Consider the following 55,364-nt stretch of genomic DNA (forward strand, 5'->3'; position numbering starts at 1 on the left):
TGATCGCCTTGTAGCTATTGATCCATACCGTGCCCGCCCGCAGCTGCCCCGCCACACGATGCGCTCGGGCCACGTCCTGGCTCCACACGGCACCGGCCAACCCAAACCGGGTGTCGTTGGCAAGCCGAACGGCCTGGGCCTCGTCATCGAATGCCATGGCGATCAGTACCGGGCCAAACACCTCCTGCTGGTAAGCGTTCATTCTAAGACGTCCTGCCGCCCGGCTGACATTCGCCCTACAGTAACCTCACATTTGCCCACACGAGGTTACCCCCATGAGAAAGCACCGCACCCCGGAACAGTGGCAGGCCCTGGTTGACCAGCATCGTGACAGTGGTCTGTCAGCTTCGCAGTTTTGTAAACAAGAGAACATTGGCTATTCCAGCTTCTGCAACTGGCGAAAGCGCCTGTCCGATCAGCCGACCGATAATTCGACAGACTCTGGAGAAGCCAGCTTTCTCGATTTGTCGTCACTGATGGGCACGTCGCCATCATCCGGCTTAGGCTGGAATATTGTGCTCAGCCTGGGTAACGGCGTCGAGCTACGGCTGAGCCAGAACGGATGATCGGGCTCGATAGCCAGGCGCGCATCTGGCTATGTACCGAACCCACAGACATGCGCAAATCCTTCCGGGGCCTGAGCGCCCTGGTTCGGAATCAGTTGAAGCACGACCCGCTCAGTGGCCAGTATTTCGTCTTCGTCAATCGTCGCAAGACCCAGATGAAGATGCTGTACTTCACCGCCACCGGTTATTGCCTGTGGGCCAAGCGCCAGCAGGGCCAGTTCCGGGTGCCGTTATCCGCCTCCGGGCAGCGAGCCCTGACCTGACGGATCTGCAACTGCTGATCGATGGCATCGAGGTGCAGAAATATCGCCAGTTCAAGCGTTTTCGAGGGGTATAGAAGGCCGACTTTCGATATAATATCGGCCATGAATTCAACCGCTTCCGCTCCTTCTTCCAATGCACCTTCCTACTCGGCTCTGGCCGAGGAGAATGCCGTGTTGCGGGAGCAGTTGGGAGCCGGCAGAAGCGATTCGTCAGCTGACGCATCAACTGGACTGGTTCAAAAGCAGCTGTTCGGTCCGAAATCCGAGAAGCAGGTGTTCGATCTTCCCGGGCAGGACAGCTTGTTCCAGCCAGAGGAAGCGCCGCTACCGGCGCCGCCTGCTGACGAAGAAGAACGCCCCATCAAGGCCTATCAGCGTGGCACCGGCAAGAAGCAGCGCGACGATGGCTGCCTGAACGACACCGGTCTGCGCTTTACCTCTGATGTGCCGGTGGAAGTCATAGAGTATCTGCCGCCAGAGCTGACAGGGCCGGAGGCCGATCAGTACGAAGTAATCGGCAGTAAGACCACCTACCGGCTGGCCCAGCGGGCCTCCAGTTACGTGGTGCTGAAGGTGGAGCGCCCGGTGTTCCGGCGCAAGGGGAGTGACAAGCCCATCACCACGCCGGCCCCGTTCAACGTGCTGGACAACAGCCTGGCCGATGTCAGTCTGCTGGCCGGGTTGCTGGTGGACAAGTTCCAGTTCCACCTGCCGCTGTACCGTCAGCACCAGCGCATCCAGCAAGCCGGTATCACAATCAGCCGCAGCACCCTGACCAATCTGGTCAAGCGCGTGATCGACCTGCTTCGGCCCATTGTGGATGCCCAGACCGACAACGTGCTGCGCAGTCGGGTGCTGGCCATGGATGAAACGCCGATCAAGGCCGGTCACCAGGGTCGGGCGGGCCCGCAAAAAGGCAAGTTGAAATCCGGCTGGTTCTGGCCGTTATACGGCGATGCCGACGAGGTGGTGTTCACCTACTCGAACAGCCGTGGGCGTGCCCACATCGAAGCCATCCTCAGCGAATCGTTCAACGGCACGCTGATCAGTGACGGCTACGCGGCCTATGCCCGCTACGCTGCTGCCCAAGAGAACGTCACCCACGCCCAGTGCTGGGTGCATAGCCGCCGTTATTTTATCGAGGCGCAGAAGGATCACCCGGAAACCGTCACCGAGGCCCTGCAACGAATCGCAGCGCTGTACCGGAATGAAGAAACCATCAGAACCCACGGGCTGACTGGCGAGAAGAAACGTCAGTACCGGTTGGAACACTCGAAACCGGTCGTTAGCGGCTTCTTCCAGTGGTGCCGGGATCAGTTGGCGTCAGGCGGCCTGGTGCCGAGCGATCCACTGACCAAAGCTCTGAACTACGTGCTCAGCCGGGAAGCCAGCCTGAGCGTATTCCTGGAAAACCCAGACGTGCAGCCAGACACCAACCACCTCGAGCGGGCACTACGCCCCATTCCCATGGGCAAGAAAAACTGGATGTTCTGCTGGACTGAATTGGGGGCGGAACACCTGGGCATCATCCAGAGTCTGATCAGCACCTGCAAGCTGCACAATATTACCCCCTACACTTACCTGGTGGACGTGCTGCAACGCATCAGCCAGCATCCGGCCAGTGACGTCAGCGACCTGACGCCTCGTCTCTGGAAAACCCGGTTCGCCGAGAATCCGCTACGGGCGCTGATCGATCCACGCCATCCTGACCGACAGAACAAACAGCCGGAGGCCACCGTTCATGCGCATTGACGACATGAGCATCGACCAGTTGCTGGAACTGAATCAATACATCTGCCGGCGAATTGATGAACTGCGTGACCGGGAGAACCTCCAGGCGCTGAGCCAGTTGCGGGTGGGCCTGAAAGTGACCTTCGAGAGCCGGGAAGGCCCCGTGCTGGGGATTGTCACCAAGATCAACCGCAAGAGCGTGATCGTGCTGGATGAGGATGGCAGGAAGCAGTACAAGGTCTCGCCGGAGTTATTGAGACCTCTCCGGGACGTGAAGTAGGTCAACTACGTCTTGGAATGAACGCTTACTCCTGCTGGGCAATCTCCATGTCGGGGGTGACATTCACCAGCACCGTGGGGGTGATTCATCTAGATCCAAACCGAGGCTCAAAATCAAGCACCTATCCATGCCGTACCTCTTACCATTACTGAGGCTCTATCGGAGGGGGAGTACACTAATCACAATGAGCATGAAACTTCTCTATTTAATCTAAATTAGCCGCATAGAATATTAAAGCGACATGAATATAAAACAGTTATAAATCAATCGTACTTTGCAAGTATGTAAGAAATAACTTACATGCTTTAAGAAATAACTTACATTTTTTTAAGAAATAACTTACATCACAGCTCAGCTAGCGCACCTATTCTCAGTTCGTAGCCCCCTTCAAAGCGGTAACGCCACATAGCACACATTATTATAACTATCCAATCTAATTAACAGCTAAATTAGACGAGGGAACGAGTATGGTTCCAGTGTGTATTGAAGATTGGCAATCGATTGCAAAACGCCACTTACCCCCAGAAGTTTATGACTTTATTGACGGTGGGGCTGGAAGTGAGCAATCATTGCAAGAAAATATTTGCGCACTGGAACGTGTAAAGCTTCTTTCCAGAGTTCTGCGAGGAATAGAAAAAGTAGACCCATTCACCACTCGTTTGGCTCGCATCCTTGGAAACCAATGCCCAACACCTCCCATACTTGTGGCTCCGAGTGCGCATCATAAACTCGTTCACCCTGAAGGAGAGCTCGCAACAATTAAAGCTGCGAACCAGAATGGAGTCCCCTTCATCCTAAGCACTATGTCAGATTTTCCTGTGGAAACAGTATGCGAAAACCTGAATCCGTGAGACCGGCCCTCAGAAGCACTTCTAACCCACTGACCTGCATGGCAATATAGCCATTATCGCCATTCACCCAGACAGTGCCATGCCCAACATAAAGTTCCGCGCCAGTCGCCGCACCCTCACCAGCCACGCCGGGCTGTCCATCATCGGGCAATGCTTCGAGATCGCTGGCGTCGACAGCATCGACAGCCGCTTCCCCACCACGCTGGGCATGCGCACCAGTGACGTGATCAAGAGCTACCTGGGCCTGCTGTGTCTGGGCATGAGCGACTATGACGCTGTCGAGAACTTCCGCCGCGACAAGCCCTTCCAACAACTGCTGACCCTGCAGAAGGTGCCGAGCGCGGCGACGCTGCGACAGCGGCTGGAGAAACTTGCCGCCAACGACCTGCAGGCGCGCACCGCCACCTGGTCCACGACCCTGCTGTCACTGATCGAAGCACCGATCACCGCCGAGACGACGCACGTCTGCCTGGACATCGACACCTTCGTCATGGACAACAGCAACTCGAAGAAGGAAGGCGTCTCGCGGACCTACCAGAAGGTCGATGGCTACACCCCGATCGCCGCCTATCTGGGCAACGAAGGGTGGTGCCTGGGTCTGGAACTGCGGCCTGGCAAGCAGCACACCATGAAGGAGAGCAACGCCTTCCTTGAGCGGGTACTGCCTCGCGCCCAATGCCTGACCAGGCAACCGATCCTGTTACGCGAGGACAGCGGCTTCGACAGCCAGGCGCACCTGGCGCTTCTCGAACAGCAACGCCAGGTCTTTGCCGACGAGGGGCGCCGGCTCGACTATGTCGTCAAATGGAACCCGCGCGGCTCGGCCACGGCTGATCGAGATACCTGGCTGGCGGTGGCGGCGGACTACTGGGAAGAGCTGCGTCCTGGCAAGCGCCAGGCGCTGTGGACGCAGACCGTCTCGATCCACGACGACAACAAGACCGAATACGTCGTCCAACGCGTGATGCGCCTGGTAGAGCGCACCGCCGATCGCGATGGCCAGTTGCTGCTCGAACCGGACTATGAGTTGGAAGGCTGGTGGACCAGCTCGGACGAGGCGCCGGAGGCGGTGATCAAGCGCTACCGGCGCATGCCACCCATGAGCAGTTTCACAGCGAGATCAAGACCGATCTCGACTCGAGCGCTTGCCGTCCGGCAAGTTCGCCACCAACGATCTGATCCTGCATCTCGCCCAGTTGGCCTACAACATCCTGCGCCTGATGGGACAGCTGGGCATGACCGGCGAGCTGAGCCCGGTTCGCCACCCGGCCAAGCGGCGCCGGCTGCGCACCGTGCTACAAGAGTTGGTGCACCGTGCGGCTCTCGTGATTCACAAGGCACGGCAGATCATCCTCGACTTCGGGCAGGATATCGGGCGCATGACGGTGCTCAAGACGCTGCGGAGCCGACTGCGTTATCCACGAGGAACGCCATGCTGACCGTCAATCGGCGACACTCTATCCACAAGCAGTTCCAGGCGACACGTGATCGCCAGATATGTCGTGCCTGGCGGGTGGAAAGGCATGACAAAACGGGCCGTCAGCACCGATCAGCACGGTGGGTTTTGGCAATAACGGGCTTGCGAAAGCCAACTTGCACGGGGCGAATGATCAAAAAGTGCTCGCTGGCGGTGATAGGGAAAGTGTCGGCGCCGGCTTCACGGATTCAGGTAAAGGAAAGTCACGATTACTATGAGGGGAAAAGGGATAGGCATTTGCCAACAATCCCTCCTACCCTAGCTTATTGGGTTCCAGAAGATGGAGACGTTGCCCGCAATAATGACTATGTTCACTATGAAAGCTACACCTTTCGAAAACTATTAACAAAACCAATCATTGGAGCCATCGCTGCACGTCTCGCACAAACCGATGAAATAAGAATATGGAATAGCGCTCTCATTACCAAGCCTGCTCGGGGAGAGTTTGAGGCAGAGGGAATGTTCCGCCCAGTGGTTCCATGGCATAAAGATGCGCACTACTGGTCGACCTGCTCGTCAAACAAGCTTCTCACGGCTTTTATCAATTTTTATGACTGCTATGAAAATATGGGCGCTTTGGAAATGATTGACGGCAGCAACCGGTGGCGGGAGATTGATGCCGATGACAGTATTACTCAGCATTTTGGGAATCGCAGCGTAGATGAACTACAAACTATGCTGGAAGAAACAGCCAAACTCAACGACGACACGGTCAGAAAAATCGCCATGGTTGGAAAACGTGGTCATATCAGCTTTCATAACTGTAATACCTTCCATGGCAGCCCTCCTAACTACAGCAAAGTTGATAGAGTCTCAATTTCTCTGCACTTACAAGATAGAGCTAATAGCTACAAGCAGCATATTTTAGCCGACGGCTCAAAGTTAAAATATAATAATGATTACTTCTGCCGTTTAGACCATGCAGGCAATCCGGATTACACTGATCCAGACTTCTGCCCAAAAATCTGGAAGGAATAAGTTATGGGTGCGTCGACTCATCAGGCAAACCGAGATGAACTTATACTTCACTCATCTTTAACTGACCCATGCTTAAACACTATGACGTTCCTTAATGATATTGCCAGCCAATATCCTGAAGCAATATCGTTCGCCCCTGGTCGCCCTATAGAAAAGGACTTTAAATTCGGCGACATCAGCTTTTATATAAATATTTATATCGATCATCTTATGAAAAATGAGCATCGCTCAGAGAGCGGCGTGATAACTCAATTATTTCAATACGGCCCCTCAGAAGGATATATTCGCGCACTCATTGCTGACATGCTGAATATAACAGACGGTATTACTTGCTCCCCAGAGGATATTGTAGTCACGTCTGGTGCACAGGAGGGAATGCTACTAATTTTACGTGCTCTTTTTTCTGATAGTGACGATGTTTTACTAGTTCCTCAACCTGTTTATGTAGGCATTATTGGCGCAGCAAGATTGTTGGACATCCGCATTGAGACATTCGATATCCATGAACACGGTGTGGAAATTAGTGAAATTAAGGAAAAAATTCAAGCCACAGAAGCAGAGGGGGGAAAAGTCAAAGCCCTTTACATCAATGCTGATTTCTGCAACCCCATCGGTATATCCCTACCGCTTAATCAGCGCAAAGAGTTGGTCAAACTTGCCCGCAATTACAATCTAACCTTGTTAGAAGACAACCCTTATGGCATTTTCGGATCAGAGAGGAGTATTAATCCTACCTTGATCTCACTCGACCTGCATAATAACCACGTTGCATACCTCGGTTCGTTCTCTAAAACATTATTTCCCGGTGTACGGGTGGGGTTTATTGTTTCCAGACGATTATCCTTAGCATTAACAAAGATAAAAAGTATGCTTACACTCAACACTTCACCTATTGGCCAAGCAATTGTAGGCGGCGTACTACTGGAGTGCCAAGGGGACCTTCGACACCACTGTAAAACAAAAATAAATTTTTATCTAAATAATCTAGACGATTTACTAAATCAATTAGACGCAAGCTTTCCCGAGGGATCCCACTTACGGTCACAAATATCATGGAATCGACCTAAAGGTGGTTTTTTCCTAGTGCTCAGGCTTCCTTTCCCAGTTAATTTGTCGCTGCTAAAAATCTCTGCTGAGCAGCATGGTGTTCTTTGGACACCCATGGAAATATTTTACTCACCGCCTAGAGAGTCCAATGAAATCAGGCTCTCGTTCAGCTATCTAACCCCTGAGGAACTCAAAGAAGGAGTCATCCGGTTGAGTGACTTTATAAAAGAATGTATGGCTATAAACACGCCTAAAGCTTTTAATAAGCAAAGTAAAGGAGACGAGTATAAATGACCGCTTTTCTGTACTTCGCTTGCATTATGGTATGGGGGTCGTCATGGATTGCCATTCAAATGCAGTTGGGGGACGTACCGATACTGGCCTCTATTTTCTACCGCTTCGTAATCGCGGCCCTACTGCTTCTCCCATGCCTAATTATTATTAAAAAATTACAAAAAACAAAACCTATTGACCATCTTTGGTTTGTTGGACAAGGAGTGTGTTTCTTTTCTTTAAATTTCTTATGCTTTTATCATGCTACGCAATATATCCCCAGCGGAATTGTCGCTATCATTTTTTCCACAGTGCTGCTTTTTAATAGTATAAACCGTTGGCTATTCTTACATCAGAACACCTCACTGAGTGAATTCGCAGGAATGTTTTTTGGCGTAGCAGGCATTATTCTTTTATTCTGGCGTGAGCTGACACAGCAAATTTTCGGCGCAGATCTGTTCACTGGCATACTATTCGCGTTACTGGGAACATTGATTTTTTCATTTGGCAATATGATATCTATTCGTAACAGTTCCAAAGGCATCACTCCACTAACCAGCAATGGTTATTCTATGGGGTACGGAGCTCTGATCTTATTGTTAGCTGTCATCCTCACAGGAACGCCCTTTAAGTTCAGTTTTACTTACCAATATATTCTCAGCCTACTTTACCTTTCAGCTTTTGCATCCGTACTAGGGTTCACTATTTATTTGACTCTGGTGAATAAGATCGGCATCAATAAGGCTGCATATTGCATGGTGGCCTTCCCAGTCGTAGCGATACTGATTTCCACATTATTTGAAGACTTCCACTGGGATCCAACTACTTTTTCAGGTGTTGGCGTTATCATCTTCGGTAATTTTTTGATGGTCTCTAAGTTAGAGTGGCGCATCAAAAAACCGTCAAGAGAGCAGAGCTAACAACATTTTCTACATTTCATACACGAATAAGGAACTATCTATGCCCGTCGTTACTATCGCCCAGTCTCCAGGCCGGACGTTGGAGCAAAAACGTGAGCTCATCAAGAAAATTACCGAAGCATTTGTCGACAGCTATAATGTCAAACCGGAATCTGTCACAATATTCCTCCAAGATTATGACGACCAAAACTGGGGCAAAGCGGGTCTATTGCATATAGACACAAAGCATACCAAGGGTTAATTTGGATATCATCCAATGCCGTTGCCTTGTTTCTTCATCAAGTATTATAGGACATACTTAATTCTCAATTGCGGGTTTTCGGCCCTAGATTCAAGCAATAAGTGCAACACCTGCTGTGTCCAGGGCTCCTGAGTACTCTCCCAGGAACACCTGTGCCGGTATCCGGTAACCGAGTCGCTTTCGAGGGCGGTCATTGAGCTTCCTGACCACCCTGCGCAGCTCGGCATCGGTGACCTGACGGAAGTCTGTCCCCTTGGGGAAGTACTGCCTGATCAGGCCATTGGTATTCTCGTTGCTCCCACGCTGGCCGGAGCAGTAAGGGTCACAAAAGTAGATATCTGCGCTGACCGCCTGGCCAACGGCGACGTGACTGGCAAACTCGGAGCCATTGTCCAGAGTGATGGTCTTCACAGCTCCCCGGCGTGGCTTCAACAGCCGGATCATGGCCGCTTGCGTCAGGTCTGCTGAGACCCTGGGCAACCGTGCTGCCAGGAGATAACCACTACGCCGCTCTACCAGGGTGACCAGGCCCGATTGCTTGTGCCCCTGAACCACGGTGTCACCCTCCCAATGCCCGATGAAGCGGCGTTCCTCGACCTCCGCCGGGCGATGCTCGATGCCCACGCGATGGGGGATCCTGCCAAGTCCTGCGCTTTTGGCCCGGGCACGGCGTTTGCTGTGCCGCCGGGGCTGACGAAGGTGCCGCCACAGGCCGCCACCCCGGGCCTTGTCATCCCGGACCAGGGAGTAGATCCACTGGTGGCTAACGCCCACGCCGATCAAGGGGGCCATGAAGCCGCTGATCTGCTCGGGACTCCACTCCTCGCGGAGCCGTCTGGCGACGAAGTCCATCAGGCTGGGTAGGCGCTTCGTCCACTTCCAGGCGGTGCGGCGTCGATGGTCGCTACGTTGCTGGGCCTGCTCAGGGTCATACCCCTCGGGCGTAAGCGTTCATTCCAAGACGTAGTTGACCTACTTCACGTCCCGGAGAGGTCTCAATAACTCCGGCGAGACCTTGTACTGCTTCCTGCCATCCTCATCCAGCACGATCACGCTCTTGCGGTTGATCTTGGTGACAATCCCCAGCACGGGGCCTTCCCGGCTCTCGAAGGTCACTTTCAGGCCCACCCGCAACTGGCTCAGCGCCTGGAGGTTCTCCCGGTCACGCAGTTCATCAATTCGCCGGCAGATGTATTGATTCAGTTCCAGCAACTGGTCGATGCTCATGTCGTCAATGCGCATGAACGGTGGCCTCCGGCTGTTTGTTCTGTCGGTCAGGATGGCGTGGATCGATCAGCGCCCGTAGCGGATTCTCGGCGAACCGGGTTTTCCAGAGACGAGGCGTCAGGTCGCTGACGTCACTGGCCGGATGCTGGCTGATGCGTTGCAGCACGTCCACCAGGTAAGTGTAGGGGGTAATATTGTGCAGCTTGCAGGTGCTGATCAGACTCTGGATGATGCCCAGGTGTTCCGCCCCCAATTCAGTCCAGCAGAACATCCAGTTTTTCTTGCCCATGGGAATGGGGCGTAGTGCCCGCTCGAGGTGGTTGGTGTCTGGCTGCACGTCTGGGTTTTCCAGGAATACGCTCAGGCTGGCTTCCCGGCTGAGCACGTAGTTCAGAGCTTTGGTCAGTGGATCGCTCGGCACCAGGCCGCCTGACGCCAACTGATCCCGGCACCACTGGAAGAAGCCGCTAACGACCGGTTTCGAGTGTTCCAACCGGTACTGACGTTTCTTCTCGCCAGTCAGCCCGTGGGTTCTGATGGTTTCTTCATTCCGGTACAGCGCTGCGATTCGTTGCAGGGCCTCGGTGACGGTTTCCGGGTGATCCTTCTGCGCCTCGATAAAATAACGGCGGCTATGCACCCAGCACTGGGCGTGGGTGACGTTCTCTTGGGCAGCAGCGTAGCGGGCATAGGCCGCGTAGCCGTCACTGATCAGCGTGCCGTTGAACGATTCGCTGAGGATGGCTTCGATGTGGGCACGCCCACGGCTGTTCGAGTAGGTGAACACCACCTCGTCGGCATCGCCGTATAACGGCCAGAACCAGCCGGATTTCAACTTGCCTTTTTGCGGGCCCGCCCGACCCTGGTGACCGGCCTTGATCGGCGTTTCATCCATGGCCAGCACCCGACTGCGCAGCACGTTGTCGGTCTGGGCATCCACAATGGGCCGAAGCAGGTCGATCACGCGCTTGACCAGATTGGTCAGGGTGCTGCGGCTGATTGTGATACCGGCTTGCTGGATGCGCTGGTGCTGACGGTACAGCGGCAGGTGGAACTGGAACTTGTCCACCAGCAACCCGGCCAGCAGACTGACATCGGCCAGGCTGTTGTCCAGCACGTTGAACGGGGCCGGCGTGGTGATGGGCTTGTCACTCCCCTTGCGCCGGAACACCGGGCGCTCCACCTTCAGCACCACGTAACTGGAGGCCCGCTGGGCCAGCCGGTAGGTGGTCTTACTGCCGATTACTTCGTACTGATCGGCCTCCGGCCCTGTCAGCTCTGGCGGCAGATACTCTATGACTTCCACCGGCACATCAGAGGTAAAGCGCAGACCGGTGTCGTTCAGGCAGCCATCGTCGCGCTGCTTCTTGCCGGTGCCACGCTGATAGGCCTTGATGGGGCGTTCTTCTTCGTCAGCAGGCGGCGCCGGTAGCGGCGCTTCCTCTGGCTGGAACAAGCTGTCCTGCCCGGGAAGATCGAACACCTGCTTCTCGGATTTCGGACCGAACAGCTGCTTTTTGAACCAGTCCAGTTGATGCGTCAGCTGACGAATCGCTTCTGCCTGGGCTCCCAACTGCTCCCGCAACACGGCATTCTCCTCGGCCAGAGCCGAGTAGGAAGGTGCATTGGAAGAAGGAGCGGAAGCGGTTGAATTCATGGCCGATATTATATCGAAAGTCGGCCTTCTATACCCCTCGAAAACGCTTGAACTGGCGATATTTCTGCACCTCGATGCCATCGATCAGCAGTTGCAGATCCGTCAGGGTCAGGGCTCGCTGCCCGGAGGCGGATAACGGCACCCGGAACTGGCCCTGCTCCAGGCGCTTGGCCCACAGGCAATAACCGGTGGCGGTGAAGTACAGCATCTTCATCTGGGTCTTGCGACGATTGACGAAGACGAAATACTGGCCACTGAGCGGGTCGTGCTTCAACTGATTCCGAACCAGGGCGCTCAGGCCCCGGAAGGATTTGCGCATGTCTGTGGGTTCGGTACATAGCCAGATGCGCGCCTGGCTATCGAGCCCGATCATCCGTTCTGGCTCAGCCGTAGCTCGACGCCGTTACCCAGGCTGAGCACAATATTCCAGCCTAAGCCGGATGATGGCGACGTGCCCATCAGTGACGACAAATCGAGAAAGCTGGCTTCTCCAGAGTCTGTCGAATTATCGGTCGGCTGATCGGACAGGCGCTTTCGCCAGTTGCAGAAGCTGGAATAGCCAATGTTCTCTTGTTTACAAAACTGCGAAGCTGACAGACCACTGTCACGATGCTGGTCAACCAGGGCCTGCCACTGTTCCGGGGTGCGGTGCTTTCTCATGGGGGTAACCTCGTGTGGGCAAATGTGAGGTTACTGTAGGGCGAATGTCAGCCGGGCGGCAGGACGTCTTAGAATGAACGCTTACCCTCGGGCGTCGTGTGACGACGCAGCTCCCGACTCACCGTGCTGTCATGAACACCAATAGCTCTGGCGATCTGTCGCTGGCTCATGCCTGCACACCTGTAAGCGTGAATCTGGTATCGTTGGGTCTGGGTCAGCTGTCGGTATGCCATGCTCTGCTTCACTTTGGTCGGTAAAGCAGAGAGGGTACCGGCGCTGGCCCTCCTGCTTCTACCTTGTGATCCAAAGTGCTGCGGTTATTCTATGAACCCGGCTTATTCACGAGACTCACCTGAAAACGAAGATGGCGAGTGGTTTTCTCTTGTAGAATCAGTATGTTCCTGCCAGAACACGATTCAAGAGGACCACTCGCCATGGGTGAAAGCCTATCCACCTGGACGCCCTCGTGCAACGGCTCTGTCCGTGTCGAGCTGAGCGGCCAGCGCACCACCAGCGACAGCGGCGCTCTGCTGTTGCGTGAAGTCCTCGACAACAGCGGCGTGATTGAGGCGCTCGAAGACAACCTGGTCGATCCGCGTCACCCGCTGCGTATCCGCCACTCGCTGGCCAGTCAGCTACGCACCCTGGTGCTGCAGCGCGCGATGGGCTGGATCGACCTCAGCGATACCGACACGCTGCGCCGTGACCCGCTCTGGCAGCTGGCCTGCAGCGATGCGCGCGGGACGACGCCATTGGCGCAGGACAGGCCGTCTCAAGCCACGCTGTCGCGGCTGCTGACCTGCCTCGGCCGAGACGACAACATCGATGCCGTGCACGAAGGCCTGCTGCGACTGGTGGTCTGGTGCCTGACCTCGCTGAAGAACGGCGAGCGCCCCAAACAGCTGACCTTGGACATCGACGGCCTGCCAATCGAGGTCCACGGACATCAGGGCGGCTCGGCGTATCATGGCCTTTACGGTGCGCGGATCTACTCACCGCTGGTCGCCTCGCTAGCCGAAACCGGCGATATGGTCGGCGGGCTACTGCGAGAGGGTAACGCCGGCCCGGCAGAGAACGCCGACACCTGGATCCCGCATCTGGTACGACGACTCAACGAGAGCACCGGGGCACAGGTTCGTGTGCGCATCGACGCCGGTTTTACCGATAACGCGACGCTGGAGGCCCTGGAGGATCGGGAGATCGAATACCTGGGCCGGTTGCGCAGTCACACCGGTCTACAGAAGCTGGCAGCACCGCTCCTGAAGCGGCCACCCGGCCGGCCACCCGAGCAGCCTCGCGAGTGGTGCCACGACCTGGCGTATCAAGCCGGCTCCTGGTCGGCACCGCGGCGCGTAGTGCTGGTGGTGCAGGAACGCCCCGATGACCTGCTGCTGCATGCCTTCTTCCTGGTCACCAACCTCAGCAAGTTCGACTGGCCGCCAGAGAAGGTCCTGGCGCTCTATCGCAAGCGCGGCAGCGCCGAGGCGCACATGGGCGAGGTGAAGTCGGCGCTGGACGTGCACCTCTCGTCGACCGATCGCGGCGCCTCCACCGTTCAGAACGTGATGGCCCGCAACGAGGTGAGCCTGCTGCTCAGCCTCTACGCCTACCAGGTCCTGCATGGCCTGCGCTGCCTCCTGGAGCGGCAAACCCGACAAGGCTGGAGTCTGAGTCGGATGCGCGAGCAGGTGCTCAAGGTCGCCGCCACGCTGAGGCTGCACGCTCGGCGAATCACCGTTCATCTGGGTGCCGCCGCCGACAAGTGGTGGCCGACGCTGCTGAAGGGGCTACCGAAGCTGACCGCACTGAGCTGACGCTCCTGCGAGACCACCACAGCATCAGAAAGCGAGCGACCGGAGCGGCGGTCGGCGATCACGGCTGCTTGGACGGCCGCCATTGATTCCAAAGAGCTATAAGTAAGTAGGAAAAGGGCTGCGTTCTGGCATTACTCAACAGCCACTCGCGCTGAAGAGGCGAATCCTGATAAGCAATGCCAACAGCCAGTACCTTCAGACCGCTCAATCAGCGCCCTCGTGAATAAGGCGGGATGAATCTAGGGGCCAAGGTTAACTATTGCGTCTCCAGGACAGGGAACTATGTAGTAGTTAGATAAAAAAACCATCAGGAAGCTTCGCTTGGAGATAGCTCCCTCGGCGGTGAGTCAGCAGATAGGATAGTGCTGCTGGAAGCAGCCTTGGGAGCAACCCTCATGGAGCGCCAGCGCGGCGGCATACGCCCCACGCCCGTCGGCGAGATGCTGCTGGAGTACTGCGAGCGGCGCAGCGCCCTCGATGAAAGCTTCATCACGTCCCTCGAAGCCTACCAGCGGCTGGAAACCGGAACGATTTCCCTCACCGTGGGCGAAGGCTTCGTCAGCGACCTGGTGGCTTCTCCCCTGCATGAATTCACCCAGCGCTATGCGGGCATCCAGCTGGATATCCATATCGCGGGCACATCCGGCATCATCGATGCGATTGTCGAGGATCAAAGCCATATTGGGCTGATGTTCCACGAGCGTACCCATCCGCAGCTACGCTTCTGGGCCTCCAGCCCGCAGCCGTTGATGGCCATTCTGGCGCCGCATCACCCCTTGGCCGAGCAGCCCCACCCGCTCACCCTGGCACAGCTCAGCACCCAGCCCATGGCCATGTGGGACACCACCCATGGCGTGCGCCAGATGGTCGACCAGGCGTTTCAACAGGCCCGCCTTGCTCCGCGCATGACCATGAACACCAACTCGATGGTGATCCTGGCGCAATACGTGCGCAGCGGCATGGGGGTGACGCTGCTACCGGCGTTTGCGGTCGCCCACGACCTGGACACCGGCAGCCTTGTCGCACGCCCGGTAGACGACCCGCTGTTTCAGCGCTCCCAGGCCCACATGGTCACCCGGGTGGGCCGCCAGCAGCCCAAGGCCAGCATCCTGCTGCTGCGCCACCTGCAGCGCTGGATGCAGGCCTTCAGGGACCCGGCATCGAATCAGCCGACACCGCTGCCGTAGCCAAACGCCACGCTGGCCTCCGGTGCGGTTTCCACCCAGACGCTTTGCGGCACCGTGTATTCGCGCAGGCCGTCCAGACCGCTGGAGCGGCCAAAGCCGCTGTCGCCAAAGCCCCCGAACGGCGACATCACGCTGATCGCCTTGTAGCTATTGATCCATACCGTGCCCGCCCGCAGCTGCCCCGCCACGCGATGCGCTCGGGCCACGTCCTGGCTCCACACGGCACCGGCCAACCCAAACCGGGTATCGTTGGCAAGCCGAACGGCCTGGGCCTCGTCATCGAACGCCATGGCGATCAGTACCGGGCCAAACACCTCCTGCTGGGCAATCTCCATGTCGGGGGTGACATCCACCAGCACCGTGGGCGCGATAAAGTAGCCCTGGGCGTCGTCAGGCAAGCCTTCCGGGCGTTTGCCCCCCGTCAGCACGCTTGCCCCTTCCGCTTCAGCGGCCTCGATCATGCGCGTCACCTGCTCGAATTGACGGCGGTTCTGCAGCGGCCCCATGCGGGTGGCTTCATCGCTGGGCAAGCCCACGTGAATCTGCTCCGCCGCTCGGGCCAGGCGGGTAGTGACCTGCTGGAAGACCGAGCGCTCGATCAGCAGCCGCGAACCCGCCACACAGCTTTGGCCCGCCGCCGCAAAGATGGCCGCCTGGGCGCCAGCTACCGCTTCATCGAGCTTGGCGTCGGCGAACACGATATTGGCGGATTTGCCGCCCAGCTCCAGCACGCTGGGCACCAGGCGCCGCGCCCCCGCCTCGGCGATCAGGCGACCACTCTGGGGCGAGCCGACAAACACCAGCTTGCTGATGGCGGGATGGTCGGTCAGCGCCGCACCGGTAGTTCTGCCCAGCCCGTTGACGATATTGATCAGCCCTTTGGGCAGGCCGCCGCTTTCCAGCCGCTGAGCAATCACCACCGAGGTGAAAGGGGTCAGCTCGGAAGGTTTCAGCACCACCCCATTGCCCGCCGCCATGGCCGGTGCCAGCTGCCAGGCACAGGTGAACATCGGCGCGTTCCAGGGCGTGATCTGCCCCACCACCCCATAAGGCACGTGGCGCACGTAGTTAAGATGCGTGGTGGGCACCGGAATCACTTCGCCGTGCTGCTTGTCGCACCAGCCAGCGTAGTATTCGAACATCTCGCGCACTTTGCCCACTTCGGCCCGGCAGTCGCGAATCGGCTTCCCCGCCACCACGCTTTCCAGCTGTGCCAGCGCCTCTTCATGGCCTTCCAGGCCCCGTATTGCCGCGTTCATCCGCCGCCCGCGCTCGCTGGCCGTCAACGCCATCCACTCGCGCTGGCCCCGCTGCGCGGCTTGCGTGGCGCGCTCGATAAGCGCCGCACCCGCATCGCGGTAGCTGACCAGCGCCTCCCCCGTCGCCGGGTTGATCAGCGTGATCTCTTCGCCTTCTCCGGCCACCAGATCACCATCGATCCAGTTGCTCAACGGCGTTTTTGCCGCTAACCCAAAGCCGTTCAGGAGTGCGGCAAGCTGGTCGCTGGCGTGTTGGCTGAGTGGGCTCATGAGTGGCTCTCCGTTTGGCGGGCACAGGCAAGAATCGGCGTGGTGATATGGTTGAAGTCGTCGCTATCGGCGGGCTGCTCCGGGCTTGCGTGCCAGGCATTCACCACCGCCTGCAGCAAGGCAAGGGGAATACCCAACTGCTCAGCGGCGTCCCGCGCCAGGCGCAGGTCCTTGCGCATCAAGCCGGTGGTAAAGCCCGAATCGAAGCGTTCGCTCAGCACCCACTCGGGGAAGTTCACCTCGCTGATGGCGCTGCGCCCCGAGCCACTGTTGATACCCGCCAGGCAGGCGGCAGGCTCGACGCCTGCCTTGGCGGCCATGGCGACGGCTTCGGCGGTCGTGAGCAGGTGCGCCGCACACAGGTAGTTGTTGGCGAGCTTCACCACGTGGCCGCTGCCCGGGCCGCCCACATGGGTGCGCTTGGCCGACATGGCCTCCAGCATCGGCATGACTCGCTCCAGGGTGGCATCATCGCCGCCCAGCAGCATGCCCAGCGTGCCGTTGGCGGCGCCCTTGGGGCCGCCGCTGACCGGGGCATCCAGCCAGTGAAGGCCCGCTGCGGTGACTTTTTCGGCCAGCTCGCGGCTGACGGCGGGGTCACTGGTGGAGGTATCGACGATCACACTGCCCTTGGGGGCCAGGGCGAGCAGGCCAGGAGAGGTTTCGATCACCTCGCGCACGTGGGCAGAAGTAGGCAGCGAGAGCAGGTAGACATCGCTGGCAGGCAGGGCATCCGGTGCCACCACGGCCAGGCCCAAGCCTGCGAGCCTTTCCCGCGCGGCCTCAAACAGGTCACTGCCCGTGACCTCGAAGCCGGCGGCCTGCAAGGTCAGCGCCATATTGCCGCCCATCTGGCCCAGGCCTATCACGGTAATCGATAAAGCGTGTTCGGTTTGCGACATCATCAAACTCCTTGGCATGCCATGAAACACTGAATGCGGGGTAGACGCTCCCCTACCCAGTGGGCATCAGAGAGCGAATGGATGTATTACGTCATCGTCAGACGAGCAGTGCGTTGACCAGCGCTACCCAGTAGCGCGTTCCGAGCGGTAACAGCGCATCGTTGAAGTCGTAGTGGGGGTTGTGCAGCGACGGCGAATCTTCGCCGTTGCCCATCCAGATATACGCACCTGGGCACTCGGCCAGCAAAAACGAGAAATCCTCGGAGGCCATGCTGGGCGGCGGGTTGCGCAGCACCTTGCCTTGGCCAAGCAGCCCCTCCAGCACCGTGGCGCAGTGCTGGGCATGCGCTGGGGTATTGATCGTGGCGGGGTAGCAGCGCTGGTAATCCAGTTCCACCGTCAAGCCATGGAACTCGGCCAGGCTGGCAATGGCCTGCTTGAAACGTGCTTCCAGGCGCTCTTTCAGCGCCATGTCGAAGCAGCGCAGCGTGCCGCGCAGCGCCACCTGCTCGGGAATCACGTTGAACGTGTCTCCGGCATTGATGCTGGTGATGCTCAGCACCGCCGACTTGTCCGGCGGCGTTTCACGGCTCACCAGCCCCTGCAGCTGGCTGATCAGCTGGCAGCTCGCCAGCACCGTATCGGTGCCCAGGTGGGGCATCGCCGCATGGCAGCCTTTACCGGTCAGCGTCAGGCTGAAGATGTCGAACGCGGCCATGACGTCGGTATCGTGCACCGCAGCGACCCCCACCGGCAGCCCGGGCCAGTTGTGCAGCCCGTACACGGCATCCATGGGGAAGCGCTCGAACAGGCCGTCCTCCACCATGGCACGGCCACCGCCCTCGTTCTCTTCGGCGGGTTGGAAGATGAACACCACCCGCCCCTTGAAGTCGGGCTGCTGCTTCAGCGCCCAGGCCGCTCCCAGCAACATCGTGGTATGGCCATCGTGGCCGCAGGCGTGCATCTTGCCCGGCGTCTGCGAGGCGTAGGCCAGCCCGGTCTCTTCGCGGATGTCCAGGGCGTCGATATCGGCCCGCAGGCCGATGGTCTTGCCTTCCCCCTGCTGGCCATCCAGAGTGGCCACCACGCCCGTGCCCGCCAAGCCCGTGGTAACGTCGAAGCCCCACTGGGTGAGCAGCGACACGATACGCGCACTGGTGCGGTGCTCCTCGAAGGCGGTTTCGGGGTGCTGGTGGAAATCCTGCCGCCAGGCGGCGAGTTCAGCGCTGTCGGGTATGGTCACTGACGCAGCCATGGTTCACTCCTTAAAGCATGATGTGCGCGACGACGGCGGAGCCGATGAACGTGCCGGTGAACACCAGCAGCGCCACGATGACCAGCTTCCAGCCAGTCTGGCGGAACATGGCAAACTCACGGCCGGTCAGCGCCAGCCCGGCGTAGGCCAATACCGGCGTCACGACCGCCAGGAAATTCACCGCCGCCAATTGCGATACGATCCAGGCGCTCCCCGGAAACGAGGGTAACGTGACCAGAATGCTCACCAGGGATACCCAGGCCACGCTGGGCAAGTAGAAAGGGCACAGGCGACCAATCACCAGCCCAATAATCACCAGCCCGTAAAGAATCAGCATACCCGGCAGCGCTTCCAGCAGCGGCGCACCGTTGACGGTATTGCTGAACCAGGCCGCCACGCAGACCGCTGCCAGCACCAGGGCGGTCTTGCCCAGCTGGTTTTCCGGGCGCAGCTCTTCCAGCGCGCCCTTGTCCAGAGATTCTGTGGTCATGTCATTAGCCTTCATGTTGCGTCTCCTGGCGGTTACCGGTCAGGCGCTTGTACATCCACTCGGTGACGGGCAGCGCGATAAACAGGGAGATATACAGCCCGGTGGCATAGGTCAGCAGGTTACTGGCCCCGGCAAAGGCCAGCAGCTCATCCCGAGAGGCCGGCACTGCTTCGGCGAGGGCGGCCGAACACGCCGCCACCATGCTGCCGCTACCCACCCCACAGGCCATGGCAAGCGCGCGAACATCCAGAATGTCCAGCGAAGCGATATAGCCCGCCATCAGCGCGAAGTAGAGCGTGCCAAACATGGTGCCCACCACGTAGACGCCCATGATGCCGATCCCTTCCGGGCTGCGCAGGCCATAACGATCCGAAATGATGGCAATATTGGGCTCACGGGCAATCGAATAGGTGGCACCGACCGCTTCACGGCCCATCTTCAGCACCAGCACCGCAAACGGCAGCGCCAGCAGCATGGTGCCCAGGTTGCCCAGCTCCTGAAGGATCAGCGCAGGCCCGGCGGCGATGATCTGCTCGATGGCAGGACCAATGGTAGAGCCAAATTTGGCGATGAACGGCAGAATAGCGATCAGGATGATGGGCCCGGCCGCATGGCTGACCGGCTTGGGAATGACCTTGCCCATCGCCGAAAACAGATGCGGATTGAGCAGCACACCGATCACGAAGGCGTAAAGCAGAGGGAGTAGCAGCAGCGTTCCTGGCCCTAGCGGCATGCGTAAGATGCCTATCCATTCCGACAACATCGACGTCACGATCACCGTGAGGTGCAGACGCCAGTCCAGCAGCAGTTTGAGATCCATGGGAGTGGTCCTGTTTTTTTTAGAGTCACTCCGAGTATCGAAAGGTTACTGTTCCAATCATAGCGATTTTGTGCGCTACTTTTTAGAACACCCAAGCGAATAAACGCTTGGCCAACGCACAGCATTCGTTGGCCTGCGCCAGATAGCGACAGCGGCGCCGAGTTGGCTCTATACTCAAGCACGACTAAAGTCTAACAACTTAACAACACCACACTTTCGAGGTCCGCTTAGAAAATCTATGCCCATTTCACTGCCCCTACGCCGCCTCTGGACGCTGGATAAGTTCGCCTACAGCCTGAGGGTCTTCATCGCCTTCAGCGGCGCTTTGCTGTTGAGCGGGCTAATGGGCGACGTGGCCCTGGTGATCCCGCTGTTTCTCGGCATCATCGCCTGCGCGCTCTCGGAAACCGACGACAGCTGGCAAGGGCGGGCACAAGCCCTGGCGGTCACCCTGCTGTGCTTTGCTTCGGCCTCGTTCGTGGTGCAGTGGCTATTCCCCTGGCCGTGGCTCTTTGCCGTGGGGCTGGCAGTCTCCACCTTTACGCTGATCATGCTGGGCGCCATTGGCCAGCGCTACGCCACCATTGCCTCGGGCACGCTGATTCTGTCGATCTACTCCATGATCAACATCGAGCAGCACGGCGGAGTGGATGAGGACGTGGCGGCACGCCAGCTGCTGCTGCTGGGCGGCGCGGCCTGGTACGGGGCGATTTCCGTGGTCTGGTGCGCGCTGTTCTCCCGCCAGCCGGTCAAACAGAGCATGGCACGGGTGTACAAGGCGCTGGGGGAGTTCTTGATCCTGAAATCGGCGCTTTTCGAGCCTGTGCGCGGGGTCGATGTGGAAGCCCGACGCGTGGCGCTGGCCCGCCAGAACGGCCAGGTGGTGGATGCCCTGAACCAGGCCAAGGAGATGATCTTTCGCCGCCTCGAAGGCCAGCGCGGCAGCCGCAAGCTCAACCGCTACCTGCAGATCTACTTCATTGCCCAGGATATCCACGAGCGGGCCAGCTCCACCCACTACCCTTACAGCGCGCTCACCGATGCGTTTTTCCATCACGACGTGCTGTTTCGCTGCCAGCGCCTGCTGGACCAGCAGGGCCGTGCCTGCCGTCAGCTGGCCAAATCGCTGCTGCTCAATCGCCCGTTCAGTCACGAGCAGAGCGAGCAGGCGCTAGCCGATCTGCGCGCCTCCATCGAGAACCTCCGCGAACGCGGCAAGCCCGAGTGGCGGCCCCTGATTCGCCCGCTGACCGCCCTGGCCGACAACCTCACCACCCTGGAAACCCAGATTGCCAGCGCCCATAACCCTGCCGCCGATGAAGAGCGCCGCGACAGCGCCCTCTACGACCGCTCGCCCTCCAGCCTGCTGGAAGCCTGGAAGCGCGTGCGGCTCAATTTCACGCTGGGCTCGCCCACCTTTCGCCATGCGGTACGCCTGACCACCGCCCTGCTAGTGGGCTATGGGCTGCTGCAGTGGCTGGACCCCAAACAGGGTTTCTGGATACTGCTGACCACGCTGTTCGTGTGCCGCCCGAATTTTGCCACCACGCGGCGCTTTTTATCTCAGCGTATCCTCGGCACGGTGCTGGGCCTGACCGCGGGCTGGATGTCGATCAGCCTGTTTCCCCAACCGCTGGTCCAGAGCATGATCGCCGTGGTGGCGGGGGTATCCTTCTTCGCCAATCGGGAAAAGCACTACGTGATTGCCACTGCCTCCATCACCCTGCTGGTGCTGTGCAGCTTCAATCAGGTGGGGGATGGCTTCGATCTGATCTGGCCCAGGCTGTTCGATACCCTGATTGGCTCGCTGATTGCCGGGCTGGCGGTGTTCTTTATCCTGCCGGATTGGCAAGGGCGGCGGCTCTACCTTGAGGCGGGCAAGGTGCTGACCAACCATCGTCACTACCTGGACGAGATCGTGCACCAGTACGAAGAGGGCAAACAGGACGACCTGGCCTACCGCCTGGCCCGGCGGAATGCCCACAACGCCGATGCGGCGCTCTCGACCCTGCTGACCAACATGCTCCACGAGCCAGGCCACTACCGCAAACAGGACGCCGACAACGGCCTGCGCTTCCTGGTGCTCTCCAACACGCTGCTCAGCCACCTTTCGGCGTTAGGCGCGCATCGTCATCGGCTGGCAGAAGATGAAGACGATGCCGCCTTCGTCCCCCTCGCCAAACGGATTAGCGCTCTATTAGAGCAACTGGCCGAGCAGTTAGATAAACGTCTGCCGGTGGAGTTACTGACCGAGCCTGCCAACGAGCTGCTGAGCCAGTTAGAGGAACAAAGCGGCGCGCTGGATGAGAAAGCCATCACGCTCTATCGCCCCATCCAGAGCCAGCTACGCCTGATTGCTGGGCAGTTGGGGCCGCTCAGCGAGGCGGCTGGGCGACTGGTGGCACCCGGCAGCCTTCAAACCGACGCAGCTGAAGCGCTACGCTAGCTCTTTCACACCGGCCACTGCTCACACCTGGCCTCCTCACACCTGCCCGTAGCGCCCGGCGGCTTCGCCCAGCCAGCGGCGCACCAGTACGGCGGTGACCTCGGCGTTGCCCTGGAGCGCCTGGGCCAGGGCGGTGACGCGCTCCAGCTGGTCGGCATCGCGTTCCAGGTCGGCGATTTTCATCTGGGCGAGGCCGGTCTGGCGGGTGCCGAGCACTTCGCCGGGGCCGCGAATTTCCAGGTCTTTTTCGGCAATGCGGAAGCCGTCGGTGGTTTCGCGCATCACGCTGAGCCGCTCTCGGGAGCTTTTGGACAGCGGCGCATGGTAAAGCAGCACGCAAAAACTTTCGGTGCTGCCCCGCCCAACACGCCCGCGTAGCTGGTGGAGCTGGGAAAGCCCCAGGCGCTCCGGGTTTTCGATGATCATCAGGCTGGCATTCGGGACATCCACGCCGACCTCGATCACCGTGGTGGCGACCAAAAGGTCCAGCTCGCCGGTCTTGAAGGCCTCCATCACCTCGGCTTTTTCGGCGGCCTTCATGCGCCCATGTATCAGCCCAATGGCCAGCTCCGGCAGCGCCTGGGTGAGCTCGTCCCGCGTGACTTCCGCCGCCTGGCACTGGAGCACTTCGGACTCCTCGATCAGCGTGCAGACCCAATAGGCCTGGCGGCCATCGCGGCAGGCATTGCGGATACGCTCGACCACTTCCGGGCGGCGCTCGTCCGAGACCACCACGGTCTTCACCGGCGTGCGCCCCGGCGGCAGCTCGTCGATCACCGACACGTCCAGGTCGGCGTAGGCGCTCATGGCCAGGGTGCGGGGAATCGGCGTGGCGGTCATGATCAGCTGGTGTGGCGTCAGCCCACCGGCCTCCCCCTTTTCACGCAGGGCGAGGCGCTGGTGCACGCCAAAGCGGTGCTGTTCGTCGATGATCGCCAGCCCCAGGCATTGAAAATGCACATCGTCCTGAAATAGCGCGTGGGTGCCCACCACCATCCGCGCTCGGCCATCGGCGATGGCGGCCTTGGCATCCAGCCGCGCCTTGCCTTTCAGTTTGCCCGCCAGCCAGGCGACGTCGATGCCCAGTGGCTCGAACCATGCCTTGAACGAACGATAGTGCTGCTCGGCGAGAATTTCCGTGGGCGCCATCATGGCCGCCTGGCAGTTGCCCGCCAGCGCCGAGAGCGCGGCCATGGCCGCCACCACCGTCTTGCCCGACCCCACATCCCCCTGTACCAGCCGCAGCATGGGCGCTGGGCGTGCCAGGTCGAGGGCGATCTCCTCCAGCACGCGGCGCTGGGCACCGGTGAGGGCAAACGGCAGCTGTGCCAGAAAGCGGGTTTGCAGGCTACGCCCGGAGGGCAGCGTCGGCGCGCCATCGGCCTGAATGCGCAGGCGCACTTCCCGCAGGCTAAGCTGATGGGCCAGCAGCTCCTCCAGGGCGAGCCGCCGGGTGGCGGGGTGAAGCCCCTGGGCAAGCTGCTCCAGATCCACGTCCGGTGGTGGCTGGTGCAAGAGCTGCAGGCTGGCATGCAGCCCCGGTAGCTGGAAGCGCTGGCGCAGGGTGTCGGGGATCACGTCCGGCAGCGTTTCAGGGGCTTGCGCCAGCAGGCGCAGCGCCTGCTGGGCCAGGGCCCGCAGGCGAGCCTGATGCAGCCCCTCCGTGGTGGGGTAGATGGGCGTGTAGTACTCCTCCACCGGGGTTTCGCTGCTGCCGCTCAGGCGATACTCCGGGTGGTAGATTTCCAGCCCTGTGGCTCCTGCCCGGGCTTCGCCGAACGCACGCACGGTGGCACCGGGGCGCAGCTGTTGCTGCTGAGCCGGAGAGAAGTGAAAGAACCGCAGGCTCAGGATGCCGCTCCCGTCGCGCAGCCGCACCAGCAGGCTGCGCCGCCGCCCCTTGACCACGTCGCTGGCGGTCACTTCCCCTTCCACCACCGCCTCCTGGCCCGCCCGCAGATGGCCTATCGGCGTCAGTCGCGTACGGTCCTGGTAGCGCAGCGGCAGGTGAAACAGCAGGTCGCTGACGCGCTCGACCCCCAGCCGCGCCAGCTTGATGGCCAGCGCGTCGCCTACGCCCTTCAGCGCCGTGACCGGAGCAGCCAGTTCACTCATGAGTCCGTGTGGGCCTTGTGGTCCGGTTGCTGGCACTGGCCAATCGCCTGGGCCAAGGCATCGATGGCCTTGGGCCTGGGGAAGCTTGCGCGCCAGGCAATCGCCACCGTGCGCGAAGGCGCAGGCTCCACGAAGGGACGGCTGACCAGCATGGCGTTTTCGTACTGGTCGGTGCCCAGCGCCGACTGGGGCAGTACGGTAATGCCCAGCTTGGAGGCCACCATGTGGCGAATCGTTTCCAACGAGCCGCCTTCGGCAATCAGGGTATTGTTGGGGCTGTTCAGCTTTTGGGTAATGGCCGGGCAGGCTTCCAGAATCTGGTCGCGGAAGCAGTGGCCTTCCCCCAGCAGCAGCAGGCGCTCTTCCAGCAGGTCTTCCTTGTGGATGGCTTCACGCGCTACCCACGGATGGCTGGCGGGCATCAGCACTTCGAAATGCTCGTCATAGATCGGCTTGGTGACTACATCGGTTTCGGTGAAGGGCAGCGCCACGATGATCACGTCCAGCTCGCCATTGCGCAGCTTGGCGCGCAGCGTGCCGGTCATGCCCTCTTCGATGTACAGCGGCATCTGTGGCGCAGCGTTGGCCAGCGCAGGCACCAGATGGGGAAACAGGTAGGGCCCAATGGTGTAGATGGCGCCAATGCGCAGGGGGTTGGCCAGCTGGTCCTTGCCTGCCTTGGCCAGTTCGAAAATCAGCCCACTCTGTTCCAGAACGCGCTGCGCCTGCGCAACGACCTTTTCACCCAGCGGCGTTACCTGTACGGTGGACTTGGAGCGCTCGAACAGCGCCACTTCCAGTTCGTCTTCCAGTTTTTTCACCGCCACCGACAGGGTGGGCTGTGAAACGTGGCAACGTTCAGCGGCACGGCCAAAATGGCGCTCTTGTGCAAGGGTTACGATGTAGCGTAGTTCTGTTAAAGTCATGGTGGTGCCAGTGGCATCCTCTCGTTGCAGCTCGTGACTGGTAATCGTAATTAGCGAGATGGAAAAGGACAGACAAGCCCTATTGAAGATGGCACATCTCATAGGGACTTTGTATCTAATAGGGAATATTTATCAAGAGGGGTGAGCAAGGTGAAGCTAACGGTACTGATTATCGGCTGTGGAGATATCGGCGTCACGCTTGGCAAGGAGCTGCTGGACGAAGGGCACCGCGTGATCGGCGTGCGCCGCCAGGCCGATGCACTGGCCAACACGGGCATCGAGCCGCTGGCCCTGGACCTTAACGACCTGGAGGGCGCCCCCGCCAACGCCTTGCCCAGCGCGGACTACGTCATTTACACCGTTAGCGCCGACCGTTTCGAAGAGAGTGCCTATCAAAGCGCTTACCCGGACGGCCTGAAACGCACGCTGAGCGTGCTGGAGCAGCACGATACGCCGCCCAAACGGATCTTCTTCGTCTCTTCTACTAGCGTTTACGGCCAGCAGGAAGGCGAAGTGGTCAACGAAGAGAGCCCCACCAGCTCCACCAGCTTCTCCGGCACCCTGATGTGCGAAGCCGAACAGGCGCTGCTCAACCACCCGCTGCCTGGCACCGTGGTGCGTTTCTCGGGCATTTATGGCCCGGGACGTGACCGCCTGATTCACCAGGTGGCAGAAGGCCGCATTGCCGCCGTGACGCCGGTGATCTACTCCAACCGGATTCACCGCGACGACTGCACCGGCATCCTGGCGCACCTGATTCGCTGTCAGGAGAGCGGTACGCCGCTGGCAGACCTTTACCTGGGCAGCGACTGCGAGCCGGTGACCATGCACAACGTGATGGCGTGGCTGGCGAAACAGCTGAAGGTGGAGTCCACCGAGACCATGCAGTCCCCCCTGCGCCGCCGGGCCAGCAAGCGCTGCGACAACCGCCGTATTCGTGAAACCGGCTACACCTTCCGCTACCCCAGCTACAAGGAGGGGTATCTGCAGGTGCTCAAGGAAGGCGGGTTTCTGGAACTGCAAAAAGCCTGACGCTATCGCGTAAGAGCAAAAAGCGAGCCCCACGGCTCGCTTTTTACTGTGCTGTATCAGGCCTTGGCGTTAGTCGCCAATCACCATGACCGCTTCGGCTTCTACCTGGCTGCCCTTGGGCAGCGCCTTCACGCCCACCGCCGCACGGGCCGGGAACGGCGTGGAGAAGAACTCCTCCATGACCTTGTTGACGATGGCGAAGTTGTCCAGGTCCACCAGGTAGAGGTTGAGCTTGACGATATCGCTCAGCGAGCCCGCCGCCTCTTCGCACACTGCCTGCAGGTTGGCAAACACCTGACGCGCCTGGGCTTCGAAATCGTCAGAGACCAGCGCCATGGTGTCCGGGTCGAGGGGAATCTGGCCCGACAGATACACCGTGTTGCCCGCCTTGATGGCTTGTGAATAGGGGCCAATGGCCGCCGGGGCTTTCTCGGTGTTGATAACCGCTTTATTGCTCATTACGTCTCTTGCTCCTGTGAGAATACATCGATGGATGATGATCGCCACGGCTGACGCCGCCAGCCTGACGGGCCAGCGGCGGGTACCGGGTCGTTTTAATTGGCCATACGGGTAATCTTGCCGACGTTGGGCAGGTTGCGAATCCGCTTGATGATCCGCGCTAGATGGACTCGCCCTTTCACCGACAGGGTCAGGTTGACCGTCGAGAGCCGTGCGTCACGCTCTTCGATGCCGATCCGCTCGATGTTGGCGTCCGCATCGGTCACCAGCCCGGCCAGCTCGGCGACCAGGCCACGGCGGCTTTCGATCTCGATACGCAGGGCCACCGGGAAGTCTTCGTCGATATTTTCCGACCACTCCAGAGCAAACAGCTTTTCCGGGTCGCTCTTGCGCTCGGAGAGGTTCTTGCACTCACTGCGGTGCACCACCAGCCCCTTGCCCACAGAGAGGTGCCCCACCACCGGGTCGCCCGGCAGCGGGTGGCAGCAGCGCGCAAAGTTGATCACCATGCCTTCGCCGCCGCTGATGACCACTGCCTTGTCGCTGTTGTCGGCCAGCGTCTTGTCGAAGCTCTCGCCATGAGCCACGTCCACCAGCCGCCGAGCCACCACGTGAGCCATACGATTGCCCAGCCCCATCGACTCCAGCAGCGCATCCATGGAGCTGGCATCCAGCTCTTTCAGCGCCTGTTCGAACACGCTTTCGTCCAGCTCTTCCAGGCTGGTCTCGAAGGGGGCCAGGGCCTTGTTGAGCAAACGGCGTCCCAGCATGATGGCTTCTGCCTGCTGCTGGTGCTTGAGCGCGTGACGGATGGCCGAGCGCGCCTTGGCGGTGGTAACGAAATTCAGCCACGCCAGGTTGGGGCGCGCGCCGGGCGCGGTGATGATTTCCAGCGTCTGGCCGCTTTCCAGCCGTGTCGAGAGCGGCGCCAGGTGGCGGTCGATTCGGCAGGCAATGCAGTTGTTGCCGATATCGGTGTGCACGCTATAGGCAAAATCGATCACCGTGGCCCCCTGAGGAAGCTCCAATATGTCGCCTTTGGGCGTGAACACGTAGATATCATCCGGGAACAGGTCGTTCTTGACGTGCTCAATGAACTCCAGCGAGTCCCCCGCGTGGCGTTGCATCTCCAGCAGCCCCTTCACCCAAGCGCGGGCGCGGGCATGGCTGCCTTCGGCAATCGGATGCGCGGTCTGGCCAGCCTTGTACAGCCAGTGGGCAGCAATGCCGTTGTTGGCCATGGCTTCCATTTCGCGGGTGCGGATCTGCACTTCGATGGGCATGCCACGCTGGCCAAACAGTGTCGTGTGCAGGCTCTGGTAGCCGTTGGCCTTGGGAATCGCGATGTAGTCCTTGAAGCGCCCGGGTACCGGCTTGTAGAGGTTGTGCACCACGCCCAGAATCCGGTAACAGCTGGCCACGTCTTCGGTAATGATACGGAACCCGAAGACGTCCATGATCTCGGCAAACGGCTTGCGCTGGTCGCGCATCTTCTTGTAGATCGACAGCAGATGCTTCTGGCGGCCAATCACCGTGCCCTGCAGTGCTTCGTCGTCCAGGCTCTGCTGTAGCGAGGCCTGGATTTCACGCATGGCGCTGCGGCGGTTGCCTCTGGCACTGGCCACCGCACGCTTGATGCGCTCAGCCCGCATGGGGTGGATCGCCTGGAACGAGAGGTCTTCCAGCTCCACACGAATGGTGTTGATCCCTAGCCGCCCCGCAATACGGGCGTAGATTTCCAGGGTTTCCCGGGCAATGCGGCGCTTCTTGTCGGGCCGCAGGGCCCCCAGAGTGCGCATGTTGTGCAGCCGGTCGGCCAGCTTGACGATGATGACGCGGATGTCCCGCGACATCGCCAGCACCATCTTCTGGAAATTCTCCGCCTGGGCAACGGCCTTGTCTTCGAAGGTGATCTGCGTCAGCTTGGAGACGCCATCCACCAACTCGGCCACCGGCTTGCCAAACTGGGCGGCCAGGGCTTTCTTGGAGACGCCGGTGTCTTCGATGACATCGTGCAGCATGGCGGCCATCAGGCTCTGATGGTCCATGTGCATGTTGGCAAGAATGTTGGCCACTGCCAGCGGGTGGGTCACGTAGGGCTCGCCCGAGCGACGGCGCTGGCCGTCGTGAGCCTGCTCAGCGTAATAGAAGGCGCGCTTGACCTGCTGGATCTCGTCCGGGGGTAAGTAGCCGCCGAGTCGGTCGGCCAGGTCATCAATGGTGAACATGTACCGCGCCCCTGATCGGTGCTAGCTTAGTCGTCGATTTGAGCGCTGGGCGTCATGGCAGGACGCGCCCGCACCGGCGCTTCGACCGGCTCATCCAGAACCGTATGGTCGACCAGGCCTGCGGCGATCTCGCGCAGCGCCATGACGGTCGGCTTGTCGTTTTCCCAGGGCAGTTGGGCATCACGGGAGCCACGCGCCAGCTGACGGGCACGCTGGGTAGAAATCATCACCAGTTTGAAGCGGTTTTCTACGTGTTCGAGACAATCTTCGACGGTTACGCGAGCCATGGAGCCATCCTGTAATAACGACGCCGGGCCGACAGAGCTGAAAACGCCGCCGACCCAGCGAAAAAAGTAGTCATACGACCTGCTAGATTACTCGACGCCAGGCGTCTGTGACAAGAGCGCAGACAGCAGGGGAGCATGACGCTGCTGCATGGTGGCCAGGGTCAAGCGGTGGCTGATTACCAGCGACTGCAGTTCCTGCAACGCCGTGGTGAAGTCATCGTTGACCACCAGGTAGTCGTATTCATCGTAATGGGACATCTCGCTGACGGCATCACGCATGCGCCGAGCGATCACCGCATGCTCGTCGGTACCCCGGCTCGACAGGCGGCGCTCCAGCTCACTGCGCGATGGCGGCAGAATGAAGATCGACACGGCGGAGGGCATCTGTTCGCGAACCTGGCGCGCGCCCTGCCAGTCGATTTCCAGAATCACGTCCTGCCCGGCATCCAGCCGCGTCTGCACGGCCTGACGTGACGTACCGTAGTAATTGTCGAAGACTTTGGCATACTCAAAGAAGTCGCCGCGGGCCATCATGGCCTCGAACTCGGGAATCTGCGTGAAGTGGTAGTTCACGCCGTTCACTTCGCCTTCGCGCTTGGCACGGGTGGTATGAGACACCGATACCTGAATGCCATCCAGGCTCTCTATCAGCTCGCGAACCAGGCTGGTTTTACCCGCCCCAGAGGGGGCAGAAACGATATAAAGCGTACCCTGGGACATGCAGCGCTTCCCTTGTTGATCAGAAATGGGCGCGGGTGACGGCCCACGCCAATAGCGCGCAGTATCGCATACCCCTGGCAGGGACTGTAGGGGTTCAAGAACACCACACGGAGGTCACCATGCGCGCACTCTTCTTCCTGCTCCTGCTGGTCGGGGTCGGCGTTGCCATCTACAAGGACATCATCGTCATCCCGCGCCACTGGGCGCCTTGGGCACCGCTGCACGTGGACGACCCGATCACGCCGGTCACCCAACTCAAGCTCAAGCGCCTCAACGACGACCGTGAGGCCTGTCTGGCCGCCCTGGACACCGTCCCCGAGGGCGGGCTGAGCTACACGCCGCTGGCCGACTACTCCCCCACCGCCAGCTGCCCGCTGAGTAACGTGGTGCGTATGCAGTCCAGCAGCGTGCGCTTCAACCAGAGCTTCGTGGCCACCTGCCCGCTGGCCTTGGCCTGGGTGATGTACGAACGCCACGCCCTGCAACCGGCTGCCGAAGCCATCATGGGCAGCCCGGTCGCCCAGGTGGATCATGTGGGCAGCTTTGCCTGCCGGAATGTCTACGGACGCGAAAGCGGTCGACGCAGCGAGCACGCCACGGCTGAAGCCCTGGATGTGGTGGGTTTTCGCTTCGAGAATGGTCGTCAGATTACGCTGATTCGCGACTGGGACGACGAGGGTGAGGCAGGGGAGTTCTTGCGGGCAGCGCGGGATGGCGCCTGCGATACCTTCGGCAACGTGCTGGGGCCGGATTACAATGCCGCGCATGCCGATCATTTCCATCTGGGCATGCGCGGTTTCAGGCTGTGCCGCTAGTGGCCTGTGCCAACGTCAGTCGAGGCTGATGTCCTCTTCATCGGTCAGGGCACCGGTCGCAGCACCTGCGCCTGCACCAATCACCGCGCCACGGCCAACGCTTCCGCCAGTGGCTGCGGCAGCGCCAGCGCCCACGGCAGCACCTACGCCTGCGCCGCTGGTGGCACGCTCTCCGGTGGTTGCGCCGCAGCCCGCCAGGGCCAGGGTCAGCGCCGCGATGGCACTCAGGGTCAGGGTGCGCGAGACTTTCAATGATGGGCTTTGCATGGGTCACCTCCTTATGGGTTGCATCTTACACCCTAGGAACACTCCGACTTTTTTGCCACCTTTAATGACCCACGCCCTACTTGAGCAGCCGCTTATTTATAGCCTTGCGCCACGGGTTGGCGAGGGGCTTCAGCGCGCTTTTCAAGCCAGCGCCCCCAGGCAAAAATGATCAACCCGCACAGCGCCAGCCCCGTTCCCACCAGCCCGGTGCTCGACCAGCTGAACCCGGCACTGATCACCAGGCCCGCCAGCCACGCCCCCAGCGCATTGGCCCCGTTGAACGCCGCATGATTCATGGAAGCCGCCATGGTCTGGGCATCTTCCGCCACGTCCATCAAGCGCGTTTGTAGCGAAGGCGCCAGCGCCATGCTGGTGCCGACCAGGCCAACGAACAGCAGCCCGCTCCACACCTGGTTGGCGGCAAAGTAGAACAGCCCCTGCACCACCGCGCACCACACCAGGATGGCGGGGATTGCCCGCATCAGGTTTTTATCGGCCATGCGCCCACCGATCAGATTGCCCGCGATGGAGCCGAGGCCAAAGATGACCAGCACCAAGGGGCCCAGGGCTTCACGCATGCCCGCCTGCTGGGTCAAGGTGGGCATCACGTAGCTGAAAATCGAGAACATGCCGCCACAGCCGATGCAGGCAATGGCAATGGTCACCAGCACACGCTGCTTGACCAGCGCGGAAAGCTCGCGCAGCGGGCTGGCCTGGGCATCGAAGGGCTGCACGGGCACAAAAAGACGAATCAACAGCGCCGTCAGCAGAGCAATGACGCCCACCCCGGCAAAGGCAATTTGCCAGCCAAACAGGTTGCCTGCCCAGGTACCCAGCGGCGCCCCGATCAGAATGGCCACCGTCAGCCCCATCATCACCCGAGCAATGGCCCGCGCCCGTTGATCGACCGGCACGGCGCCAGCCGCCACCAGCGCCGCCACGCCAAAGTAGGCCCCGTGGGGCAGCCCGGCCAGAAAGCGTAGCCCCACGAACGACCAGAACCCCGGCGCCATGGCGCTGGCAATGTTACCCACGGCAAACACCAGCATCAGCGCGATCAGCAGCGCTCGCTTGGGCACCCGCGCGGCCAGCGCCGAAATCAGCGGTGCCCCCACCACGACCCCCAGGGCGTAGCTGCTGATGGAATAGCCTACCTGCGGCACGCTCACGGCCAGGTCTTCCGCCACGCGGTTCATCAACCCCATGATGACGAACTCGCTGGTGCCGATGCCGAACCCGCCCAGCGCCAGCACGAATTCCGCCCACCGCGGATGCCGCGCCAGCCCCGTTGATGATGCTTGCATACCTCACTCCCCAGGCGCGGGATAACGCGCCTGTTCACTAAACGATCCTGGATAGTCGCAAATGATGGCAGGATTAGACGAAAGCAGAAATACAAGGCATGAAAAAAGTTAGCGTGCGAACTCAATCATCCAACGATAAACCAAGAGGATTAGTCCCTCGTGGCATTGGCTGACAACAAGCGCTCGCGCAGCTCGCGGTTGCGCGGCAGCAAGCCTACCTGCAGACCCAGCGGCCGGAAGACCTGATTGAGCAGCGCCACGGTAGGACTTGCCTTATCGGCTTCCAGGTCTGACAGCGAACGACGGCTGATGCCCACCAGATCGGCGTATTGGGTCTGCGACATGCCCAGTACCTCACGGCGGAGCTGACGCAGCACCTGCCCAGAGCTGATTTCTTCGCGCACCAGTTGGGCCGCTAATGTCGTCAGCAACGCCTCCCGCTCGATGCTGGTGAGCTCTTTACGCTTCATACCAACCCCCAGCGCTGCAGCTTGGCATCCAGATGATCCAACCCCACTGCATCCGATGCCAAAATGGTATTGGGTACACCCCGCTGCGCTAGCCGTTTCTTCAAGCCCACTAGCTGGCTACCCAAGGCTTTCAGCTCTGCCATGAGCCGCTCTGGTGGAAGATAAACGCTCAGGCGTTCTGCAATGGCGGCCCAGTTAAACTCTCGCCCTTCTTCAAACGGCGCCCCCCAGGTAATGGTTCTGACGATTCCCTCAGGATCTGCCTTCATGGGCGCAAAGTCGTACACCGGTGCCCACCAGGTTCCTTGCGGTGTTTTCAGCAGCGCCGCATTGCGGCCATGATTGTCGCTATTGGCAAACGCAACATTGAGCAGGTCGCGTTTCACCCACTCACTGACAAAGCGCGCCGTATCGAAATGGTCACCCGACTCACGCACGCGGAATTGTTGGCTCAACATATCCACCAACTCCCCGACCACGGCAAAATGATTCAAGAAGCTTCCCGGCTCTTTCCCCATGACGGAGTAAACAGACTCCAGGCCATACCGCGCGAGCGCTCCCTCTTGATAGCCCACATCAAAGCGGGGCAACCAGAGCGATGGATATCGCGCACCTTCGATCAGACGCATCCCTTGGGTATCGATGGTCGCGACGCCCAGCGACGCTAACTCGTGATAGAAATAGTACTCCGCACGCAATATGTCGTTATCGATCACCGTGCGCTGACCGCGAGGAAATTTCACCAGATAGTGCTGATCGATATTCGCCGGATCGTCCTGATAGGTATCAATCCAGACCTGATCATCTGATGAACAGCGCAACAGCAGCTTGGGCGCCTCACCACCGGCCCCAGTCGCGCCCCCCCCAGCAGCCCCCATCTGCTGCGCATAGGCCAGAAAGTCGCTATCCCGATTGACGACATCCACCATTGCAAAGCGCTGCTGCTCCAGCGTGCTGCCTGCTGGGCGCTCAGGAAGGGCCTCTTTGATACGTAAATTGCCCACTGGCGCAATCGTTCCCTTGGCCAGTAGCGCGGCATCCTGCTCCGCCTCACTAAGTGCCGATATACCCAACTGCGCGACCCAGTAACGGCGGCTGGCCCCAGAGGGCATGATATCGTCTAAAAAAGTGAACCAGCGTGGCGATTGATGGGTATTCATCAACTCGATAGGCAAACGAAGGCTACAGGCGTGCTCATCGTCGTGATCCAGCCACTCAAGGGCATAATCGGTAAGGTAGCCCAAACGCGCAGGCCCTCGACGGCCCCGCTCTGGATGCTCGAACACCAGCTCGGCAGCATCGTGCCACTGCCCTTGGTAGAAGGCTTGAACGGTTAGCAACACGGCTCACCTTTAACGCGTCATTTGATGAGTAGTTTAATGCTCAAAAGTGTAGTTCGAAGCAGCATAATGTGCACTTTAATACTCAAATTTAAATCAAATTATCTTAAATGAGCAGTTTAATACCCATTTACCTCAGGAGATATCATGCCGTCTGATCAAACGCCCGTTGATATGATCGAGCACGCCATGCAGGCATTGGCCCATGCCGACCCCGACATTGCGCGTGCCTACCCCTTGGTGGGTACGCCCAGCCCGCGCCAGCGCGACCCCGGGTTTGCCACCTTCTTCTCGACCATCGTTAGCCAGCAGATCTCCACCGAGGCCGCTCGGGCCATCATGGGCCGAGTGAATACGCTGCTGCCGGAGCTGCATGCCACGGCGGTGATGGAGGTGGAAGGCCAGGCGCTGCGGGATGCAGGCTTGTCGTGGCGCAAGATCGAGTATGCCAAAGGGCTGGCAGAGGCGGAACTTGCGGGCACGTTTAGCGCCGATGGCTTGGCGCACCTCAGCGATGACGAGGCGATTGCCGCGATTACCCAGCTACGTGGTTTTGGCCGCTGGAGCGCCGAGACCTACCTGATGTTCTCGCTCAAGCGCCCCGATATCTTCCCCGCCGACGACTTGGCGTTAAGAGTGGCGCTGGGCCGCCTGAAAGGCATGGAGGACAAACCCACGCCGAAGCAGGCCCGCCAGTTGGTGGAACCCTGGGCCCCCTGGCGCAGCGTGGGGTCGCTGTTTTTATCGAACATCGCGAAAAACCTCGTACTTCTAGTGCGAGGATGGATAGCGAGGGGCGCGAGAGCGCCCCTAGTCCGGCCTCGATTGTTGCTCAATATACTGCTTGACCATGCTCAGGGGGGCGCCTCCGACACTTCCCGCAAAGTAGCTTGGACTCCACAGCGAGTTCTTCCGGTAGGCGGGCTGCACCAGTTCAGGGTGTAGTAACTTCATCCGCCGGCTGGATACCCCCTTCAAACTATTCACCAGCCTGGATACCGCCACTTTGGGTGGAAAGTTGACAAGCAAATGGACGTGATCGGTTTTACCGTTGAACTCCTGTAGCTCCGCCTCGAAGTCCCGACACACTCGGTCGAAAAGCAATTCGAGGGAGTTGAGATGCGCGCCGGTGAACACCTTGCCCCGATACCTGGTGACAAATACCAAATGGGCATGGAGTTTAAAAACGCAGTGTCTTCCTGTTCTGATAGCTTGTTTGGTTTCCATAGACCAAGTATATTCGAAGCCATGAAGCAGACCAAGACCCTCAAGGTTCGAGTGAAGGACAAACACGCCGCCGAGCTTAACCGCATGGCCCGCAGCGTGAATTTTGTTTGGAACTACCTCAACGAACTGTCTTCCCGAGCCATTCGGGAGAAAGGTCTGTTTCTGTCTGCCTACGACATGCACCCCTATACCAAGGGTGCTGGCAAGGACCTCGGCCTGCACAGCCAAACGCTGCAATGCATCGCTGCTGAATACGTTGCCCGCCGCAAGCAGTTCAAAAAGCCCCGCTTGAATTGGCGCAAGTCCGGCGGTGTACGCCGCTCACTTGGCTGGATTCCGGTCAATACCGGCGCGGCCAAGTGGAAGAACGGGCAGGTATTTCACAACGGCACCTACTTCAAGGTGTGGGATAGCTACGGCCTGTCGACATACAAGTTCCGTGCCGGCAGTTTCAACGAAGATAGCCGGGGCCGGTGGTATTTCAATGTTGCGGTCGAGGTGGACGTGCAGCCGACGCTTGGGCAGGGCGCCGTTGGCATCGACCTTGGGCTCAAGGATGTGGCCACCTGTAGCGATGGAGGAAGGCTGGAAAACAGCCGCTTCTACCGCCGCATGGAAGACCAGTTGGCGACAGCCCAACGTGCCCGCAACAAGCGGCGGGTAAAAGCTATTCACGCCAAGATCAAGAACCGTCGCCAGGACGCGCAGCACAAGTTTTCCCGGAAACTCGTCAACCAGTACGGCGAAATCGTCGTGGGCGATGTTTCCTCAACCAGGCTCGCGAAGACCAGGATGGCCAAAAGCGTCTACGACGCTGGCTGGTCACAACTGAAAACGATGCTGGAATATAAATGCGCTCACGCAGGCATCGTCTTCAAGGTCGTTCGCGAAACCAACACCACCCGCGCCTGTTCGTCGTGCGGCTCGCTTAGCGGGCCGCAGGGCGTCAACGGGTTGCGAGTAAGGGTCTGGGAGTGCGTGGAGTGTGGTGTACTCCACGACCGGGACGTGAATGCGGCCCGGAATATCCTCAGCCTCGGGGCAGGACGTTGCCCTCAAGAAGTTGGAATCCCCGTCCTTTAGGGCGGGGAGGACGTCAAGGCACTACTATCGCGGCGAGCCGGTTTAGCGCGGCGGTTACAGCGTCAGCCCGCCAAACTTGCCGTTCTGGTAATCCTCTACCGCCTGCACGATCTCGTCGCGGGTGGTCATCACGAAGGGGCCGTGGGAGTAGACCGGCTCATCGATGACATCGCCATGGCCAAACAGCAGGCGCGCATCGCTGGCTGCCTCGATGGCAAGGCTTTCGCCGTCACGGTCGAGCTCAATCAAATGATGCGCTTTGGCAGGCTCGCCGCCCACCGTCACGTCACCACTCACCACGTACAGAAACACCTGCCGCCCAGGGGCTACGGGAAGCTGCTCATGGGCCCCTGCGGGCAGCGCGAGTGTGGACATGAACACGCCGGTCAGCGACTCGATCGGGCCTGACTGCCCTTGCCACTCCCCGGCAATCAGGTTGAGCGTGCCGCCGCCCGCTAGGGGAACGGCGGGTATGCCTTCCTGCTGCAGGCCCACGTAGCGCGGTTCGCTCATCTTCAGCCGCGACGGCAGATTGACCCACAGCTGGAGGATTTCCAGCGGCCCGCCTTCGCGCAAGAACTCAGGGGGCGAGATTTCTGCATGCACGATGCCGCTGCCCGCGGTCATCCACTGCACGCCGCCTGCATGAATCACGCTCTGATGTTTGGCGCTGTCGGCGTGGGCCAGCGAGCCCTCCAGAATGAAGGTGACCGTCTCGAACCCCCGGTGCGGGTGCGGCCCAAACGGCAGCCCACGATTATTGGCGGAATATACCTGCGGGCCGTGGTGATTCAGGAACAGAAACGGATCGAGCTGATCCACGCCAGGCCCCGGCAGCGGCCTGCGGGTGACCAGGTCTCCGATATCGTCACGATGGGCAGGGTGCTGAGCGACCATGCGGCGAACGGATGGGGTATGGGGTGATGACATGACGTCCTCCTTATCGATACGCCCAGCGTAAAACCTCAGCGACGCAATGAGGAGCGAATAATTTGCCTTGATTCATTGCAATAATGTGATGATCGTCAGGAAACGCTTGGGCCTCCGCCAGGCCAGCAGCGTGATCAAGAGCCAAGCGTTTTGACCCTCTCTCTGCGCATCCCCATCTTGCTCAGGCCCCGTGGGGCAGCAATGCGGAAGAAGCGCTCAACCACCCCGGCATCGGTGGCAGGCGTTATCAAGGAAACCGCGACAAACAACGGTAGATTGATCATCAGCCCCCAGAACCCTGCGTGAATACCCAGCGGGTGTGGCCACAACGTGGTAAAAGCCACCGTGACGAGGAAACCTGCCAGGATGCCTGCCATCACACCTAGGCGTGAGGCTCTCGGCCAGAAGAACATACCCACGAACGCAGGCAGTACCTGTGACGCAAATCCCAGGCCCACCAGTAGAATCATCACCAAACTGCCCGGCTCAGCAATCGCCAGCGGTGCCACCACTAAAAACATGACCGGTAGAATCAGTAACCGCGCTAGCCTTGCAGTCACATCGTTCGAAAGCTTCAGTGCGGGCTGCAAAACGTCTTTACTCAGCGACAGCGAAATCGAATGAATAAACGGTTCGCTGGAGGACATCGACGCCGCCAAAGTCCCCGCCCCCAGCAAGCCTACCAGCACCACCGGCAAGTGTTGCATCGCGTAATCAAGGGCAACCGTGTCGGCTCGGGCCAAGTCAGGGAGAGAGAAAATGCCGATGAAGCCCACCACTACCATGGGTAAAATCACCACGTAGTAGGTAGGTAACCACGTCGCGCTACGGCGGATAGTACGCGCCGATGAAGCACTCATCCACTGGGTCCAGACAGGGGGCATGAACGAGAACATGGAGACGATAATGGACGTGGTCCAGAAGCTGTAGCTCATGTCGCCCCCGGCACCCGGTAGCGTGAGAAACTCACCATGTTCCGCCTGGATACGCTCGAAGACACGGGAAAAGTTCACCCCCCCAGTGGCACTGTGTACGGCCCACAGGCCAACGGCCCAAGCAACCACCAGCATCAATACGCCCTGAAACGCATTCGTGCGCCCAATCGCGCGTTGACCACTGGCATAGAGGTAAACCGCTATGCAGCCAAGTACCAGGAATACTCCTAACCATACAGGAATCATTCCACCACTCATGACAAACAAGATATACACCGAGCCAATGGTTTGCAGTACCGCATAAGCAACCGAGCCTATGGCCATGACCAACGCAGCCAAGGCCCCCAGCGTCGGGCTTTGATAACGATCTGCGATGGCACTTGCCTGAGTGACATGACCAAACTGCTCACCAAATTGCCATACCTTCGGGCCAAAGTACCAGGCAACCAGGGCCAGGTACGCCAGATAGATCGCCACATAAAAAACCGCCACCCCCTTGGAGTATGCCCAGCCGGGAGCTCCCATAAAGGTGTAAGCACTGACACTGCCTGCAGCTATCAGAAGATAAAGCGTTACAGGGCCCATACTGCGCCCCGCGACTCCCCACTCTTCCAGACTGTTCATCGAGCGGCCAGCCCTGGCACGGAGGCCGATGACCATGGCAACAGCAACGTAGGTCAGGGTAATCAGTAATGGCCAAGCGCTACTCATGGTCATCTCTCTCTACAATGTGGTTACCGATCAACATGACCACCACGCAGGTAAAAATCACTAGATAGCTCCACACCACCACCCATGGCAGCCCTAGTACCAGGGTGGCTCGGTTGACGAGCGCAATCACCGGCCAGGTACCTGCCACGACCAGTGCCACAAACGCCATCAACAGCCCCCACCCTGCCCGTGAAGTCGGCAGTACCAATAAACGTCGCATGTATGTTCCCCTCTTGATATTTATTACCTTTGCTCAGTAAACGCCCTGCTCACTCCAGTACGCTTTTGTCACACACCGGCATCGGCAAGCACATTGGCAGCCCTAAACGGGCTTCCAGCTGTCGTGCCAACTTGAGCACGAAGTGGTCCGCAAAGCGCGGGCCAATCAATTGCACTCCGATTGGCATATTGCGCTTACTGAGGCCCGCATTGAGCGAGATGGCAGGCTGCTCTCCCATGTTCCACGGCACGGTATAGGCAATATGCTCAAATGGCTGACGGGGATCATTGGTAGGCGATGCCCACTCAGCAGGGAAGGCAATATTCGGTGTCGTGGGAGATATCACTGCATCCACCGTCTCGAAGACGGATTCCGTGGCACGACGCATCGCCATGGTTTGTTGAAAACCTTGCACTACCTCTACTCCGCTCAGGCGGGCACCGCCATCTGCCCAAGCCAGAATGGCCGGTAGCACCTGCTCGCGCTCTTCCGCCGCAAGCTTTGATAGCTCGCTCCACTGGCGGGCCTGCCAGAAGTGATCCAACCCATCCAACATTTCTCGGCTAAGCACGGGGGCCATCGGTACCAACGTGGCACCCGCCGCTTCCAACAGCCTTGCGGCCTGCTCCACGTGGTAGCGAATTTCTTCATCCAGAGGCAATCCACAGCCCGCCTCCATCATCACGCCTATTCGCAAGCCTTTGACATCCAGCGCGAGGTCCATCCAGTCAATATGTTCTGGGGGTAAGCGCATGGCATCACGTCGATCCGTGCGAGCAAGGGTATTCATCATGAGTGCGGCATCTTCGACGCTCCGAGTCATCGGCCCTGCGCAGCGTCCTACATAATAAGGGTCGATAGGTATGCGCCCCAACGTTGGCTTGAAGCCTACGATGCCACACCAGGCCGCTGGCAAACGCACTGAGCCGCCAATATCGGTCCCCACATGTAGCGGCCCGAAGCCAGCGGCAGCGGCAGCACCGGCCCCCGAACTGGACCCGCCGGTATTACAGGCCAAGTTCCATGGATTGCGGGTGATACCATGAAATGAAGAGAGCCCCGAGGAGAGCATGCCAAAATCAGGACAGGTGGTTTTCGCCAGGACCAGTGCGCGGTCTTCCGAGAGACGGGCCGCCGGGGGCGCATCTGCACTGGCAGTGGGCTGTTTGCCCAATCCCGTGCCCAGCGGCACCGGCACCCCTTCCGTGGCAATCAGCTCTTTTAGCGTGACGGGAACACCATCCAAAGCTCCGCTGGGTTTTCCCTTTGCCCAACGCTGGGTAGATGCCTCGGCAGCCTTGATGAACACCTCAGGCTGATAGCCATACAGTGCGTTGATGGAGGGCTCCCATTGGGCGATATGCGCGACCAACGCGCTGGCGACGTCTTTTGGTGAGAACGTATGGGCTCGATAGCCCTCAAGCAGTTGAGTCGCCGTTAGCTGGTGTAGTTCAAGCATCCCGTCACCTTAGTGCTGTTGTTATCAAGGTCAATAACCCCAGCATGAACCCACACGGTGCCTTCTGCTATTTCAATATTGACCTCAGCGTGTCCACAATTTGTGTGCACTTCGCCCACTCAAAAGCCTGCAGAAGCGGGCTCTATATTGTCTGCAATGCATTCGCCAATAGTGACAAGCATGCCTCAGTCGCAAAACTGCGCTGACGGTGGCGATAGACACAGAGGTCGACGCGTGCGGCTTCGAGCTCTGAAGATGAGATAGGGACGCTCACCAGGTCACCCAACTGACATTCCCGAGCGACTGCCATCGGTGGTAATACCAGCACGCCGGCACCGTTGATCGCGAGTGCTTTCTGGGTTTCAAGTGACGCGGTTTTGAAGGTGGGCACCAGCACCACATTGGCTCGGTGAGCGGCACGCTCCAGCGCTTGCCGAACACCATAGGACTCATGCGGCAGGATCAAACGGTGCTTCGCCAAGGTGTGCAGCGACAACTCGGAAGCGGTGGCCAGCGGATGGCCTGGCGCCACGACGGCATGGTGGTTCAGCTCGGCACTGGCGTAGGGCACAATGTCATCATGGCGCGGCATGAAGAAGGATAGGCCAATGTCCGCATCACCACGGCGTAATGCTTCGACCATCTGGTTTGAGCTGGCAATATCAATATCAAAGCTCAAATGGGAATAGCGCTGCCCCATCTTGGCTAACGCAGGCGCGAGCAGGCCTGCTACCACGCCTTCGGCCACTTGCAGGCTGACTCGGCCCGTGCGCAAACCTTTGAGGACAGCGATATGCTCCTGCACCCGCTCCAGGTCACGGATGGTTCGTTGCGCCTGGGCGGCCAATAGCTCTCCCGCTGCCGTGAGGCTAATGCCGTTAGGGCCACGCTCAATGAGCGGGGCGCCCAATTGATGTTCCAGCAAATCAATCTGACGGCTAATCGCCGTGGGAGCAATGTGTAGCTGGGCCGCAGCCTGTCGAAGCGAACGACATCTTGCCACGGTGTCGAAGTAACGTAAGGCTCGACCACTGATCATCTATTAGCCCCCATCGCTATGGCAAAACCTTCGCTCAGAATTTCGTCACCACGGTGACCCCCGCGCCTTCGAACTTATCCATGTTGATCAACGCCTGCACGGACTCTTCCAGCGTGATACGGCGGCCAATCAGCTTTTCAGGTGCCAGCTTGCCTGACTGGATCATCGCCAGCATGGCATCGTAGCGATGCGCCTGCATGCCATGGCTACCCAGAATTTCCAGCTCGTTGGCGATCACCTTGCTCATCGGCACGGCGGGCGTGCTGTGGTCCGCCAGCATCAGCCCCACCTGAACATGCTTGCCGCGCTTGCGCAAATTGCTGATGGAGTTGAAGCAGGTGGTGGGGTGGCCCAGCGCGTCCAGCGAGACGTGCGCGCCGCCTTGGGTGATCTCGACCACCGCCTCCACCACGTCGGCCACCTGGTTGGCATTCACCGTGGCCACCGCCCCTAGCTGGCGCGCCAAAGCCAGCGCCTGCTCGGAAATATCCACCGCCACCACGTTGGCACCGGCTGCGCTGGCAATCATGATGGCCGACAGCCCCACGCCACCGCAGCCGTGCACCGCCACCCACTGGCCCGCCGACACGCGGCCCTGGTCTACCACCGCACGAAAAGAGGTTACGAACCGACAGCCCAGGCTGGCGGCGGTATCGAACGTCAGGGTATCCGGCAGTGCGACCAGATTCACATCGGCGTAGTGAATGCCCACATACTCGGCAAACGAGCCCCAGTGGGTAAACCCCGGCTGGAATTGAGCATCGCACACCTGATGATTGCCGGTGTGGCACTCCGGGCAGGTGCCGCAGCCACCCACGAACGGCACGGTCACCCGGTCGCCAACGCGCCACTTGGTCACGTCCTTGCCCACCGCTTCCACTACACCGGAGAGCTCATGGCCCGGCACATGGGGAAGCTGGATATCCGGGTCGTGGCCCATCCAGCCGTGCCAATCACTGCGGCATACGCCGTTGGCCATCACCTTCACCACGACCCCGTGAGGCGCTGGCGCTGGGTCGGGCACCTGCTGGATGCTGGGCGGGGTAGAAAACTGCTCGTATACCACGGCTTTCATGGCTCACTCCTGAACGGTCGGCGGTGCGTTGGATGTATACGCACTATAGCGAGCCGCGCCCGAAATTACGTTTCCTTCTGATGGACATCCTGCGCCTTTTTGAAGCACTCTTTTCAACAAAATGAATAAACCGAAAGAGCCTTTCAAAATGAGCGAGCTTGATAAAAAGGATGCCCGATTAGCCACCTTGTTGCAGGCAGACGGGCGGGTGGCCAACGCACGGCTGGCCGAGCAGCTGCACCTGAGCGAAGCCACCTGCTGGCGGCGCCACAAACGCCTGGAAGAGCTGGGGGTGATCGAAGGCTACCAGGCCATCCTCAACCGCCGCAAAGTGGGCGCCAGCGTGCTGGCCTTCGTGCAAATCACCTGCACCCAGCACAGCGAAGCCGCGACGGCAGAGTTCGAGCGCATCATCCAGGCCAGCTCCCGCGTACTGAGCTGCCACAACACCACCGGCGAAGCCGACTTCCTGCTACAGGTAGTCGCCAAAGACTTGGACGACTACAGCCACTTCGTCGAAACGGTGCTGCGCAAACTGCCCGGGGTATCGAGCATCCGCTCCAACCTCTCGCTGAGGGAAATGAAAGCGACCAGCCATTTGCCGGTGGAGGAGTTGTTGGGGCTGTGAGCAAGGCAATGGAAAAGAGCGCTGAAGGAAGGTGTATTCAGCAGCCATAAAAAGGATATAACCGTGTCCATGAATGGCCAAAATAGCCTAAAATGGATATAGTAGTATCCAAAGAGGGAAGTGAGCTTATGCCCCGTTTTCTGTTGTTGGACGATACCGATGTTCAGCAGGCCTTTGCTGCCCACCTACGCAGGTTGCGCGAGCAGGCCAAGCTATCCCGTGCGGCGCTGGCGCAGCGCAGCTGTGTGCCCGCTCCTACCATCAAGAAATTCGAGCTCACTGGGCAAATTTCTCTCCGCCAGCTGCTGTTGCTCTGGCAAAGCCTGGATGACCTGGCACGGCTCTATGCGCTGACCCAACCCGATGCCCTCCCCACTAAACAGCCCTCCTCCATCGAAGAGGTGCTCAAAGATGGCCTTTAAGCCAACGCAGCGGTTGAACGTGACACGCACGCTCTCAACGGGAGAGCGGGTCGCGGCTGGCGTTTTAGCGCAGAACCGCCAAGGGGTCTTCTTTCAATACGCAGAAGGCTACGTGGAACAGCATGGCAACCTGTCGCCCTTTACGCTCAACAGCGACCTGACTCTTCAACCTGCCCCCCAAATACCACACCAAGGTCTACATGGGGTATTTGGCGACTGTTTACCCGATGGCTGGGGACTGCTGTTGCAAGATCGTGTCTTTCGTCAGCAGGGCATCGCCCCGACACAACTGACGGCGATGGATCGGCTGGCATTCGTTGGCCATCGAGGGATGGGCGCTCTTGCCTTTGAGCCCATATCAGAGGCAGCACCGACACAGGGTGATCACGAAGACTTGCCGACACTTGGCTTAACGGCTCAGGCCGTTTTCGATGGTCAAACGGAAGACGTGCTGAGTGCTCTCGTCGCAGCGGGTAGTTCCGGCGGAGCCAGGCCCAAAGCGCAGCTTTTCATGCCACCGGACAAGCCAACAACGTGCCGAACCGACGCCAAGCCAGGGGATGACGCTTGGCTGGTCAAGTTCACTTCTCAACACCTGCCACTGGGTCACGACGAAGGGCTCTGCGAAGCGGCCTACCTGGAACTAGCGAACACAGCGGGGCTTGAGCCGCCCGAATGGCAGCTGCTTCGCGTGCCTACGAGTCAAGGTGAGCGCGCCTGGCTTGCCATCAAACGGTTTGACTGGGTTCATCAGGCGCACCCTGCCGGGCGTCTCCACATGCATAGCGCCTGTGGACTGCTGGATGCCGATTTCCGAACCCCTAGCCTGGACTACGCCGACCTGATCAAAGCCAGCCGCCAGCTATGCCGCTCTCCCGCCGTCGGCCAACTGCAATTTCGACGCGCGCTGTTTAATCTGTTTGCCTGCAACCAGGACGATCACAGTAAAAACTGGGCATTTTTGCAAGACGATACAGGCCAATGGAGACCAGCGCCGTTCTATGACGTGACCTTTAGCCCCCACCCTTTTGCAGAGCACGCGACCGCCTACATGGGATTTGGCAAACAGCCTCCTCTCAAGGCGATGCAACGGCTGGCAACACAGGCAGGTTTCACGGATTGGAAACAGGCCCTGCCGTACGTTCAAGAGACAGTGGACGTTCTCAGCAGCTTCTCGGTAGTGGCCAAGCACCTCGGAGCGAGAGCCAGCACCGTTGATCTCATCACCAAGTGGTTGAATCAGGCGTGGTGGGAGAACAAGGGGCTATTAGGCACCTGAGCACACCGCAGATCGTTGACATGATCGCTTGGCTCAATGCGACTCTAGATCCTGTCCGCTCTGCTCATCACCCTGCTGAGTTGGCGCATCATCCCCTATAAAGACAGGCCTATCGTTCTCCCAAACCACGGCATATTGACCAAGGCGGCGTTTGCGCTCGAGCGTTTCGGCAACCGCCGAGCGTAAGCTCTCTAGCATCTCGTGAGTATCAGGAGTCAACTGAGTCATAGCGGAGATTTCTTCAGATTATGCAGACTGCATAAGGATGCGGCGCTGGATACCTGCTAGCAATATTAAGTCATGCCCAAAAGCGAAAAACCCCGATGCACTCACCGAGGTTTAGACGCCGACCGGGCACTCCCTGTCCATTTAACTTCAGCTTGTAGAGTTTGGCATGCCAAGTCAATGCCAATACCTCATCACTCAATATTCTGTATCTTAATATTGATCTATAAAAAAATATCTTAAAAATCAATTAACTATTACAAAAAAACATAAAAAAATTATTTCACTACCCAATATACTACCCATTTGGTCTAGAGAAGCTCCCTCCAAGGCCATAGCTGTAGGGCCCTATGTGATTGCCTGCCCGCTTGGCAAATAACCCGAGGCCCTCGGCCTGCCATTTCCTCATCCCCGTGATCGGCGATTGATGATGTAGCACTTTCCACAAGGCAGGGTGACTGATCAGCTAGCAGTATCGCTTGTCGCGTATGCTCCAGATTTTCTGCCTAAAGTTAGCGACGAGTCGTCAGCACGTCGCTAGTACGGCTGTTGAGGTACTCCATCATGCAATTCATTTGCAGCCTAACAGACTTGATCAGTCGGTGATCAATGCAATGGGCTAGACTCTCCTGATCGCAGGGGCTCTCATCTTAACGAATCTAAAGATAGACTCTAAAGAAATATCATGGCATGGAGCTGAGAGCTTCCCTGATGGCTAAGGTGTTCTTAATTTTTTGAATCCAGTCCTTGCTATTAGCAGCTCGCCCCACTGAGTGGTGTAACGCGGCGTTCGTCGCTCGCTTCGCAGTGACCATGCGTTGTTAGAGCGCGCCAAGCCAATTTGCACAGCACCTCTGCCTAGCTCACGGTTGAGCATGTCCATAGTGTTCATCAGTCGTTCGCTACGTTTGTCTTCTTCATCAGTCTGAAGGGTTTCAGTGAGAGTGAGCTGTCGGTTAGCTTTAGGCGATAGATCAAGCAGCATGAGACCCACTTTGTGAAAGGCGTACCCTTTTCGCCAGAGACGACGCAAACCCTGTACCGCAGCGGCGATGATCTCACGACTATCATCAGTGGGCCGATCCAGAGAAATGACCATTCGTTGACGATATTGGGGTAAATCCGTACGAAACGAGTTGGTGCGGATAAACACCATGACGGCGCTAGTGACGCTTTGCTGCTTACGAAGTTTTTCGCCCGCCCTGGCAGCATGATGCCGTAGCGCCTCCCTTAACTGATGGGGATCGTTGGTAAGCCGCCCAAACGAACGAGACACCATGATCTGTTGTTTAGGCTGGCCCATGTCATCTAGCTGAATGGAGGGTTGCCCCCGCAACTCCCAGACAATGCGCTCCTGCACCACACTAAATTGCCGACGGATATGTTTCGGGTCTGCCTCTCGCAGGTCCCAGGCAGTCTCAATGCCCATGACGCGTAATCGCTCGCTGGTGCGGCGTGCAATGCCCCATAGTTCGGTGACAGGCAACTGCTTCAACAACGCTTTAGTAGGCGCGCCTTCTGCAAGCAACGTGCATACACCTTGGTCTCTATATGCAGGGTGTTTTTTAGCGGCATGATTGGCGACCTTGGCCAACACCCGAGTCGGCGCAAAACCCACTGACACAGGTATACCTGTCCACTGCTTCACCGTATCCCGCAGAGCTTGGCCTCGTTGCTCCAGGGTGTCTACCTCAAATCCCTGAAACCCGACAAAACTCTCATCAATGGAATACACCTCTACATGGGGTGAGAACTCGCCCAGCACCTCGGTTACCCGCTGAGACATGTCTCCATACAACGCATAGTTGCTGGATAGCAGCACAGCTTGGCGGCGCACACTTGGTGGTAGCAGGTGCATGGCAGCCCCCATTTCAACGCCCAGTGCTTTTAACTCGTTAGAGCGGGCGACGACGCAACCATCGTTATTGGATAGTACCCCTACAGGACGACCTTCCAGTGACGGGTTGAAGACACGTTCGCAGGAGACATAGAAATTGTTACAGTCGATCAAGGCCATCATTGCAGCGTTGCCCCTGGAAAGCTGTGAAGCACATGAGTTACGACGCCCCAGACGTGCGACTCACGACCATCTAAAGGAATGGGAGGGTAAGCAGGATTACTTGCCCGGAGATAAGTCCGCTGCCCTACTCGCTCAAGGCGCTTTACTGTGAGCTCACCATCAACACAAATGACGATAATGCGACCTGGTAAGGCTTCGAGACTGCGATCCACCACCAGCAAATCCCCATGATGAATTCCATCACCAATCATGGAGTCTCCTTCAGAACGTACGAAATACGTTGCAGCAGGCCGTTTCACCACATAGCGGTGAAGATCAAGATCGGTGTCCAAGTGGTCATCTGCGGGTGATGGAAAGCCTGCGCGCACGGCACAGGTATAGAGCGGTATGGACTGCGACGCCGTTAAAGCGTCTGATTGTCCCAGTAATGTCACTGGTAAAGTCATGAGCACCTCCATCGATAGCTGTATATAAAAACAGCATCTAAAAAACGCTTACTTAACGCAATACCTCATCGGCGTATCCCAACCGATTTCAGACCTATATCACTCCTATGCATCCATCCCCATGGAACCTTTTTCCCTTGCATAGGAGCTTCAATATGCCCCCACCCTGTAAGCGTTGTGCATCAACGCGCATGCTGAATCTGGATACAGCCCAGCGCATAAGCGTGGTAGGCAGCACCTTGATTGGCGGTGCTATTGGCGCATGGCGCGCGACGGCCATCTCCGGCCCACTGCCATTGGCGGTGACTCGCTTTCCATTGGCAAAACTGCCTGCCGCCATGATGGGTGCCGTGGCCGGAGGTCAAACCGGCTCACGCATGGCCACCTCGCTGTTTGAGCAGTGGCTGCCAGTTGGCAGCGGGACACCGTGGTTATGCTTGTCTTGCGGCTGCACCTACCGCGACGCCTACCCGCCTTTAGCACCTAACGCTTAACCTATCGTTGTTCGCCCTGTGTGGGGCGAATGATCCGCCTATTCACTTTCGCGCGCTGGCCTTTGGTCGGCGCTTTTTTTATGTCTGGAGAATGACTCATGGCACATCTCGTTGAACAAATGGCTTACGTAGGCGATACCCCTTGGCATGGCCTGGGGCAGCAACTTTCTCGACATCAACCGCTGGAGGTCTGGCAGCAACAGGCCGGTATGAACTGGCATATTGAAGAAGCGCCGGTGCGCTTTATTGCCGAAGGGGCTAGCCACCTGGGCAGCATTCACTCGTTCCCTGAGCAAAAAGTGCTCTACCGCTCAGATACCAAAGCACCGCTGTCGGTGGTGTCACAACGCTATAAAGTGGTGCAGCCCGAGGAGATTTTGGAGTTTTACCGTGACCTGACCGAGTACGCCGGATATGAGCTAGAAACCGCTGGCGTGCTGAAAGGCGGACGTAAGTTCTGGGCGCTAGCCCGTAGTGGCTTAAGCACGTCGCTCAAAGGCCAGGATGAGGTCAATGACTACCTGCTGTTGGCCACTTCCTGCGATGGCACGCTTGCCACCATGGCCACGCCTACCACGGTGCGGGTGGTGTGCAATAACACGCTGCAAATTGCCGTCGATGGCACGTCGCAAGCGGTGAAAGTGCCCCATCGTTCAGAGTTTGATCCGCGTGCCGTGAAGCGTCAGTTAGGTATTTCGGTGTCGCAATGGAATGACTTCATGTATCGGATGAAAACCCTAGCGGAGCGTAAAATCACTCGGCAGGAAGCGCAGCAGTATCTTCAGTCGGTGATTTGTGGGGCAGAGAAGCCGCTGGACGATCCCTCTAAACTGCCCAACTACCGGGCGCTGAATAAGGTGCAGAAGCTCTACCAAGGCGAAGGTCGTGGCGCTCACTTAGTGACCGCCAAAGACACGGCCTGGGGCTTGCTCAATGCGGTTACGGAATACGTCGATCACGACAAGCGCGCACGCAGTAACGATACCCGTATGGATTCAGCCTGGTTTGGTCAGGGGGCACAGCTCAAGCAAGAGGCCTTGGATGCCGCCCTACAGTTGGTGTCGTAGACATCCATACCCCCATTCCCACAAGCGATTCACCGAATGATCATCCTAACCCTCACGGCATAGACGCCCAGCCCCTAAAAAGGCTGGGCGTTTTGCTGTTGGGCTTATACCGCGAGGTACCCGCATGAGCTTTGTTTCTGACGCCATTGAGATGGCGCTCACTCGACTAACCAAACAACTGCTAGAACACGACGCCCACAAAGCAACGTCGCTGGTGTGTGCCCAGGGCGAGTTCTATCGCGCGGAGATACGCCTGGAGCGTATCGATCCCGCTGACATTGCGCGTCACTTACCTGACGTTCCTGCGCTCGTTAATGACGCACCCCATGAACAGGGCTGACCAGCCCGCATTTCCCTCTTCACGTAAAAGGAGGTGCCCTATGGCACAGCGTACTCATGTAGTAAATGCGTCTCCCCAAAAAGGCCCAGTACCTTCCATTCAAGCAGACGCCAACGCTCAGCACTCCCCAAGTTCGGCGGCGCTAGAAGCGCATCCGACGGCTGATAGCACCGCCATTATCCAGGTCATTGAGCGTGCCGCGCTTAACCCGGACGTCGATATCGACAAGATGGAGCGCCTGCTGCAAATGCAGGAGCGCGTGATGGACCGCCAGGCCATGATGGCCTACAGCGCGGCCATGGCAGCGATGCAGACCGAGTTGCCCAGCATTGAAGAGCGTGGGCAAACCAACAACGGTTGCTACGCCACGCTGGAGGATATTGTCGATACCGTTCGTCCCATCCTGCAAAAACACGGCTTCGCGGTGAGCTTCCGTATTCAAACCCAGGAACGCGGTATCCAAGTAACGGGCGTGCTGATGCACAAGGACGGCCACCGGGAAGAGACCAGCATGCTCCTACCTGCGGACATGAGCGGTAACAAAAATGCCGTCCAGGCATTTGGATCGTCTACCAGCTACGGCAAGCGCTATGTGCTGTGCGCCTTGCTCAACATCACCACACGCGGGCAAGACGATAATGGCCAGACCAGCACACGAGCAGCTGTAAAGAGGGTTACGGCCTTTCAAGCGGGGCAGATTCAGCGTTTGATCAGCCAATGCCCGGCCACTACCCAAGAGTGGTTCAGCGGCAAATACGGCGCTGCGGTTCAGGTGCCTCAGGCAGATTTCGACAAGCTCCGTGCATCCCTCACCAAGCGAGCCGTGAAATAGCGGCGCAGCCTGCTCACTCACCGCCTACAGGAGGCGTTATGAAGATACTCACCATGCCACAAGGCTCTCCTGAGTGGCTGGCGGCGCGTCTTGGGCGCGTCACCATGTCAGAACTCAAGGCATTGCTGGTAAACGGCAAAGGCCCCGGTGGGTTGGGTACCGGAGCCATTACCTACATGCACCAGTTGATCGGCGAGCGTGTGACCGGCGAGTTGGCCGAGCCGTTTCAAGGCAACGCCCATACCAAGCGGGGCCAGGAGCTAGAGAGCGTCGCTCGCTCGCTGTATCGCGATATGACCAGCGCACCGAAGCCTAAAGAAGTAGGCCTAATCCTCAACCACAACGTGGGCTACTCACCGGATAGTTTGATCGGCAGAAACGGCTTGCTGGAGATCAAAACCAAGCTGCCTAAGTTCCAAATTGAGGTACTGCTCAGCGGGGAAATCCCCGACGAGCACGTGCCCCAATGCCAGGGAGGGCTCTGGGTCAGTGAACGGGAATGGATCGATTTTGTGAGCTACTGGCCGGGTATGCCGCTGTTTGTGAAGCGTGCTTACCGAGACGAGGCTCTGATCCGCACGATTGCCGAGCGAGTCGAGGCCTTTCATGAAGAGATGGAGCGACGCATCAGCCAAGTGATGGCGGCGTGACTTACACGCTAAACCACAACACTTATTCACTACTAACTACGTAGATGCCGGGGCCACCACTCCGGCATCTTTATTTTTTGGAGGTCATCATGCCCCATAGCAAACTCAAAGCCGGTGAAGTGGCAGGCACCTACTTAGTCACGTCACCGGTCACGGAAACAGACATCATTACGATGGCTAAGCGTTTCGCACGCCGCAAGTTCGCCAAAGGTCGCAAGATATCCCAACCTTCTCAAGCGTTTGAGCACCTGCAGCTGTTGCTTCAAGACTACGAACATGAAGTATTCAGCGTACTATTTCTGGATAGCCAACACCGTGTCATCCGCTTTGAAGAGCTGTTTCGCGGCACCATTGATTCAGCCAGCGTGTACCCACGAGAGGTACTAAAGGCGGCACTCGCTTACAACGCCGCCGCTGTGATCCTAGTTCATAACCACCCTAGTGGTGATCCTGAGCCTAGTGATGCGGATCGGCGTATCACTGAACGCCTAAAAGAAGCGCTTGGCTTGATGGATATTCGGGTGATTGACCATGTGGTGGTGGGGAGTGATGGATGCACGTCATTCGCAGAAAAAGGGTATCTGTAGAAGTTCATACTCGAAGGCACAGGTACTGCCCCAGGGGCAGTACCTGTCTCCAGTGCTCAATTTATTTTTTTGCCTAAGTGCCATTTGTCAGGTGATTTTGCGAAAAAAATGAAGCAAGTTAGATGTTTTGCCAAGTGAGTGGGTCATGACGCAAAGCGATTGAGCTATAAGGCGTTTGCATCAGTGTTGCTCCGATGGACCAGCTCGATAGGTAGAATCAAGCGTAGAGAATAGCTTTCATGAAATGAATACCCAGTCCTTGGAAACCTTCTGTCACTCCGTCATGATAACGCCGGGGTTTGCGTGGCGTTGGTCAGTCAATGACGCGGGCAGCGGGCAGTGTTTTCCGCTCTAGCAAGCCGGTACAGCGTTAATTATCCTGCGATTTGACCGATGTTACCCCACCGCTTGTCGACTAAGTAGCACCCGCCAGCAGTTGAATAGGAAAAACGGCACTCCATGAACGCAGTTGAAATCGAATCCGCCATTTCTGACTTGGCACAACAGCCCTTTGATCCGGCTGAGTTCCCTTATGCCTTTCTGGAAGCTTTTGGCAACAAGGCAACCACTATCAAACGGTTGCGTTCGGGTACGTCGAATAAGTCGGACTTTTCTGGCTCCTGGGGCGGGGTATTGCAGACCAACAATATCCATATCGCGGTGGCGGAGGCTGGTGCCGTTACCGAAACCCTAGCTGCGTTGAAGGTTAGCCCCGCGACTACGCGTGCCAAGGCGAAGTTCGTGCTTGCCACCGATGGTGAGATGCTAGAGGCCGAGGAGCTGGAAAGCGGCGAGACGGTTGCCTGCAAATATGAAGAATTCCCTGACCACTTCGGTTTCTTTTTGCCCCTGGCGGGCATCACTACTGTTAAACAGGTGCGTGAAAGCTCGTTTGATATTCGTGCCACCAGCCGCCTGAACCGGCTGTATGTGGAGCTACTGAAAGATAACCCAAGTTGGGGCACGGAAGAGCAGCGCCATGAAATGAACCATTTCATGGCGCTGCTCTTCTGCTTCTTTGCCGAAGATACGGACATCTTTGCCGGTAGCGGGTTATTTACCGACACCGTCTCAGAAATGAGCGCCAGAGATTCTGCCAACACCCATGAAGTGATTAGCGAAATCTTCCGCGCCATGAACACGCGGAAAGAAGAGCATGCTGCTGCGAACATCCCCCGCTGGGCGGGGAAGTTTCCCTATGTAAACGGTGGTCTGTTTTCCGGCAGTGTCGACGTACCGCGCTTCAGCAAAATTGCACGCTCTTATCTACTCCACATCGGCAGCCTGGACTGGACACAGATCAATCCTGATATTTTCGGCTCGATGATTCAGGCCGTAGCCGACGACGAAGAGCGCGGTGCACTGGGCATGTGAAGCGCGCTAATGAAATTCTCCGTAAGGCGGCTGCTTTTTTCGCCCAGGCGGAGCTCGACCGCAAACCCAATTGATGGTGTCATTTATCGACGAGCATCGTGCTCAGTTCGGGGTCGAGTCGATTTGTAGTCAACTGCCAATCGCCCCATCGACGTATTACCACCACAAGGCACTTGAAGCTGATCCTGAACGGCGGGCAGACCGGTATCGACAGGATGCGTTTCTTACCGCTGAGATTCAGCGCGTGTGGGAAGAAAACTTCTGCGTCTACGGTGCCCGTAAGGTCTGGCGGCAACTCCGCCGTGAAGGCGTTAATGTTGCTCGTTGCACTGTAGAACGGCTCATGCGCCGCCTAGGAATTCGCGGCGTGGTGCGAGGCCAACGCCCCTTCACGACCCTCAGTGATCCCGGCCAGAAACGGGCACCTGATTTAGTGAAACGTGACTTTACGGCTATGCGTCCTAATCAGCTTTGGGTAGCCGATTTTACCTATGTCGCTACCTGGTCTGGCTTCGTTTACGTTGCGTTCGTTATCGATGTTTATGCACGCTGTATCGTGGGTTGGCGTGTAGCGACGTCGATGAGAACGGCACTGGTGCTGGACGCTCTGGAGCAAGCTCTGTGGGCACGAAAACACAGACAAGGGTTGATCCATCATAGTGATAGGGGAAGCCAATATCTCTCGATCCGCTACACCGAGCGTATGGCTGACGAGGGTATCAATGCCTCAGTCGGCACCACCGGCGACTCCTACGACAATGCGCTGGCTGAAACCATCATCGGCTTGTTCAAAACGGAGGTGATCCATCATCGTGGCCCATGGAGGGGACTGGATGCCGTTGAGTATGCCACGCTGGAGTGGGTTGACTGGTTCAACAACCGCCGACTGCTGGAACCCATCGGAAACGTTCCACCAGCAGAACGAGAAAGGACGTATTATCGTCAACTGGAAGAGTCGGGTGAAGCTGCTTGACTCAAACAAACCGGTCTCCGGAATAACCGGGGCGGTTCAGACCGGGAGGGGCAGCGGCTACCTCAACAGGGTGATGTGGACAACTATTTGCAGGCGGTGCCCGGACAAGCAGCCTCGGTGACGGGGTTTACCAATTTTTTAAATCGCCAACATGCCACCACACTAGCCCCTAGAGTGGATGAGAAGCGAGTAAGAAAACGGCGGAAAGAAAAGTTGGCTCGCTCCATGATGAAAATGGCGAAGTGTGCTGATCAAGGAGAGGGCTGGAGGGAGCAATGGATCGTCACAGCCATGGAATATTTTCATGACAAGAAATTGTCCAAAAAAGCACTACGTCGTCAGACCATAGAGCTTTCAGGAGACGGGGTACAGGTGACCATGAACGGTGTGAGCTACTGGCTGCCTGCTTTATAAAACCATCATCGACTCCCACTAGCCGTCTTAAGTGGCTTTTAGTGTCAAATACATGAGGAGCTTAGCCAGCACCTCATGCAGGACAAGGGAGCCTAGTAATGACATCAAAAAATCTACTACAGAGTCATAAACGAATCGTCTTTGTGGTCAGTGAACATATAGATTTCGTAAGGCTCACCCTGAGGCCCTGGCATGCCTGGTGTACCAATGGGCATCCCTGCTAGGCCGATCCCACCTATGTCAGGTTGTTCTTCAAATAATGCCTCGACCGCTTCCATCGGCACGTGCCCTTCAATCCAGTAGTCACCTATTTCGATGGTGTGGCACGACCCCAAACCATAAGGGACGCCAGCCTTC

56 protein-coding genes, 5 pseudogenes and 1 other annotated feature (2 of these 62 cut by a window edge) are annotated in these 55,364 nt (G+C 58.6%); of the genes and pseudogenes, 29 read left to right on the plus strand and 32 right to left on the minus strand.

What is annotated here, in order from left to right; all coding sequences use genetic code 11:
- A protein-coding gene (locus tag KVY02_RS17700; protein WP_371317389.1) for an aldehyde dehydrogenase family protein crosses the window boundary here: on the minus strand, positions 1-202 show its 5' portion. It extends 155 nt beyond the left edge of the window; 202 of the gene's 357 nt are visible here — the first part of the coding sequence; it begins with the start codon at positions 200-202; the stop codon falls past the left edge of the window.
- 73 nt (positions 203-275) lie between these two features.
- On the opposite strand from KVY02_RS17700, the gene KVY02_RS17705 reads away from it, so the two are divergent.
- From KVY02_RS17705 to KVY02_RS17750, 10 genes and pseudogenes are all read left to right on the plus strand, one after another.
- Positions 276-566, plus strand: a complete 291-nt coding sequence (locus KVY02_RS17705) for an IS66 family insertion sequence element accessory protein TnpA (RefSeq protein ID WP_022519766.1) — start codon at positions 276-278, stop codon at positions 564-566.
- Complete coding sequence (gene tnpB, locus KVY02_RS17710; protein ID WP_218314056.1) at positions 563-829, plus strand: IS66 family insertion sequence element accessory protein TnpB; 267 nt, start codon at positions 563-565, stop codon at positions 827-829. Before KVY02_RS17705 ends, tnpB (KVY02_RS17710) begins: the two co-directional genes overlap by 4 nt.
- Before the next feature lie 102 nt (positions 830-931).
- Complete coding sequence (locus tag KVY02_RS17715) at positions 932-2,581, plus strand: IS66 family transposase (RefSeq protein ID WP_218314057.1); 1,650 nt, start codon at positions 932-934, stop codon at positions 2,579-2,581.
- A complete protein-coding gene (locus KVY02_RS17720; RefSeq protein WP_022519664.1) occupies positions 2,571-2,840 on the plus strand; it encodes a hypothetical protein in 270 nt (89 codons plus the stop codon). Before KVY02_RS17715 ends, KVY02_RS17720 begins: the two co-directional genes overlap by 11 nt.
- Positions 2,841-3,307: 467 nt before the next feature.
- Positions 3,308-3,691, plus strand: coding sequence for an alpha-hydroxy-acid oxidizing protein (locus KVY02_RS17725; protein WP_218314058.1), 384 nt, complete (start codon positions 3,308-3,310; stop codon positions 3,689-3,691).
- 79 nt (positions 3,692-3,770) lie between these two features.
- Positions 3,771-5,130 (plus strand): annotated as a pseudogene (locus tag KVY02_RS17730) (IS1380 family transposase).
- 167 nt (positions 5,131-5,297) lie between these two features.
- Complete coding sequence (locus KVY02_RS17735) at positions 5,298-6,146, plus strand: phytanoyl-CoA dioxygenase family protein (RefSeq protein WP_218315119.1); 849 nt, start codon at positions 5,298-5,300, stop codon at positions 6,144-6,146.
- A 3-nt stretch (positions 6,147-6,149) separates the two neighbouring features.
- On the plus strand, positions 6,150-7,487 hold the full coding sequence (locus tag KVY02_RS17740; protein WP_096921785.1) for an aminotransferase-like domain-containing protein: 1,338 nt from the start codon (positions 6,150-6,152) through the stop codon (positions 7,485-7,487).
- Positions 7,484-8,386, plus strand: coding sequence for a DMT family transporter (locus KVY02_RS17745; RefSeq protein ID WP_096921784.1), 903 nt, complete (start codon positions 7,484-7,486; stop codon positions 8,384-8,386). The genes KVY02_RS17740 and KVY02_RS17745 overlap by 4 nt, the downstream gene beginning before the upstream one ends.
- A gap of 40 nt (positions 8,387-8,426) precedes the next feature.
- A complete protein-coding gene (locus tag KVY02_RS17750; protein WP_096921783.1) occupies positions 8,427-8,627 on the plus strand; it encodes a tautomerase family protein in 201 nt (66 codons plus the stop codon).
- 90 nt (positions 8,628-8,717) lie between these two features.
- On the opposite strand, the pseudogene KVY02_RS17755 reads toward KVY02_RS17750, so the two are convergent.
- From KVY02_RS17755 to KVY02_RS17780, 6 genes and pseudogenes are all read right to left on the minus strand, one after another.
- Positions 8,718-9,506, minus strand: a pseudogene (locus KVY02_RS17755) (IS30 family transposase); the annotation flags it as partial.
- Between the two features lie 93 nt (positions 9,507-9,599).
- Entirely contained in the window at positions 9,600-9,869 is a 270-nt protein-coding gene (locus KVY02_RS17760; protein WP_022519664.1) for a hypothetical protein, read from the minus strand.
- Positions 9,859-11,511, minus strand: a complete 1,653-nt coding sequence (locus KVY02_RS17765; RefSeq protein WP_022519765.1) for an IS66 family transposase — start codon at positions 11,509-11,511, stop codon at positions 9,859-9,861. The genes KVY02_RS17760 and KVY02_RS17765 overlap by 11 nt, the downstream gene beginning before the upstream one ends.
- A 28-nt stretch (positions 11,512-11,539) precedes the next feature.
- Positions 11,540-11,884, minus strand: coding sequence for an IS66 family insertion sequence element accessory protein TnpB (gene tnpB / locus KVY02_RS17770; protein WP_016915087.1), 345 nt, complete (start codon positions 11,882-11,884; stop codon positions 11,540-11,542).
- Positions 11,881-12,171, minus strand: a complete 291-nt coding sequence (locus KVY02_RS17775) for an IS66 family insertion sequence element accessory protein TnpA (RefSeq protein ID WP_022519766.1) — start codon at positions 12,169-12,171, stop codon at positions 11,881-11,883. Before KVY02_RS17775 ends, tnpB (KVY02_RS17770) begins: the two co-directional genes overlap by 4 nt.
- Before the next feature lie 92 nt (positions 12,172-12,263).
- A pseudogene (locus tag KVY02_RS17780) lies at positions 12,264-12,404 on the minus strand (helix-turn-helix domain-containing protein); the annotation flags it as partial.
- Positions 12,405-12,566: 162 nt separating this feature from the next.
- Between KVY02_RS17780 and KVY02_RS17785 the strand changes: the two are divergent.
- Together KVY02_RS17785 and KVY02_RS17790 are read left to right on the plus strand one after the other, a co-directional pair.
- The gene (locus KVY02_RS17785) at positions 12,567-13,985 is read left to right on the plus strand and encodes an IS1380 family transposase (RefSeq protein ID WP_218314060.1); all 1,419 of its coding nucleotides are present in this window, start codon (positions 12,567-12,569) and stop codon (positions 13,983-13,985) included.
- 380 nt (positions 13,986-14,365) lie between these two features.
- Entirely contained in the window at positions 14,366-15,172 is an 807-nt protein-coding gene (locus KVY02_RS17790; protein ID WP_256357537.1) for a LysR substrate-binding domain-containing protein, read from the plus strand.
- Here the strand turns inward: KVY02_RS17790 and KVY02_RS17795 are convergent.
- The 5 genes from KVY02_RS17795 to KVY02_RS17815 all read right to left on the minus strand — a co-directional run bounded on the left by KVY02_RS17795 (position 15,151) and on the right by KVY02_RS17815 (position 20,168).
- Positions 15,151-16,701: an aldehyde dehydrogenase family protein gene (locus tag KVY02_RS17795; RefSeq protein WP_218314061.1), complete on the minus strand. Its 1,551-nt coding sequence runs from the start codon at positions 16,699-16,701 to the stop codon at positions 15,151-15,153. The genes KVY02_RS17790 and KVY02_RS17795 overlap by 22 nt on opposite strands.
- Complete coding sequence (locus tag KVY02_RS17800; protein ID WP_016915492.1) at positions 16,698-17,603, minus strand: NAD(P)-dependent oxidoreductase; 906 nt, start codon at positions 17,601-17,603, stop codon at positions 16,698-16,700. Before KVY02_RS17800 ends, KVY02_RS17795 begins: the two co-directional genes overlap by 4 nt.
- A gap of 97 nt (positions 17,604-17,700) precedes the next feature.
- Positions 17,701-18,858: a M20 aminoacylase family protein gene (locus KVY02_RS17805; protein WP_081194963.1), complete on the minus strand. Its 1,158-nt coding sequence runs from the start codon at positions 18,856-18,858 to the stop codon at positions 17,701-17,703.
- A gap of 10 nt (positions 18,859-18,868) precedes the next feature.
- A complete protein-coding gene (locus KVY02_RS17810) occupies positions 18,869-19,363 on the minus strand; it encodes a hypothetical protein (RefSeq protein ID WP_016915494.1) in 495 nt (164 codons plus the stop codon).
- The gene (locus tag KVY02_RS17815) at positions 19,353-20,168 is read right to left on the minus strand and encodes a DUF3100 domain-containing protein (RefSeq protein WP_016915495.1); all 816 of its coding nucleotides are present in this window, start codon (positions 20,166-20,168) and stop codon (positions 19,353-19,355) included. The genes KVY02_RS17810 and KVY02_RS17815 overlap by 11 nt, the downstream gene beginning before the upstream one ends.
- A gap of 238 nt (positions 20,169-20,406) precedes the next feature.
- On the opposite strand from KVY02_RS17815, the gene yccS reads away from it, so the two are divergent.
- Positions 20,407-22,614, plus strand: coding sequence for a YccS family putative transporter (gene yccS / locus KVY02_RS17820; protein WP_218314062.1), 2,208 nt, complete (start codon positions 20,407-20,409; stop codon positions 22,612-22,614).
- 36 nt (positions 22,615-22,650) lie between these two features.
- On the opposite strand, the gene recG is transcribed toward yccS, so the two are convergent.
- Both recG and KVY02_RS17830 read right to left on the minus strand, forming a co-directional pair.
- Positions 22,651-24,729: an ATP-dependent DNA helicase RecG gene (gene recG / locus KVY02_RS17825; protein WP_218314063.1), complete on the minus strand. Its 2,079-nt coding sequence runs from the start codon at positions 24,727-24,729 to the stop codon at positions 22,651-22,653.
- Positions 24,726-25,655 carry a hydrogen peroxide-inducible genes activator gene (locus tag KVY02_RS17830; protein WP_081138541.1) on the minus strand — a complete coding sequence of 310 codons (930 nt, stop codon included), beginning with the start codon at positions 25,653-25,655 and terminating at the stop codon, positions 24,726-24,728. The genes recG and KVY02_RS17830 overlap by 4 nt, the downstream gene beginning before the upstream one ends.
- Positions 25,656-25,805: 150 nt before the next feature.
- Here KVY02_RS17830 and KVY02_RS17835 point away from each other — a divergent pair, with 150 nt between their 5' ends.
- Positions 25,806-26,687: an SDR family oxidoreductase gene (locus tag KVY02_RS17835; RefSeq protein ID WP_081138540.1), complete on the plus strand. Its 882-nt coding sequence runs from the start codon at positions 25,806-25,808 to the stop codon at positions 26,685-26,687.
- A gap of 69 nt (positions 26,688-26,756) precedes the next feature.
- On the opposite strand, the gene KVY02_RS17840 is transcribed toward KVY02_RS17835, so the two are convergent.
- From KVY02_RS17840 to gmk, 4 genes are all read right to left on the minus strand, one after another.
- The gene (locus KVY02_RS17840) at positions 26,757-27,146 is read right to left on the minus strand and encodes a RidA family protein (protein WP_016915500.1); all 390 of its coding nucleotides are present in this window, start codon (positions 27,144-27,146) and stop codon (positions 26,757-26,759) included.
- A 95-nt stretch (positions 27,147-27,241) separates the two neighbouring features.
- Positions 27,242-29,374 (minus strand): RelA/SpoT family protein, encoded by a 2,133-nt coding sequence (locus KVY02_RS17845; RefSeq protein WP_218314064.1) that lies wholly within the window; start codon positions 29,372-29,374, stop codon positions 27,242-27,244.
- A 26-nt stretch (positions 29,375-29,400) separates the two neighbouring features.
- A complete protein-coding gene (gene rpoZ, locus KVY02_RS17850) occupies positions 29,401-29,661 on the minus strand; it encodes a DNA-directed RNA polymerase subunit omega (protein ID WP_193462170.1) in 261 nt (86 codons plus the stop codon).
- Positions 29,662-29,748: 87 nt separating this feature from the next.
- Positions 29,749-30,381: a guanylate kinase gene (gene gmk, locus KVY02_RS17855; protein WP_081194971.1), complete on the minus strand. Its 633-nt coding sequence runs from the start codon at positions 30,379-30,381 to the stop codon at positions 29,749-29,751.
- 119 nt (positions 30,382-30,500) lie between these two features.
- Between gmk and KVY02_RS17860 the strand changes: the two genes are divergently transcribed.
- Positions 30,501-31,196, plus strand: coding sequence for an extensin-like domain-containing protein (locus KVY02_RS17860; protein ID WP_218314065.1), 696 nt, complete (start codon positions 30,501-30,503; stop codon positions 31,194-31,196).
- A gap of 15 nt (positions 31,197-31,211) precedes the next feature.
- Here KVY02_RS17860 and KVY02_RS17865 read toward each other — a convergent pair whose 3' ends face one another.
- The 4 genes from KVY02_RS17865 to KVY02_RS17880 all read right to left on the minus strand — a co-directional run bounded on the left by KVY02_RS17865 (position 31,212) and on the right by KVY02_RS17880 (position 34,577).
- Positions 31,212-31,463, minus strand: a complete 252-nt coding sequence (locus KVY02_RS17865; protein WP_016915505.1) for a hypothetical protein — start codon at positions 31,461-31,463, stop codon at positions 31,212-31,214.
- Between the two features lie 92 nt (positions 31,464-31,555).
- Entirely contained in the window at positions 31,556-32,767 is a 1,212-nt protein-coding gene (locus KVY02_RS17870; RefSeq protein WP_218314066.1) for an MFS transporter, read from the minus strand.
- Between the two features lie 149 nt (positions 32,768-32,916).
- Complete coding sequence (locus tag KVY02_RS17875) at positions 32,917-33,237, minus strand: helix-turn-helix transcriptional regulator (RefSeq protein ID WP_039178947.1); 321 nt, start codon at positions 33,235-33,237, stop codon at positions 32,917-32,919.
- Entirely contained in the window at positions 33,234-34,577 is a 1,344-nt protein-coding gene (locus tag KVY02_RS17880) for a type II toxin-antitoxin system HipA family toxin (RefSeq protein WP_218314067.1), read from the minus strand. Before KVY02_RS17880 ends, KVY02_RS17875 begins: the two co-directional genes overlap by 4 nt.
- Positions 34,578-34,724: 147 nt before the next feature.
- Between KVY02_RS17880 and KVY02_RS17885 the strand changes: the two are divergent.
- A pseudogene (locus KVY02_RS17885) lies at positions 34,725-35,321 on the plus strand (DNA-3-methyladenine glycosylase); the annotation flags it as partial.
- 66 nt (positions 35,322-35,387) lie between these two features.
- Here KVY02_RS17885 and tnpA read toward each other — a convergent pair.
- On the minus strand, positions 35,388-35,804 hold the full coding sequence (gene tnpA / locus KVY02_RS17890; RefSeq protein ID WP_154518904.1) for an IS200/IS605 family transposase: 417 nt from the start codon (positions 35,802-35,804) through the stop codon (positions 35,388-35,390).
- A gap of 21 nt (positions 35,805-35,825) precedes the next feature.
- On the opposite strand from tnpA, the gene KVY02_RS18440 reads away from it, so the two are divergent.
- Entirely contained in the window at positions 35,826-36,887 is a 1,062-nt protein-coding gene (locus KVY02_RS18440) for an RNA-guided endonuclease InsQ/TnpB family protein (protein WP_016914375.1), read from the plus strand.
- A gap of 54 nt (positions 36,888-36,941) precedes the next feature.
- Here KVY02_RS18440 and KVY02_RS17900 read toward each other — a convergent pair whose 3' ends face one another.
- The 6 genes from KVY02_RS17900 to KVY02_RS17925 form a co-directional block, all read right to left on the minus strand.
- Positions 36,942-37,817 (minus strand): pirin family protein, encoded by an 876-nt coding sequence (locus tag KVY02_RS17900; RefSeq protein WP_016915510.1) that lies wholly within the window; start codon positions 37,815-37,817, stop codon positions 36,942-36,944.
- A gap of 134 nt (positions 37,818-37,951) precedes the next feature.
- Positions 37,952-39,463, minus strand: a complete 1,512-nt coding sequence (locus KVY02_RS17905) for a sodium:solute symporter family protein (protein WP_218314068.1) — start codon at positions 39,461-39,463, stop codon at positions 37,952-37,954.
- Entirely contained in the window at positions 39,456-39,683 is a 228-nt protein-coding gene (locus tag KVY02_RS17910; protein WP_081194985.1) for a hypothetical protein, read from the minus strand. The genes KVY02_RS17905 and KVY02_RS17910 overlap by 8 nt, the downstream gene beginning before the upstream one ends.
- Before the next feature lie 49 nt (positions 39,684-39,732).
- Positions 39,733-41,142, minus strand: a complete 1,410-nt coding sequence (locus KVY02_RS17915; protein WP_081194987.1) for an amidase — start codon at positions 41,140-41,142, stop codon at positions 39,733-39,735.
- 142 nt (positions 41,143-41,284) lie between these two features.
- The gene (locus tag KVY02_RS17920; protein ID WP_218314069.1) at positions 41,285-42,181 is read right to left on the minus strand and encodes a LysR family transcriptional regulator; all 897 of its coding nucleotides are present in this window, start codon (positions 42,179-42,181) and stop codon (positions 41,285-41,287) included.
- 34 nt (positions 42,182-42,215) lie between these two features.
- Entirely contained in the window at positions 42,216-43,256 is a 1,041-nt protein-coding gene (locus KVY02_RS17925) for a zinc-dependent alcohol dehydrogenase family protein (protein WP_100732262.1), read from the minus strand.
- Positions 43,257-43,404: 148 nt separating this feature from the next.
- Between KVY02_RS17925 and KVY02_RS17930 the strand changes: the two genes are divergently transcribed.
- The 3 genes from KVY02_RS17930 to KVY02_RS17940 all read left to right on the plus strand — a co-directional run bounded on the left by KVY02_RS17930 (position 43,405) and on the right by KVY02_RS17940 (position 45,585).
- Entirely contained in the window at positions 43,405-43,884 is a 480-nt protein-coding gene (locus tag KVY02_RS17930; protein WP_016915513.1) for an Lrp/AsnC family transcriptional regulator, read from the plus strand.
- A 128-nt stretch (positions 43,885-44,012) separates the two neighbouring features.
- Positions 44,013-44,306 carry a helix-turn-helix domain-containing protein gene (locus tag KVY02_RS17935; protein ID WP_016915514.1) on the plus strand — a complete coding sequence of 98 codons (294 nt, stop codon included), beginning with the start codon at positions 44,013-44,015 and terminating at the stop codon, positions 44,304-44,306.
- A complete protein-coding gene (locus KVY02_RS17940; protein ID WP_016915515.1) occupies positions 44,296-45,585 on the plus strand; it encodes a type II toxin-antitoxin system HipA family toxin in 1,290 nt (429 codons plus the stop codon). Before KVY02_RS17935 ends, KVY02_RS17940 begins: the two co-directional genes overlap by 11 nt.
- A gap of 940 nt (positions 45,586-46,525) precedes the next feature.
- Here the strand turns inward: KVY02_RS17940 and KVY02_RS17945 are convergent.
- On the minus strand, positions 46,526-47,830 hold the full coding sequence (locus KVY02_RS17945) for a Y-family DNA polymerase (RefSeq protein ID WP_016915517.1): 1,305 nt from the start codon (positions 47,828-47,830) through the stop codon (positions 46,526-46,528).
- Positions 47,827-48,276, minus strand: a complete 450-nt coding sequence (locus KVY02_RS17950; RefSeq protein ID WP_016915518.1) for a LexA family protein — start codon at positions 48,274-48,276, stop codon at positions 47,827-47,829. Before KVY02_RS17950 ends, KVY02_RS17945 begins: the two co-directional genes overlap by 4 nt.
- 155 nt (positions 48,277-48,431) lie before the next feature.
- Here KVY02_RS17950 and KVY02_RS17955 point away from each other — a divergent pair, with 155 nt between their 5' ends.
- The 9 genes and pseudogenes from KVY02_RS17955 (at position 48,432) to KVY02_RS18445 (ending at position 55,007) form a co-directional block, all read left to right on the plus strand.
- Positions 48,432-48,770 carry a hypothetical protein gene (locus tag KVY02_RS17955; RefSeq protein WP_081138521.1) on the plus strand — a complete coding sequence of 113 codons (339 nt, stop codon included), beginning with the start codon at positions 48,432-48,434 and terminating at the stop codon, positions 48,768-48,770.
- Between the two features lie 98 nt (positions 48,771-48,868).
- Complete coding sequence (locus KVY02_RS17960; RefSeq protein WP_016915520.1) at positions 48,869-49,837, plus strand: DUF932 domain-containing protein; 969 nt, start codon at positions 48,869-48,871, stop codon at positions 49,835-49,837.
- Between the two features lie 124 nt (positions 49,838-49,961).
- Entirely contained in the window at positions 49,962-50,177 is a 216-nt protein-coding gene (locus KVY02_RS17965) for a hypothetical protein (protein WP_016915521.1), read from the plus strand.
- A 40-nt stretch (positions 50,178-50,217) separates the two neighbouring features.
- Positions 50,218-51,009 (plus strand): ERF family protein, encoded by a 792-nt coding sequence (locus KVY02_RS17970; RefSeq protein WP_016915522.1) that lies wholly within the window; start codon positions 50,218-50,220, stop codon positions 51,007-51,009.
- Positions 51,010-51,047: 38 nt separating this feature from the next.
- Positions 51,048-51,659, plus strand: coding sequence for a lambda exonuclease family protein (locus tag KVY02_RS17975; protein WP_016915523.1), 612 nt, complete (start codon positions 51,048-51,050; stop codon positions 51,657-51,659).
- A gap of 89 nt (positions 51,660-51,748) precedes the next feature.
- A complete protein-coding gene (radC, locus tag KVY02_RS17980; protein ID WP_016915524.1) occupies positions 51,749-52,246 on the plus strand; it encodes a RadC family protein in 498 nt (165 codons plus the stop codon).
- A gap of 459 nt (positions 52,247-52,705) precedes the next feature.
- Positions 52,706-53,620, plus strand: coding sequence for a type IIL restriction-modification enzyme MmeI (locus KVY02_RS17985; protein WP_218314070.1), 915 nt, complete (start codon positions 52,706-52,708; stop codon positions 53,618-53,620).
- Positions 53,617-54,593, plus strand: a pseudogene (locus tag KVY02_RS17990) (IS3 family transposase); the annotation flags it as partial. The gene KVY02_RS17985 and the pseudogene KVY02_RS17990, both read left to right, overlap by 4 nt.
- Positions 53,652-53,768 (plus strand) — a sequence feature (AL1L pseudoknot). Its footprint overlaps the pseudogene before it by 117 nt.
- Before the next feature lie 75 nt (positions 54,594-54,668).
- Positions 54,669-55,007, plus strand: a complete 339-nt coding sequence (locus KVY02_RS18445) for a hypothetical protein (protein WP_229800893.1) — start codon at positions 54,669-54,671, stop codon at positions 55,005-55,007.
- A 116-nt stretch (positions 55,008-55,123) separates the two neighbouring features.
- On the opposite strand, the gene KVY02_RS18000 is transcribed toward KVY02_RS18445, so the two are convergent.
- On the minus strand, positions 55,124-55,364 hold the 3' portion of the coding sequence (locus KVY02_RS18000; RefSeq protein WP_016915528.1) for a DUF411 domain-containing protein. The gene runs 197 nt beyond the window's last position; only the last 241 of its 438 coding nucleotides appear in the window; its start codon lies beyond the right edge, outside the window; it ends in the stop codon at positions 55,124-55,126.

The organism is Halomonas sp. 18071143, from assembly GCF_019211725.1.
GTDB lineage: Bacteria > Pseudomonadota > Gammaproteobacteria > Pseudomonadales > Halomonadaceae > Vreelandella > Vreelandella stevensii.

What these genes read in the sequence shown, in the direction of transcription:
- KVY02_RS17955 (WP_081138521.1), top strand. Translation starts at nt 48,432, where the DNA reads ATGCCCCCACCCTGTAAGCGTTGTGCATCAACGCGCATGCTGAATCTG.
- KVY02_RS17815 (WP_016915495.1), bottom strand. Translation starts at nt 20,168, where the DNA reads ATGGATCTCAAACTGCTGCTGGACTGGCGTCTGCACCTCACGGTGATC.
- KVY02_RS17905 (WP_218314068.1), bottom strand. Translation starts at nt 39,463, where the DNA reads ATGAGTAGCGCTTGGCCATTACTGATTACCCTGACCTACGTTGCTGTT.
- KVY02_RS17845 (WP_218314064.1), bottom strand. Translation starts at nt 29,374, where the DNA reads ATGTTCACCATTGATGACCTGGCCGACCGACTCGGCGGCTACTTACCC.
- tnpA (WP_154518904.1), bottom strand. Translation starts at nt 35,804, where the DNA reads ATGGAAACCAAACAAGCTATCAGAACAGGAAGACACTGCGTTTTTAAA.
- KVY02_RS17945 (WP_016915517.1), bottom strand. Translation starts at nt 47,830, where the DNA reads ATGATGGCCTTGATCGACTGTAACAATTTCTATGTCTCCTGCGAACGT.
- KVY02_RS17725 (WP_218314058.1), top strand. Translation starts at nt 3,308, where the DNA reads ATGGTTCCAGTGTGTATTGAAGATTGGCAATCGATTGCAAAACGCCAC.
- KVY02_RS17840 (WP_016915500.1), bottom strand. Translation starts at nt 27,146, where the DNA reads ATGAGCAATAAAGCGGTTATCAACACCGAGAAAGCCCCGGCGGCCATT.
- KVY02_RS17760 (WP_022519664.1), bottom strand. Translation starts at nt 9,869, where the DNA reads ATGCGCATTGACGACATGAGCATCGACCAGTTGCTGGAACTGAATCAA.
- rpoZ (WP_193462170.1), bottom strand. Translation starts at nt 29,661, where the DNA reads ATGGCTCGCGTAACCGTCGAAGATTGTCTCGAACACGTAGAAAACCGC.
- KVY02_RS17925 (WP_100732262.1), bottom strand. Translation starts at nt 43,256, where the DNA reads ATGAAAGCCGTGGTATACGAGCAGTTTTCTACCCCGCCCAGCATCCAG.
- radC (WP_016915524.1), top strand. Translation starts at nt 51,749, where the DNA reads ATGCCCCATAGCAAACTCAAAGCCGGTGAAGTGGCAGGCACCTACTTA.
- KVY02_RS17965 (WP_016915521.1), top strand. Translation starts at nt 49,962, where the DNA reads ATGAGCTTTGTTTCTGACGCCATTGAGATGGCGCTCACTCGACTAACC.
- KVY02_RS17735 (WP_218315119.1), top strand. Translation starts at nt 5,298, where the DNA reads ATGATCAAAAAGTGCTCGCTGGCGGTGATAGGGAAAGTGTCGGCGCCG.
- KVY02_RS17960 (WP_016915520.1), top strand. Translation starts at nt 48,869, where the DNA reads ATGGCACATCTCGTTGAACAAATGGCTTACGTAGGCGATACCCCTTGG.
- KVY02_RS17795 (WP_218314061.1), bottom strand. Translation starts at nt 16,701, where the DNA reads ATGAGCCCACTCAGCCAACACGCCAGCGACCAGCTTGCCGCACTCCTG.
- KVY02_RS17745 (WP_096921784.1), top strand. Translation starts at nt 7,484, where the DNA reads ATGACCGCTTTTCTGTACTTCGCTTGCATTATGGTATGGGGGTCGTCA.
- KVY02_RS17920 (WP_218314069.1), bottom strand. Translation starts at nt 42,181, where the DNA reads ATGATCAGTGGTCGAGCCTTACGTTACTTCGACACCGTGGCAAGATGT.
- tnpB (WP_218314056.1), top strand. Translation starts at nt 563, where the DNA reads ATGATCGGGCTCGATAGCCAGGCGCGCATCTGGCTATGTACCGAACCC.
- KVY02_RS17775 (WP_022519766.1), bottom strand. Translation starts at nt 12,171, where the DNA reads ATGAGAAAGCACCGCACCCCGGAACAGTGGCAGGCCCTGGTTGACCAG.
- KVY02_RS17860 (WP_218314065.1), top strand. Translation starts at nt 30,501, where the DNA reads ATGCGCGCACTCTTCTTCCTGCTCCTGCTGGTCGGGGTCGGCGTTGCC.
- KVY02_RS17975 (WP_016915523.1), top strand. Translation starts at nt 51,048, where the DNA reads ATGAAGATACTCACCATGCCACAAGGCTCTCCTGAGTGGCTGGCGGCG.
- KVY02_RS17805 (WP_081194963.1), bottom strand. Translation starts at nt 18,858, where the DNA reads ATGGCTGCGTCAGTGACCATACCCGACAGCGCTGAACTCGCCGCCTGG.
- KVY02_RS17950 (WP_016915518.1), bottom strand. Translation starts at nt 48,276, where the DNA reads ATGACTTTACCAGTGACATTACTGGGACAATCAGACGCTTTAACGGCG.
- KVY02_RS17785 (WP_218314060.1), top strand. Translation starts at nt 12,567, where the DNA reads ATGTTCCTGCCAGAACACGATTCAAGAGGACCACTCGCCATGGGTGAA.
- tnpB (WP_016915087.1), bottom strand. Translation starts at nt 11,884, where the DNA reads ATGATCGGGCTCGATAGCCAGGCGCGCATCTGGCTATGTACCGAACCC.
- KVY02_RS17750 (WP_096921783.1), top strand. Translation starts at nt 8,427, where the DNA reads ATGCCCGTCGTTACTATCGCCCAGTCTCCAGGCCGGACGTTGGAGCAA.
- KVY02_RS17720 (WP_022519664.1), top strand. Translation starts at nt 2,571, where the DNA reads ATGCGCATTGACGACATGAGCATCGACCAGTTGCTGGAACTGAATCAA.
- KVY02_RS17930 (WP_016915513.1), top strand. Translation starts at nt 43,405, where the DNA reads ATGAGCGAGCTTGATAAAAAGGATGCCCGATTAGCCACCTTGTTGCAG.
- KVY02_RS17915 (WP_081194987.1), bottom strand. Translation starts at nt 41,142, where the DNA reads ATGCTTGAACTACACCAGCTAACGGCGACTCAACTGCTTGAGGGCTAT.
- KVY02_RS17940 (WP_016915515.1), top strand. Translation starts at nt 44,296, where the DNA reads ATGGCCTTTAAGCCAACGCAGCGGTTGAACGTGACACGCACGCTCTCA.
- KVY02_RS17740 (WP_096921785.1), top strand. Translation starts at nt 6,150, where the DNA reads ATGGGTGCGTCGACTCATCAGGCAAACCGAGATGAACTTATACTTCAC.
- gmk (WP_081194971.1), bottom strand. Translation starts at nt 30,381, where the DNA reads ATGTCCCAGGGTACGCTTTATATCGTTTCTGCCCCCTCTGGGGCGGGT.
- KVY02_RS17970 (WP_016915522.1), top strand. Translation starts at nt 50,218, where the DNA reads ATGGCACAGCGTACTCATGTAGTAAATGCGTCTCCCCAAAAAGGCCCA.
- KVY02_RS17865 (WP_016915505.1), bottom strand. Translation starts at nt 31,463, where the DNA reads ATGCAAAGCCCATCATTGAAAGTCTCGCGCACCCTGACCCTGAGTGCC.
- KVY02_RS17910 (WP_081194985.1), bottom strand. Translation starts at nt 39,683, where the DNA reads ATGCGACGTTTATTGGTACTGCCGACTTCACGGGCAGGGTGGGGGCTG.
- KVY02_RS17875 (WP_039178947.1), bottom strand. Translation starts at nt 33,237, where the DNA reads ATGAAGCGTAAAGAGCTCACCAGCATCGAGCGGGAGGCGTTGCTGACG.
- KVY02_RS17870 (WP_218314066.1), bottom strand. Translation starts at nt 32,767, where the DNA reads ATGCAAGCATCATCAACGGGGCTGGCGCGGCATCCGCGGTGGGCGGAA.
- KVY02_RS17935 (WP_016915514.1), top strand. Translation starts at nt 44,013, where the DNA reads ATGCCCCGTTTTCTGTTGTTGGACGATACCGATGTTCAGCAGGCCTTT.
- KVY02_RS17810 (WP_016915494.1), bottom strand. Translation starts at nt 19,363, where the DNA reads ATGAAGGCTAATGACATGACCACAGAATCTCTGGACAAGGGCGCGCTG.
- KVY02_RS17765 (WP_022519765.1), bottom strand. Translation starts at nt 11,511, where the DNA reads ATGAATTCAACCGCTTCCGCTCCTTCTTCCAATGCACCTTCCTACTCG.
- KVY02_RS18440 (WP_016914375.1), top strand. Translation starts at nt 35,826, where the DNA reads ATGAAGCAGACCAAGACCCTCAAGGTTCGAGTGAAGGACAAACACGCC.
- KVY02_RS17800 (WP_016915492.1), bottom strand. Translation starts at nt 17,603, where the DNA reads ATGTCGCAAACCGAACACGCTTTATCGATTACCGTGATAGGCCTGGGC.
- KVY02_RS17715 (WP_218314057.1), top strand. Translation starts at nt 932, where the DNA reads ATGAATTCAACCGCTTCCGCTCCTTCTTCCAATGCACCTTCCTACTCG.
- KVY02_RS17830 (WP_081138541.1), bottom strand. Translation starts at nt 25,655, where the DNA reads ATGACTTTAACAGAACTACGCTACATCGTAACCCTTGCACAAGAGCGC.
- KVY02_RS17985 (WP_218314070.1), top strand. Translation starts at nt 52,706, where the DNA reads ATGAACGCAGTTGAAATCGAATCCGCCATTTCTGACTTGGCACAACAG.
- yccS (WP_218314062.1), top strand. Translation starts at nt 20,407, where the DNA reads ATGCCCATTTCACTGCCCCTACGCCGCCTCTGGACGCTGGATAAGTTC.
- KVY02_RS17705 (WP_022519766.1), top strand. Translation starts at nt 276, where the DNA reads ATGAGAAAGCACCGCACCCCGGAACAGTGGCAGGCCCTGGTTGACCAG.
- KVY02_RS17900 (WP_016915510.1), bottom strand. Translation starts at nt 37,817, where the DNA reads ATGTCATCACCCCATACCCCATCCGTTCGCCGCATGGTCGCTCAGCAC.
- recG (WP_218314063.1), bottom strand. Translation starts at nt 24,729, where the DNA reads ATGAGTGAACTGGCTGCTCCGGTCACGGCGCTGAAGGGCGTAGGCGAC.